General features: G+C 63.1%; 59 protein-coding genes and 2 pseudogenes (1 of these 61 only partly in view). 29 read left to right on the top strand and 32 right to left on the bottom strand.

What is annotated here, in order from left to right; genetic code table 11:
- Positions 1-349: 349 nt before the first annotated feature.
- Positions 350-1,870: a peptide MFS transporter gene (locus HAV18_RS12845; protein WP_166956060.1), complete on the top strand. Its 1,521-nt coding sequence runs from the start codon at positions 350-352 to the stop codon at positions 1,868-1,870.
- 116 nt (positions 1,871-1,986) lie between these two features.
- Positions 1,987-2,193, top strand: a complete 207-nt coding sequence (locus HAV18_RS12840) for a hypothetical protein (protein WP_166956057.1) — start codon at positions 1,987-1,989, stop codon at positions 2,191-2,193.
- A gap of 35 nt (positions 2,194-2,228) precedes the next feature.
- On the opposite strand, the gene HAV18_RS12835 is transcribed toward HAV18_RS12840, so the two are convergent.
- From HAV18_RS12835 to HAV18_RS12825, 3 genes are all read right to left on the bottom strand, one after another.
- The gene (locus HAV18_RS12835; RefSeq protein ID WP_166956054.1) at positions 2,229-3,350 is read right to left on the bottom strand and encodes an OpgC domain-containing protein; all 1,122 of its coding nucleotides are present in this window, start codon (positions 3,348-3,350) and stop codon (positions 2,229-2,231) included.
- A gap of 406 nt (positions 3,351-3,756) precedes the next feature.
- Positions 3,757-4,656: an EamA family transporter RarD gene (rarD, locus tag HAV18_RS12830; RefSeq protein WP_166956052.1), complete on the bottom strand. Its 900-nt coding sequence runs from the start codon at positions 4,654-4,656 to the stop codon at positions 3,757-3,759.
- 15 nt (positions 4,657-4,671) lie between these two features.
- The gene (locus tag HAV18_RS12825) at positions 4,672-4,968 is read right to left on the bottom strand and encodes an acylphosphatase (protein ID WP_166956050.1); all 297 of its coding nucleotides are present in this window, start codon (positions 4,966-4,968) and stop codon (positions 4,672-4,674) included.
- 176 nt (positions 4,969-5,144) lie between these two features.
- On the opposite strand from HAV18_RS12825, the gene hpnA reads away from it, so the two are divergent.
- Together hpnA and HAV18_RS12815 are read left to right on the top strand one after the other, a co-directional pair.
- Positions 5,145-6,152 carry a hopanoid-associated sugar epimerase gene (hpnA, locus tag HAV18_RS12820; RefSeq protein ID WP_060315772.1) on the top strand — a complete coding sequence of 336 codons (1,008 nt, stop codon included), beginning with the start codon at positions 5,145-5,147 and terminating at the stop codon, positions 6,150-6,152.
- A 108-nt stretch (positions 6,153-6,260) separates the two neighbouring features.
- Positions 6,261-7,721, top strand: coding sequence for a phage tail protein (locus tag HAV18_RS12815; RefSeq protein ID WP_166956048.1), 1,461 nt, complete (start codon positions 6,261-6,263; stop codon positions 7,719-7,721).
- A 109-nt stretch (positions 7,722-7,830) separates the two neighbouring features.
- Here HAV18_RS12815 and HAV18_RS12810 read toward each other — a convergent pair whose 3' ends face one another.
- Positions 7,831-9,018, bottom strand: coding sequence for a glycosyltransferase (locus HAV18_RS12810; RefSeq protein ID WP_166956046.1), 1,188 nt, complete (start codon positions 9,016-9,018; stop codon positions 7,831-7,833).
- Positions 9,019-9,420: 402 nt separating this feature from the next.
- Here HAV18_RS12810 and ispH point away from each other — a divergent pair, with 402 nt between their 5' ends.
- Both ispH and hpnH read left to right on the top strand, forming a co-directional pair.
- On the top strand, positions 9,421-10,362 hold the full coding sequence (gene ispH / locus HAV18_RS12805) for a 4-hydroxy-3-methylbut-2-enyl diphosphate reductase (RefSeq protein ID WP_166956044.1): 942 nt from the start codon (positions 9,421-9,423) through the stop codon (positions 10,360-10,362).
- A 12-nt stretch (positions 10,363-10,374) separates the two neighbouring features.
- Positions 10,375-11,535 (top strand): adenosyl-hopene transferase HpnH, encoded by a 1,161-nt coding sequence (hpnH, locus tag HAV18_RS12800; RefSeq protein ID WP_166956042.1) that lies wholly within the window; start codon positions 10,375-10,377, stop codon positions 11,533-11,535.
- 224 nt (positions 11,536-11,759) lie between these two features.
- On the opposite strand, the gene HAV18_RS12795 is transcribed toward hpnH, so the two are convergent.
- A complete protein-coding gene (locus tag HAV18_RS12795) occupies positions 11,760-12,248 on the bottom strand; it encodes a hypothetical protein (RefSeq protein ID WP_166956040.1) in 489 nt (162 codons plus the stop codon).
- A gap of 223 nt (positions 12,249-12,471) precedes the next feature.
- Positions 12,472-12,849 (bottom strand): hypothetical protein, encoded by a 378-nt coding sequence (locus HAV18_RS12790; protein WP_166956037.1) that lies wholly within the window; start codon positions 12,847-12,849, stop codon positions 12,472-12,474.
- A 501-nt stretch (positions 12,850-13,350) separates the two neighbouring features.
- Here HAV18_RS12790 and HAV18_RS12785 point away from each other — a divergent pair.
- The 4 genes from HAV18_RS12785 (at position 13,351) to HAV18_RS12770 (ending at position 17,097) form a co-directional block, all read left to right on the top strand.
- A complete protein-coding gene (locus HAV18_RS12785) occupies positions 13,351-13,704 on the top strand; it encodes a DOPA 4,5-dioxygenase family protein (RefSeq protein ID WP_166956034.1) in 354 nt (117 codons plus the stop codon).
- Between the two features lie 116 nt (positions 13,705-13,820).
- Positions 13,821-14,252 (top strand): nuclear transport factor 2 family protein, encoded by a 432-nt coding sequence (locus tag HAV18_RS12780; RefSeq protein ID WP_166956031.1) that lies wholly within the window; start codon positions 13,821-13,823, stop codon positions 14,250-14,252.
- Positions 14,249-15,661, top strand: a complete 1,413-nt coding sequence (locus HAV18_RS12775) for an MFS transporter (RefSeq protein WP_166956028.1) — start codon at positions 14,249-14,251, stop codon at positions 15,659-15,661. The genes HAV18_RS12780 and HAV18_RS12775 overlap by 4 nt, the downstream gene beginning before the upstream one ends.
- A gap of 194 nt (positions 15,662-15,855) precedes the next feature.
- Positions 15,856-17,097: a hypothetical protein gene (locus tag HAV18_RS12770; protein WP_166956025.1), complete on the top strand. Its 1,242-nt coding sequence runs from the start codon at positions 15,856-15,858 to the stop codon at positions 17,095-17,097.
- Between the two features lie 85 nt (positions 17,098-17,182).
- Here HAV18_RS12770 and HAV18_RS12765 read toward each other — a convergent pair whose 3' ends face one another.
- Positions 17,183-17,803 (bottom strand): hemolysin III family protein, encoded by a 621-nt coding sequence (locus HAV18_RS12765; RefSeq protein WP_166956022.1) that lies wholly within the window; start codon positions 17,801-17,803, stop codon positions 17,183-17,185.
- 190 nt (positions 17,804-17,993) lie between these two features.
- Positions 17,994-18,380, bottom strand: coding sequence for a helix-turn-helix transcriptional regulator (locus tag HAV18_RS12760; RefSeq protein WP_166956019.1), 387 nt, complete (start codon positions 18,378-18,380; stop codon positions 17,994-17,996).
- Positions 18,381-18,458: 78 nt separating this feature from the next.
- On the opposite strand from HAV18_RS12760, the gene HAV18_RS12755 reads away from it, so the two are divergent.
- On the top strand, positions 18,459-19,673 hold the full coding sequence (locus tag HAV18_RS12755) for an MFS transporter (RefSeq protein WP_347814751.1): 1,215 nt from the start codon (positions 18,459-18,461) through the stop codon (positions 19,671-19,673).
- Positions 19,648-19,821 carry a hypothetical protein gene (locus HAV18_RS12750; protein WP_166954205.1) on the top strand — a complete coding sequence of 58 codons (174 nt, stop codon included), beginning with the start codon at positions 19,648-19,650 and terminating at the stop codon, positions 19,819-19,821. Before HAV18_RS12755 ends, HAV18_RS12750 begins: the two co-directional genes overlap by 26 nt.
- A gap of 117 nt (positions 19,822-19,938) precedes the next feature.
- Here HAV18_RS12750 and HAV18_RS12745 read toward each other — a convergent pair whose 3' ends face one another.
- From HAV18_RS12745 to HAV18_RS12730, 4 genes are all read right to left on the bottom strand, one after another.
- Positions 19,939-20,145: a YbdD/YjiX family protein gene (locus HAV18_RS12745; RefSeq protein ID WP_166956013.1), complete on the bottom strand. Its 207-nt coding sequence runs from the start codon at positions 20,143-20,145 to the stop codon at positions 19,939-19,941.
- A gap of 12 nt (positions 20,146-20,157) precedes the next feature.
- A complete protein-coding gene (locus tag HAV18_RS12740; protein ID WP_166956010.1) occupies positions 20,158-22,236 on the bottom strand; it encodes a carbon starvation CstA family protein in 2,079 nt (692 codons plus the stop codon).
- Between the two features lie 501 nt (positions 22,237-22,737).
- Positions 22,738-22,917 carry an MbcA/ParS/Xre antitoxin family protein gene (locus HAV18_RS39890; RefSeq protein ID WP_233634927.1) on the bottom strand — a complete coding sequence of 60 codons (180 nt, stop codon included), beginning with the start codon at positions 22,915-22,917 and terminating at the stop codon, positions 22,738-22,740.
- Between the two features lie 635 nt (positions 22,918-23,552).
- Positions 23,553-24,239, bottom strand: a complete 687-nt coding sequence (locus HAV18_RS12730; RefSeq protein WP_078041801.1) for a hypothetical protein — start codon at positions 24,237-24,239, stop codon at positions 23,553-23,555.
- A 138-nt stretch (positions 24,240-24,377) separates the two neighbouring features.
- On the opposite strand from HAV18_RS12730, the gene HAV18_RS12725 reads away from it, so the two are divergent.
- A complete protein-coding gene (locus HAV18_RS12725; RefSeq protein ID WP_078041802.1) occupies positions 24,378-24,623 on the top strand; it encodes a helix-turn-helix domain-containing protein in 246 nt (81 codons plus the stop codon).
- Between the two features lie 100 nt (positions 24,624-24,723).
- On the opposite strand, the gene HAV18_RS12720 is transcribed toward HAV18_RS12725, so the two are convergent.
- The 4 genes and pseudogenes from HAV18_RS12720 to HAV18_RS12705 form a co-directional block, all read right to left on the bottom strand.
- Complete coding sequence (locus tag HAV18_RS12720) at positions 24,724-25,032, bottom strand: hypothetical protein (RefSeq protein ID WP_232338819.1); 309 nt, start codon at positions 25,030-25,032, stop codon at positions 24,724-24,726.
- 184 nt (positions 25,033-25,216) lie between these two features.
- Positions 25,217-26,914, bottom strand: coding sequence for a site-specific integrase (locus tag HAV18_RS12715; RefSeq protein ID WP_078041803.1), 1,698 nt, complete (start codon positions 26,912-26,914; stop codon positions 25,217-25,219).
- A 427-nt stretch (positions 26,915-27,341) separates the two neighbouring features.
- Positions 27,342-28,001: pseudogene (gene tnpC / locus HAV18_RS12710) on the bottom strand (IS66 family transposase); the annotation flags it as partial.
- A pseudogene (locus tag HAV18_RS12705) lies at positions 28,001-28,902 on the bottom strand (DUF4158 domain-containing protein); the annotation flags it as partial. The pseudogenes tnpC and HAV18_RS12705, both read right to left, overlap by 1 nt.
- 189 nt (positions 28,903-29,091) lie before the next feature.
- On the opposite strand from HAV18_RS12705, the gene HAV18_RS40380 reads away from it, so the two are divergent.
- Both HAV18_RS40380 and HAV18_RS40375 read left to right on the top strand, forming a co-directional pair.
- Positions 29,092-29,502, top strand: coding sequence for an IS5 family transposase (locus HAV18_RS40380; RefSeq protein ID WP_060369815.1), 411 nt, complete (start codon positions 29,092-29,094; stop codon positions 29,500-29,502).
- The gene (locus HAV18_RS40375) at positions 29,394-29,909 is read left to right on the top strand and encodes an IS5 family transposase (protein ID WP_407062423.1); all 516 of its coding nucleotides are present in this window, start codon (positions 29,394-29,396) and stop codon (positions 29,907-29,909) included. The genes HAV18_RS40380 and HAV18_RS40375 overlap by 109 nt, the downstream gene beginning before the upstream one ends.
- A gap of 514 nt (positions 29,910-30,423) precedes the next feature.
- On the opposite strand, the gene HAV18_RS12695 is transcribed toward HAV18_RS40375, so the two are convergent.
- The 10 genes from HAV18_RS12695 to HAV18_RS12650 all read right to left on the bottom strand — a co-directional run bounded on the left by HAV18_RS12695 (position 30,424) and on the right by HAV18_RS12650 (position 38,436).
- Positions 30,424-31,818 carry a phosphatidylserine/phosphatidylglycerophosphate/cardiolipin synthase family protein gene (locus tag HAV18_RS12695; protein WP_243771614.1) on the bottom strand — a complete coding sequence of 465 codons (1,395 nt, stop codon included), beginning with the start codon at positions 31,816-31,818 and terminating at the stop codon, positions 30,424-30,426.
- Between the two features lie 162 nt (positions 31,819-31,980).
- Entirely contained in the window at positions 31,981-32,907 is a 927-nt protein-coding gene (locus HAV18_RS12690) for a hypothetical protein (protein WP_373421638.1), read from the bottom strand.
- A gap of 105 nt (positions 32,908-33,012) precedes the next feature.
- Positions 33,013-33,219 carry a CsbD family protein gene (locus tag HAV18_RS12685; RefSeq protein WP_006413567.1) on the bottom strand — a complete coding sequence of 69 codons (207 nt, stop codon included), beginning with the start codon at positions 33,217-33,219 and terminating at the stop codon, positions 33,013-33,015.
- A 178-nt stretch (positions 33,220-33,397) separates the two neighbouring features.
- On the bottom strand, positions 33,398-33,823 hold the full coding sequence (locus HAV18_RS12680) for a PRC-barrel domain-containing protein (RefSeq protein WP_006413534.1): 426 nt from the start codon (positions 33,821-33,823) through the stop codon (positions 33,398-33,400).
- A 658-nt stretch (positions 33,824-34,481) separates the two neighbouring features.
- Positions 34,482-34,652, bottom strand: a complete 171-nt coding sequence (locus tag HAV18_RS12675; RefSeq protein WP_166956007.1) for a hypothetical protein — start codon at positions 34,650-34,652, stop codon at positions 34,482-34,484.
- A 407-nt stretch (positions 34,653-35,059) separates the two neighbouring features.
- The gene (locus HAV18_RS12670; protein WP_006413535.1) at positions 35,060-35,233 is read right to left on the bottom strand and encodes a CsbD family protein; all 174 of its coding nucleotides are present in this window, start codon (positions 35,231-35,233) and stop codon (positions 35,060-35,062) included.
- Between the two features lie 141 nt (positions 35,234-35,374).
- Positions 35,375-35,845, bottom strand: a complete 471-nt coding sequence (locus HAV18_RS12665) for a PRC-barrel domain-containing protein (protein WP_006413551.1) — start codon at positions 35,843-35,845, stop codon at positions 35,375-35,377.
- A 243-nt stretch (positions 35,846-36,088) separates the two neighbouring features.
- Positions 36,089-37,375, bottom strand: coding sequence for an NRAMP family divalent metal transporter (locus HAV18_RS12660; protein WP_043280791.1), 1,287 nt, complete (start codon positions 37,373-37,375; stop codon positions 36,089-36,091).
- Positions 37,376-37,842: 467 nt separating this feature from the next.
- Entirely contained in the window at positions 37,843-38,112 is a 270-nt protein-coding gene (locus tag HAV18_RS12655; protein ID WP_006413603.1) for a hypothetical protein, read from the bottom strand.
- 105 nt (positions 38,113-38,217) lie between these two features.
- Positions 38,218-38,436, bottom strand: a complete 219-nt coding sequence (locus HAV18_RS12650) for a hypothetical protein (protein WP_006413571.1) — start codon at positions 38,434-38,436, stop codon at positions 38,218-38,220.
- A gap of 352 nt (positions 38,437-38,788) precedes the next feature.
- On the opposite strand from HAV18_RS12650, the gene HAV18_RS39885 reads away from it, so the two are divergent.
- The 8 genes from HAV18_RS39885 to HAV18_RS12615 all read left to right on the top strand — a co-directional run bounded on the left by HAV18_RS39885 (position 38,789) and on the right by HAV18_RS12615 (position 44,339).
- The gene (locus tag HAV18_RS39885; protein ID WP_243771613.1) at positions 38,789-39,043 is read left to right on the top strand and encodes a hypothetical protein; all 255 of its coding nucleotides are present in this window, start codon (positions 38,789-38,791) and stop codon (positions 39,041-39,043) included.
- A gap of 133 nt (positions 39,044-39,176) precedes the next feature.
- Entirely contained in the window at positions 39,177-39,605 is a 429-nt protein-coding gene (locus HAV18_RS12640; protein WP_241331359.1) for a carboxypeptidase-like regulatory domain-containing protein, read from the top strand.
- A gap of 507 nt (positions 39,606-40,112) precedes the next feature.
- On the top strand, positions 40,113-40,922 hold the full coding sequence (locus HAV18_RS12635; RefSeq protein ID WP_084752502.1) for a PRC-barrel domain-containing protein: 810 nt from the start codon (positions 40,113-40,115) through the stop codon (positions 40,920-40,922).
- Between the two features lie 87 nt (positions 40,923-41,009).
- Positions 41,010-41,264 carry a hypothetical protein gene (locus HAV18_RS12630; protein ID WP_166956003.1) on the top strand — a complete coding sequence of 85 codons (255 nt, stop codon included), beginning with the start codon at positions 41,010-41,012 and terminating at the stop codon, positions 41,262-41,264.
- Positions 41,265-41,692: 428 nt separating this feature from the next.
- Positions 41,693-42,280, top strand: coding sequence for a YSC84-related protein (locus tag HAV18_RS12625; protein WP_043280775.1), 588 nt, complete (start codon positions 41,693-41,695; stop codon positions 42,278-42,280).
- Positions 42,281-42,444: 164 nt separating this feature from the next.
- Positions 42,445-42,855 (top strand): transposase, encoded by a 411-nt coding sequence (locus HAV18_RS40265; RefSeq protein WP_226128598.1) that lies wholly within the window; start codon positions 42,445-42,447, stop codon positions 42,853-42,855.
- Positions 42,747-43,262 (top strand): IS5 family transposase, encoded by a 516-nt coding sequence (locus tag HAV18_RS12620; RefSeq protein ID WP_226128612.1) that lies wholly within the window; start codon positions 42,747-42,749, stop codon positions 43,260-43,262. Before HAV18_RS40265 ends, HAV18_RS12620 begins: the two co-directional genes overlap by 109 nt.
- 21 nt (positions 43,263-43,283) lie before the next feature.
- Entirely contained in the window at positions 43,284-44,339 is a 1,056-nt protein-coding gene (locus tag HAV18_RS12615) for an NAD(P)/FAD-dependent oxidoreductase (RefSeq protein WP_006413564.1), read from the top strand.
- A 1,171-nt stretch (positions 44,340-45,510) separates the two neighbouring features.
- On the opposite strand, the gene HAV18_RS12610 is transcribed toward HAV18_RS12615, so the two are convergent.
- From HAV18_RS12610 to HAV18_RS12595, 4 genes are all read right to left on the bottom strand, one after another.
- Positions 45,511-45,798: a type II toxin-antitoxin system HicB family antitoxin gene (locus tag HAV18_RS12610; protein ID WP_243771612.1), complete on the bottom strand. Its 288-nt coding sequence runs from the start codon at positions 45,796-45,798 to the stop codon at positions 45,511-45,513.
- Between the two features lie 592 nt (positions 45,799-46,390).
- A complete protein-coding gene (locus HAV18_RS12605) occupies positions 46,391-47,014 on the bottom strand; it encodes a BON domain-containing protein (RefSeq protein ID WP_166956000.1) in 624 nt (207 codons plus the stop codon).
- 298 nt (positions 47,015-47,312) lie between these two features.
- Entirely contained in the window at positions 47,313-47,759 is a 447-nt protein-coding gene (locus tag HAV18_RS12600) for a hypothetical protein (RefSeq protein WP_034182284.1), read from the bottom strand.
- Between the two features lie 241 nt (positions 47,760-48,000).
- Entirely contained in the window at positions 48,001-48,156 is a 156-nt protein-coding gene (locus tag HAV18_RS12595) for a DUF3309 family protein (protein WP_006413558.1), read from the bottom strand.
- A 599-nt stretch (positions 48,157-48,755) separates the two neighbouring features.
- Here HAV18_RS12595 and HAV18_RS12590 point away from each other — a divergent pair.
- The 6 genes from HAV18_RS12590 to HAV18_RS12565 all read left to right on the top strand — a co-directional run bounded on the left by HAV18_RS12590 (position 48,756) and on the right by HAV18_RS12565 (position 55,267).
- Positions 48,756-50,753 (top strand): AI-2E family transporter, encoded by a 1,998-nt coding sequence (locus tag HAV18_RS12590; RefSeq protein WP_166955998.1) that lies wholly within the window; start codon positions 48,756-48,758, stop codon positions 50,751-50,753.
- A gap of 218 nt (positions 50,754-50,971) precedes the next feature.
- Positions 50,972-51,454, top strand: coding sequence for a Spy/CpxP family protein refolding chaperone (locus HAV18_RS12585; protein WP_208101909.1), 483 nt, complete (start codon positions 50,972-50,974; stop codon positions 51,452-51,454).
- Positions 51,455-51,525: 71 nt separating this feature from the next.
- On the top strand, positions 51,526-51,924 hold the full coding sequence (locus HAV18_RS12580; RefSeq protein WP_105752586.1) for a hypothetical protein: 399 nt from the start codon (positions 51,526-51,528) through the stop codon (positions 51,922-51,924).
- Between the two features lie 175 nt (positions 51,925-52,099).
- Positions 52,100-52,651: a DUF1003 domain-containing protein gene (locus tag HAV18_RS12575; protein WP_006413590.1), complete on the top strand. Its 552-nt coding sequence runs from the start codon at positions 52,100-52,102 to the stop codon at positions 52,649-52,651.
- Positions 52,652-53,497: 846 nt separating this feature from the next.
- The gene (locus tag HAV18_RS12570) at positions 53,498-54,085 is read left to right on the top strand and encodes a YSC84-related protein (protein WP_043280789.1); all 588 of its coding nucleotides are present in this window, start codon (positions 53,498-53,500) and stop codon (positions 54,083-54,085) included.
- A 462-nt stretch (positions 54,086-54,547) separates the two neighbouring features.
- A complete protein-coding gene (locus tag HAV18_RS12565) occupies positions 54,548-55,267 on the top strand; it encodes a Crp/Fnr family transcriptional regulator (protein WP_006413566.1) in 720 nt (239 codons plus the stop codon).
- 13 nt (positions 55,268-55,280) lie between these two features.
- On the opposite strand, the gene HAV18_RS12560 is transcribed toward HAV18_RS12565, so the two are convergent.
- Both HAV18_RS12560 and HAV18_RS39875 read right to left on the bottom strand, forming a co-directional pair.
- On the bottom strand, positions 55,281-55,709 hold the full coding sequence (locus HAV18_RS12560; protein ID WP_043280788.1) for a PRC-barrel domain-containing protein: 429 nt from the start codon (positions 55,707-55,709) through the stop codon (positions 55,281-55,283).
- Positions 55,710-55,953: 244 nt separating this feature from the next.
- Positions 55,954-56,254 carry the 3' portion of a hypothetical protein gene (locus tag HAV18_RS39875; protein WP_243771611.1) on the bottom strand. Its footprint extends 170 nt past the window's final position, so only the last 301 of its 471 coding nucleotides appear in the window; the start codon falls outside the window, past its right edge — the gene reads right to left on this strand; its stop codon occupies positions 55,954-55,956.

Below are 56,254 nucleotides of genomic sequence, written 5' to 3'. Positions count from 1 at the left end.
CCAGACTCGCCGGCTTCACAGGCAAGCTGCAAGCGGCTCTCCGGGAATCTTCGGAGGGCCGGCACGAAAGCTTACAAATAGATGATGAGACGAATGTTCCTGAAAGCTACTGCCACATTGGGAGTTTCCCTAGGTGGCAGATACGTGACGCACCGGACCGGCAGCCGTTACCATGCGCGCGCCGGTCGGGGCCCCTCCCCGCCACACCAGGCGGAGACCGACCCCGGCCCGGGCTAACCGCCCGACTGATCCATCGCCAGCGCCAAGCCTACCCGGCCCCATTGTGCACCGGCACCAGTTCGACCCCAAGACGACGCGCGATCCGTGCCGTCCGTTTCAAACGAGATTGATGATGCAACCACCCGTTTCACAAACCCGATCGTTCACGACGGTCTTCCTCATCGAAATGTGGGAGCGCTTCGGCTACTACGGCATGGCCGCGCTCCTGGTCCTCTTCATGGTCGACCGGCTCGGTTTCACCGACAGCCATGCGAACCTGACCTGGGGTGCGTTTACCGCACTCGTCTATGCCGCACCGTCGATCGGCGGCTGGATCGGCGACAAGGTGCTCGGCGCCCGCCGCACGATGATCATCGGCGCTGCCGTGCTGTGCACCGGCTACCTGATGCTTTCGGTACCGAACGACCAACTGACGTACATGTATGCGTCGCTCGGCGTGATCGTCGTCGGCAACGGCCTGTTCAAGGCCAACGCGGCGAACCTCGTGCGCCGCATCTATGAAGGCGACGACGCGCGCATCGACAGCGCGTTCACGATCTACTACATGGCGGTCAACATCGGCTCGACGGTGTCGATGCTCGCGACGCCGTGGATCAAGGATCACTGGGGCTGGCACGCTGCGTTCGCGGTCTGCTGCGGCGGCATGCTGCTCGCGATCTTCAACTTCATGCTGATGCATCGCACGCTCGCGCACGTCGGCTCGCTGCCCGACGACCAGCCGATCCGCTGGAAACGCCTCGGCGCGGTCGCGCTGGGCGGTGTCGGGCTCGCGCTGGTCACGCTGTACGTGCTGCAGCACAAGCAGCTCGCGGTCGCCAGCGTGTGGACGGCAGCGTTCGCGATCCTCGCGATCTTCGCATACATGATCGCGAAGTCGGAGCGCTCGGAGCGCGCGGGCCTGATCGCGGCGCTCGTGCTGATCGGCCAGGTGATCCTGTTCTTCATCTTCTACGTGCAGATGTCGACGTCGCTGACGCTGTTCGCGCTGCGCAACGTCGATCCGCGCTTCATGCTGTTCGGCACGACGCTGTTCACGTGGAGCGCCGCGCAGTTCCAGGCGCTGAACCCGATCTGGATCATGCTGCTGAGCCCGGTGCTCGTGTGGGTCTACAACGCCGTCGCGAAGGGCGGCCGTGACCTGCCGGTCGCCGCGAAGTACGCACTGGGCTTCGGCGCAGTGGCCGCGGGCTACCTGGTGTTCACGATCAGCGGCCGCTACGCGGTCGACGGCCGCGTGTCGTCGTGGTTCATGGTGTGGGGCTACGGCCTCTACTCGCTCGGCGAACTGCTGGTGAGCGGCCTCGGCCTCGCGATGATCGCCCGCTACGTGCCGGCGCGCATGAGCGGCTTCATGATGGGTGCGTACTTCGTCGCGACGGGCGTGTCGCAGTATCTGGGCAGCGTCGTCGCGAACTTCGCGCAGATGCCGTCGCACGAACTGCCGGCCACCGAATCGCTGCCGCTCTACCTGTCGCTGTTCGAGAAGCTCGGCTGGCTCGCCGCGATCGGCATGCTGCTCGCGCTGCTGCTGCTGCCGCTGATGAACCGCCTGTCGCGCCAGCACCAGCGTTGTGCAGAAGAGCGCCGCGAGGAATCGCTGCAGGCGCAGGGCGTCGCCACGGCCCAGTAAGGGCTATCCCTCGGCGTGCGGCCTGCACGCCACATTCTCCCGCCAGCTGGGCAATTGCGTCCTACACTGGTTGCAAGCAGTGCATCCGCCGCGATGCGCACTGGCGGGAGAAGACCATGAAAAGCAAGACCACGAGGCTCCTGAGGATCCTCTCGGACATCCGGTACGCGCAGCGATGCACTGCGCTGCGCGCCGCCCGGGCGGCTGCCGAAGCCGACGCGGTACTCGCGGAACGCGACGATCCGGCGCCCGACGAATGCGACGACGCCGAATCCGACGACGCAACCGCCGTTCCCCGCTCCCGTATCGGCTCACCTCACTGACGCTACGCGGCACGTTCCGTGCCCTCCCGCGCCGCTCACGCGGCCGCGCTGCGCCACCGCGCGATCCACGTTCCCGAACCGGCCACGGCCATCATCAGCCCGAGCGCGCACGCGTCGGCCGCGAGGCCCACGCCGACATGCCGCAGGTCGGCACTGCGCACGACCGGATGCAAGAGCGAATCGATGACGAGCGAGATCGCCGCGCCCGCGACGAAGCAGATCAGCCCGCGCTGCCCCACGGCCACGACGGGCCGCACGCCCTGCGCGATCCGCGCGATCCAGCCGAAGCGCACGCAATCGGCCATCAGCCACGCGATGGCCGCGAAACTCACGACGCGCGGCAGCGCGAGATCGCGCTTGAACACGCCTTCCGGCAACGGCAGATCCGAAAACAGCTTGTAGCTCGCGCAACCGAGCACGACCGCGCATGCGAGCCCGGTCGCCGCGGCCCCCCAGCGGCCGAGCGCGATGCGCCGGTAGAACGGCTGGCAGCGCGCGAGCACGCCGGCGACGAACATCAGTTGCCACGCGAACGGATTGAAACTCCAGCGGAATCCGTCGGTATCCAGCAGCTCGGGGCCGAGCCAGCCCGCCGCGATCCACGACGCGATGCCGAGCGTGACGAGCAGCCACGGATGCCGGCGCGCGAACGGCACGAGCACCGGCGACGCGAGTGCGAACAGCACGTACATCGGCAGCACCGACGCGAGATACGGCTGGCGCTGGAACGTCAGCAGCTCGGCTGCGCCCGTGAGCGGCGAGGCGAGCATCACGCTGACGTCGTCGAGCGCGAGATTCGGCGCATCGATCCCGTAGTGGTCGAGCACGGCCGACACGACGAGCATCAGCGTCGATGTCGCGAGAAACGCGCGATAGATCTGCATCGCGCGGCGCACGAAGCGCCGTTGCGCAGCACGCGCGCCGTGCCGTTCGGCGATCGCGCCATAGGCGCTCGCGGTCGCGAAGCCGCCGAGAAAGACGAAGACCTCGGCCGCGTCGCACAGCGCGAACGCGTGCAGCGTGACGCGCGACAGCACGCTCGCGCCGATGTGATCGACGACGATCATCAACAGCACGATGCCGCGGAAGAAATCGACTTCGATCAGGCGGCCGCTGCGTGACGGCTGAACCGTGGCGGGCGGCACGCTCAACGCCATGAGCGCACCTGCACGACAGTGGTGCGGCACGCACCGGGGAATGGATCGGGAAGGAGAAGGCGAGCGGGATCAGCCGCGATACGCGTATGCCCGTATCGCGCCAACCCGGCCGGCCAGGCACGGGGATGACCGTTCATTGAAAGGCTGCATACGAAGGGAAGTCGGTGAGGCCAGTCTAATGGCCGATCAGGAGCGACCCTAAGTAACAAAGTGCAACCGAATCTTCTGTTCGATTACACGCGCGAGCCTTGTGGCGCAAAGCAGGCAGCATCGCCAGACTCACGTCAGCGCGACGCCAGTTTGCGGTCAGCATGAGGTGTTCGACCGCCGCGCGACCGCCGCGCGACTGCCATGCGATGCGCGATGCGCGGCACGTTCCGCGCCGCCGCCGCATCGCGATCGACGCTTATCCGCGTGCGGGCAGGCGCCGCATCAGCATCGCGCTGTGCCACGCGGTCAGCGCCACGGCAACCCAGATCGGCCCGTACGTCGCGAGCTTCGCGACGCTCAGCGTTTCGCCGAGCAGCAGTAGCGACACCGCGACGAGCAGCACGGGCTCGACGTAGCCGAGAATCCCGAACAATGCCATCGGCAACATCCGGCTCGCCTTCAGGTAGCTCGCGAGCGCGAGCGTGCTGAGCACGCCGAGCCCCGGCAGCAGCGCGGCCCACAGCACCGGATGGTCGGCCACGCGCGTCGCGCTCGTCGCGACCATCGCGAACGCGATCGGGCACAGCAGCGCGATCTCGACTGCGAACGCGGCGAGCGAATCGGCGTTGATCCGCCGACGCAGCACGAAATACGGCGGATAGCCGAGCGCGACGACGAGCGTCGGCCACGCGAACGCGCGCGTCGCCCACACCTCGTGCGCGACGCCGAGCGCGGCGCACGCGACTGCCGCCCATTGCAGCGGATCGAGCCGTTCGTGATAGTAGAAGCGGCCGACGAGCACCATCGTCAGCGGCAGCAGGAAATAGCCGAGCGACACTTCGAGCATGCGGCCGTGCAGCGGCGCCCACAGGAACAGCCACAGCTGCACGCCGAGCAGCGCTGCACTCACCGGCAATGCGATCAGCAGACGCCAGTCGCGCACACAGCGGCGCACGAGTTCGACGAGTGCCGGCCAGCGGCCGCGCAGCGCGATCAGCGCGAGCGCGCCCGGCGCGGTCCACAACACGCGCCACGCGAAGATGTCGAGCCCCGTGAGCGGCGCGAGCAGTTTCGCGTAGGCCGACATCAGCGCGAACAGCATCGACGCCATCACCGACAGCATGAGGCCGCGCCCGGCCTCCGGATATCCCGTCATGGGGTTCGCGCCGCCTTATTGCTGCTGGAAGCGCTCGAAGCGCCGTTCGGTCAGGCGCTCCTCGAACGTCACCTCGGTCACGCGCGCGGCCGGCGGCCCGTGACGCAGCCACGCGAGCATCCGGTCGATCTGCGCGCCGGGGCCCTGGATCATCGCTTCGACAGTGCCGTCCTCGAGATTCGCGACCCAGCCGCGCAGCTTCAGCGCATGCGCCTCGCGCACCGTCGCATGACGGAAGCCGACGCCCTGCACGACGCCGCGCACCCGCACGTAGTAGGTCTCGATCCGTTCGTCCAGTTCATTGCGGCTCATCGCGTCGCCCTCCCGTTGCATTCAAGCCCGGCATTGTAGTCGCGTCGGCCGCTTCGCACACGGGCCAGGGCCTGCTCACACCCGTCACGGCCTTGCGTCGCCGCGCGCGCCGACCACGTACAATCTCGCCGACGCTCAACCGCCGCGCCGCTCGCGCGCGGCCCCGAAGGAAACGCATGACTGATACCTCCCGCGATCTCGTTCTCGTCACCGGCGCGTCCGGTTTCGTCGGCTCGGCCGTCGCGCGCATTGCGCAGCAGAAAGGCTATGCGGTGCGCGTGCTCGTGCGCCCGACCAGCCCGCGCACGAACGTCGCGGATCTCGACGCCGAGATCGTCACCGGCGACATGCGCGACGAGGCATCGATGCGCGCCGCCCTGCGCGGCGTGCGCTACCTGCTGCATGTCGCGGCCGACTACCGGCTATGGGCGCCCGATCCCGACGAAATCGAGCGTGCGAACCTCGAGGGGGCGGTCGCGACGATGCGCGCGGCACGCGCGGAAGGCGTCGAGCGGATCGTCTACACGAGCAGCGTCGCGACGCTGAAGGTGACGAGTGCCGGCGATCCGTCCGACGAAAACCGGCCGCTCACGGCGGAGCAGGCGATCGGTGTCTACAAGCGCAGCAAGGTGCTCGCGGAACGTGCGGTCGAGCGGATGATCGCCGACGAAGGGCTGCCGGCCGTGATCGTCAACCCGTCGACGCCGATCGGCCCGCGCGACGTGAAGCCGACGCCGACCGGCCGCATCATCGTCGAGGCCGCGCTCGGCAAGATTCCCGCGTTCGTCGACACGGGGCTGAACCTCGTGCACGTCGACGATGTCGCGCACGGCCACTTCCTCGCGCTCGAGCGCGGCCGGATCGGCGAGCGCTACATCCTCGGCGGCGAGAACCTGCCGCTGCAGCAGATGCTCGCCGACATCGCGCAGATGACGGGCCGCAAGGCGCCGACGATCGCGCTGCCGCGCTGGCCGCTCTACCCGCTCGCGATCGGTGCGGAAGCGGTCGCGAAGTTCACGAAGAAGGAGCCGTTCGTCACCGTGGACGGGCTGCGGATGTCGAAGAACAAGATGTATTTCACGTCCGCGAAGGCCGAGCGCGAACTCGGCTACCGTGCACGCCCGTACCGCGAAGGGCTGCGCGATGCGCTCGACTGGTTCGGCTCTGCGGGCTACCTGAAGTAACACAAAGCGGCGTGCTTCACGCCGCTTTGCGCACTTTGTTACACGACCCGCGCGGCCCGGTACCGGCGCAGCGGGTAAAATCGCGGGTCTTACGCAGAGAAGACACGCATGAACCTGAACGATCAGATCGCTTCGCTCACCATGGGCGTCGATCAGCTGCTCCACGATCACCACGCCGCGCAGCAGGCGGCCCGTAGCGCGGAAGCCTTCGCGCGCGCCGCAGCGGCGGAAGCCCAGGCTGCGGCAGAACGTCACGCCGCCGCGGAAACCGAAGCGCAGAGCGCCGCGCAACGCCACACGGCCGCCGCCGCCGATGCCGAGGCCGCGCAGCAGCGCCACGCCAGCGCGACCGCCGCCGCCGAAGCCGCCGCCCAGCGTCATACCGATGCCACCGCGCAAGCCGAAGCCGCCGTGCAACGCCATGCGGAAGCCACCGCGCTGACCGAAGCACTCGCACAGCGTCACGCGGATGCGGAGGCTGCCTCGCAGCGCCACGCGGCAGCGATCGCCGAAGCCGAGGCCGCCGCGCAGCGTCATCACGCTGCCGCCACCGAAGCCGATGCGGCCGCGCAGCGCCATGCGGCCGCGACCGTCGAAGCCGAGGCCGCCGCAAAGCGTCACGCGGAAGCGACCGCCGGAGCCGAAACGGCCACGCAGCGTCACGCGGCCGCCATCGCCGAAGCCGAAGCCGCCGCGCAGCGCCACACGGCTGCGATCGCCGAAGCAGAAGCGCTCGCGCAGCAGCACACGCAGGCCATCGCGGAAACGCAGGCCGCCGCGCAGCGTCATGCCGACGCCACCGCCGCGGCCGAAGCCGTCACGCAGCGCCATACCGAAGCGATCGCGCAGGCCGAGGCGGCCGCGCAACGCCACGCCGATGCCACCGCGCAGGCCGAGGCCGTCACGCAACGCCATACCGAAGCGATCGCCCAAGCCGAAGCGGCTGCGCAGCACCACGCGAAGGCCATCGCCGACGCGGAGGCGCTGGTCGAGGCCGTCGTCAAGGAAGCCGCGACGGGCGCCGTTGCCGCCACGACCGTTGCGGCGGAAGCCGTCGAACCTGCACCGGCCGATACGCCGGCGGCGGAACCGGCCGTGAACGCGCCGGTGCCCGCGCCGGCCGCAGCCGAAGCAGTGGAGGCAACGACCGACGCCGAAACGGCAATCGTCGCGACGGCGCAAGCCGAAACGCCGGTTGATGGTGAAGCCGAAGCCGACGCCGCCGCCCCCCCGGCCCCGTCCGACAAATCGACGCTGCACGTGTCGCGTCCGACGCAGAACGAACTTACGCTGACCGTCAACGGCGAATCGATCACGCTGCATCCGGAGCAACTGGGCCAGTTGATCGAGGAACTCGCGCATGCGCGCGCGTCGATGCAGCCGGAGCCGCCGTCCGGCATCCCGGCCGGCTGGCGCTTCGTGACGACGAAGAACCCGATGATGGCCGTGCAGAAGCAGTCGAACGGCGACCGCCTGCTGGTCGCCCGCCACACGGGCTACGGCTGGGTGCCGTTCACGTTCTCGCCGGACATCGTGGTCCAGATGTACATGATGCTGACCCAGCGCTAAGCACCGGCAAGCCGCACCGCCGAAAACGAAACAGCCCGACCGGTTTCCACCGATCGGGCTGTTCGTTTTGCGGCTGCCGGGGCCGGGAGGCACGCCTCCCGGGAAACGCTCAGCGATCCACCGGCGCCTGCACGCGCGCCTTCCACTGGCCGCCCTTGCCGCGCCAGTAGCGCCACGCGGACGCGAACGTCGCGCCCACATAGAACAGCGCGACGAGCGGCAGCGCGGGCGCCCACAGCGGCGAGCGCCGGTAGTAGCGCAGCATCGGCGCATACGCGGCGCACATCGACGCCCACGCGAGCCACGCCGGCCAGGCGTGCGCGCCGTACGCGAGCGCCGCGGCGGGCGGCACGAGATAGATGATCGTCATCCCGAGCAGTGTGCCGGCCAGCAGCAGCGGCGAATAGTGCAGCTGCGTGAACGCAGTGCGCGCGATCATGTTCCAGATGTCGCGCCAGCTGTCGTACGGGCGCAGCGACACGCTGCGGTCGGCCAGGTCGAGCCGGATCGGATGGCGGCCGCTGCCGCGGTGCTTGATCTGCGCGGCGAGGCTGCAGTCGTCGATCAGCGCGCCGCGGATCGACTCGATGCCGCCCGCTTCCTCGAGCGCCGTGCGCTTCACCAGCATGCAGCCGCCCGCGGCGCCGGCCGTCCGGTTGCGCGGGTTGTTGATCCACGAGAACGGGTAGAGCTTCGCGAAGAAGAACACGAACGCCGGGATCAGCGCCTTTTCCCAGAACGAATCGCAGCGCAGCCGCACCATCAGCGACACGAGATCGCGGTTTTCGGCCTGCGCGCGCGTGACGAGCTGCGCGACGGCGTCGGGCGGATGGCCGATGTCGGCATCTGTCAGCAGCAGGTAGTCGGCCGGCAGGCCGAGCGTCTGCACCGCGGCGATCCCCTGCGACTGCGCCCACACCTTGCCCGACCAGCCGGCCGGCAGCGGCTTCGCGGCCAGCACCGTCAGCCGGTCGGCGCGATTGACGGCGAGCGCGGCCGCGCGGGCCGCGTCGGCGGTACCGTCGTCGCTGTGGTCATCGACAATGATCAGATGAAAATTGCCCGGGTAATCCTGCTCGAGCAGCGAAGTCGCCGCACGGGCAATCACGTCGGCCTCGTTGCGTGCCGGCACGACCGCGACGACGGCCGGCCAGCCGGCCTCGGCAGCAGCCCCGCGCGCCTCGGGCGGCAGCGGCCGCGCGGGCTGTGCGCGCCAGAAGCCGCCGCGCGCGACGAGCAGCACGATCCAGATCATCAGCGACAGGCCGGACACCAGGAAAGCGAGAACCAGCATCATCGGCACGCCTCCAGCCGGGCGCCAGCCTCGGCAAAATCAATGGGGGTCAGGAACAAAGCACCCGAAACCGGACGGGCGGACGGGTAATACGCGTAAGAATCGACGGTCATCGAATGGCCTTGAAATGAGCGCGACGCCGGGCAGCCGGAGCGGCTGCCCGCGAAACCGCATAGTTTACTGGGTTCCGCGCGCGCCAGCGCCGACGCGGCTCTCCCGCAAATGCAACACGGCAGACACAGCGCCAAAGCAAGGACGGCCCGATAGAGTTAAAATGCGCGATTAATTCGGGGTTCCGGGGCCTGGCCGGCCGGTTCGTTCCTGCCTTCATAACATCAAGCCGGGGCGAGCGAGCGAGTGCCAGCTCCTTGAACCCCGGCGTCTGTCGTCGGAGTTCGCTCACCTATGCGAGTCATCCTTGCCCAGCCCCGTGGCTTTTGTGCGGGGGTTGTCCGTGCGATCGAAATCGTCGATCGCGCGCTGCAACAGCACGGTGCGCCGGTCTATGTGCGTCATGAGATCGTGCATAACCGGCATGTCGTCGAAAATCTGCGTAATAAAGGGGCGCGATTCGTTGAGGAGCTCGACGAGGTGCCCCACGGCGCTGTCGCGATCTTCAGCGCGCACGGTGTCGCCCAGACGGTCGAGCGCGACGCGGAAACGCGCGGGCTCGACGTGCTCGACGCCACCTGCCCGCTCGTCACGAAAGTGCACGTGCAGGGCCGCCAGTACGTCGCGGCGGGCCGCCGGCTGATCCTGATCGGCCATGCGGGCCACCCGGAAGTCGAGGGTACGATCGGCCAGATTCCGGCCGAGGTGATCCTCGTGCAAAGCGAAGCAGAAGTCGATACGCTGACGCTGCCCGTCGACACGCCGGTCGCGTACATCACGCAGACCACGCTGTCGGTCGACGATACGCGCGGCATCATCGAGGCGCTGCAGCGCCGGTTCACCGACATCGTCGGCCCGGACACGCGTGACATCTGCTACGCCACGCAGAATCGTCAAGCTGCCGTGCGCGAGCTGAGCGAACAGGTTGACGTGCTGCTCGTGGTCGGTGCGACGAACAGTTCGAACTCGAACCGCCTGCGCGAGATCGGCACCGAAAGCGGTGTGCCGAGCTACCTCGTCGCCGACGGTTCGGAAGTAAAGGCCGAATGGTTCGCGAATGCGAAGACCGTGGGCCTGACCGCCGGGGCGTCCGCGCCCGAGGAGATGGTCGAAGATGTAATCGGCGCGTTGCGCGCACTGGGTCCCGTCGACGTCACGACGATGGCGGGCCGTGAGGAAAAAGTCGAATTCAAGCTGCCGGCGAAGCTCACGCAAGCTGTCGCCCGCGAAGTTTAAGGAGGACATCTCTTGTCTATTCCGCTGCTCCAGCAAGTCCGCGTCGGCGCGTACATCACGCGCCAACACCTGTCCGGCAACAAACGCTATCCGCTCGCGCTGATGCTCGAGCCGCTGTTCCGCTGCAACCTCGCGTGCAACGGCTGCGGCAAGATCGATTACCCGGATCCCATCCTGAACCAGCGTCTGTCCGTCCAGGAATGCCTGGAAGCGGTCGACGAGTGCGGCGCACCGATCGTGTCGATCGCCGGCGGCGAGCCTTTGCTGCACAAGGAAATGCCGGAAATCGTCCGCGGCATCATGAAGCGCAAGAAGTTCGTCTACCTCTGCACGAACGCGCTGCTGATGGAAAAGAAGATGGACGACTACCAGCCGAGCCCGTACTTCGTCTGGTCGGTCCACCTCGACGGCGACCAGCAGGCGCACGATCACTCGGTGTCGCAGGAAGGCGTGTACGACAAGGCGGTCGCGGCGATCAAGGAAGCGAAGCGCCGCGGCTTCCGCGTGAACATCAACTGCACGCTGTTCAACGATGCAGTGCCCGAGCGCGTCGCGAAGTTCTTCGATACGCTGGGGCCGATCGGCGTCGACGGCATCACCGTGTCGCCGGGCTACGCGTATGAGCGCGCACCGGACCAGCAGCACTTCCTGAACCGCGACAAGACGAAGAACCTGTTCCGCGAGATCCTGAAGCGCGGCGAAGGCGGCAAGCGCTGGTCGTTCAGCCAGTCGTCGCTGTTCCTCGACTTCCTGGCCGGCAACCAGACGTACAAGTGCACGCCGTGGGGCAACCCGGCGCGTACGGTGTTCGGCTGGCAGAAGCCGTGCTACCTGGTCGGCGAAGGTTACGTGAAGACCTTCAAGGAACTGATGGAAGACACGAACTGGGACAACTACGGCGTCGGCAACTACGAGAAGTGCGCGGACTGCATGGTCCACTGCGGCTTCGAAGCGACCGCCGTGATGGACACGATGGCGCATCCGCTGAAGGCGTTCGCCGTGAGCCGCAAGGGCATCAAGACCGACGGCCCGTTCGCACCGGACATTCCGATCGACAAGCAGCGTCCGGCCGAGTACGTGTTCTCGCGCCACGTCGAGATCAAGCTCGAGGAAATCCAGCGCGCCGGCAAGGGCAAGCTGCAGAAGCCGGCGAAGCCGGCAGCCGCCGCTTAAGCGCGTTTCGCCACGCGGGGGCCTTGCCTCCGCGCCGGCGGAAAAAATGAAGCGCCACGGAGCCTGCTCCGTGGCGCTTTTGTTTTGGGCCGCGGTGTCGAGTCGCGTTCCGCCGTCACCGTATGGCCGCGACAGCCGCGCAATCGCTGCTTCGGCGATTGCGGCGGCCGCGCCGGTGCGACCGGCCCTGTCTCCTCCATCCTCCCTGCGAAACCGGTGCGACGCTACACGGCCAGCGAATCGGCCATATGCACGCGCATCTTCTCCGCCGCGCCCGCGACGAGCGCCGGCTGGCCGCTCGACGCGAACGTGCAGACGTGCTCCCACAGCTCGGCCAGCCGATGCCGCGTGAGCGTCGTGACGCACGTGTCGTTCGCCGCGAGCACGTGCTCGAGCACCGCGCATTCGTCGTCGTGCAACGTCCATGCACCGCCTTGCGCCGCGCGCGCCACACCTGCATCGAGTGCACGCTCCGCGTCGACGCACAGGTCGATGTCGGCCTCTGCGCACACCGCATCGTCGAGCGCCAGGAACACCAGGTAGACGCTCGTGCGCAAGCGCATCAGCAGCGCCTCGTTGCCATGCCCGCCACGCAGCGCGACGAGCGCCATATGGCATTTCAGCGAGATGTCGCGTGCATGCACGGGCGGCAGCGGCAGCAGCCACTCGCGGGTCAGCGGCACGTGGCGGCGGTGCTTCCGGGTACTTTTCATGATTGCCTCCCGCTTGCGGGCGCATCGCTCGCCGCGACGGCCGGGCATGCGATGCGGCACGCAACGGCATCACGGCGCGCTTGGCGGGGGTACTTCGCACGACGCCGCGCGCCGTGCCCATCGTCGCGCCGCTGCGTCGCGCGCGCGGCCGGCAACCGGCGCGGCGCCGACGCACGCACGACGGCGGCAAATCGGATCGGGCAAGCCATGCTCGTCTCTTGCATCAGAACGTGTTCTCGCCCTTCAGGTAGTACGCGGTCTTCACGAAGAACGCCTTGATCGGATGGCCGCCCTGCACGTCGCGTGCGGCGCGCGCTTGCATCTCGGCCCGCTCTTCGCGCGACCGGTCCGGCACCGGATTGCGGACACGTTCGAGCGCACGCTGCATCGCGAGCGGATAGTCCTGGTTGCCGGCCGACGTCGCGCGATAGCCGGCACGCGTCATCTGCATCAGTTGTGCGTCGGTTTCGGCACGCGCCGTCCACCAGCTCGACAGTGAGGCATTCGATGCCCCGTCGGAAACGGCCGACTGCGCAAAGCTGACCGCGGGCAGCGCAACGAGTGCACAGGAAAGTACAGCAACGGGAACGAGGGATCGCATAGTGGCCTCCAGGTGGTTGTCCCCGCATCGATCGTGTTCGACGATGCGTTGAATGCATCGTATGTCGCGCTGCATTCCGCTTGAATAGCCGAATCCGCAATTGATTTTTTCGGCTTCGGAATTCGGCGCGCAAACCGCGTCGCGCGCGAATCCCGCCAAACCGGAATTTCTTTATTTCATTCAACGTCCTGATCGCATTTGTTCAGACGATCCGAGGCGGTACACCCAGCGCTTTTTCAATTTCCGAAATGACGTGTTGCCGATGCGATCGCGCCGGCGCACCTGCCGACAAGGCTTCCGGCGTGATATCGCGCGTGTGGATATCTCCGGATATCGCAAACCTCGGCCTTGTCCGATCGAACGGTTCTTGTGATTCAGGACAAGCCTTCGCATCCGGATTGCCGGATTGCGACACGACGCGTGCGGCAAGGACGCGCGATAATCACGCATCGGCCGTTTCGCGCGGCACTTCATGCATTCCCATTTTCATCGAGTCCTGCCATGGCTGCCCTCGACACCACCGCCATCCACAGTTGGCACGCGCATGTCTATTTCGATGCAGCCAGCCGCGACGCGGCCTGGGCGTTTCGCCAGGTCGTCGACGAACGGTTCGGCGCGGTCATCGAACTCGGCCGCTTTCACGAACGCCCCGTCGGCCCGCACCCGGCGTGGTCGTACCAGATCGCGTTCGACGCCGCGCGCTTCGACGACATCGTGCCGTGGCTCGTGCTGAACCACGGCACGCTGGATATCTTCCTGCATCCGAATACGAGCGACGAACTGCGTGACCATCGCGATTGCGCGGTGTGGATCGGGAAGTCGTACGTGCTGAACCTCGACGCGCTGGCCGGATAACAGCCGGCACGCGCCGCCCTCGTCGCGGCGACATCCACGTTTCGGGTCGACGTGAAACGTCTCGCGACGGCGCGCCCATACAGTAGGTTCCGTTATCGATACTTCCGGAACCCGTCATGACACACGCCGACGCCGATGCCCGGCACATTTATGAAGGCTGGCACGCGGCCGTCGTCGCGCGCGACCTCGATGCGCTGATGGCGCTGTATGCCGACGACGCGGTGCTCGAAACGCCGCTGATCGTCGTCACGCTGCCCGATCACGGCTCCGGCGTGCTGCACGGCAAGGCCGCGATCCGCGCATTCTTCGCGGCCGGCCTGCGCAATCCGGGCAACAGGCTCGGGCGCTGGTACCGCACCGGGCTGTTCTTCTCGAACGGCCGCCAGCTCACGTGGGAATATCCGCGCGCGACGCCGGAAGGCGACCAGGTCGACCTCGTCGAGGTGATGGACTTGCGCGACGGGCTGATCGCGCATCATCGCGTGTACTGGGGATGGGTCGGGTTTCTCGCGCTGCGGGCCGCCGCGCCGGCGCCCGACCGCGCATGACGGCCGCCGCGCCGAACCGTGCCGCGGCCCACCGCGTGCTCGCCGCGACCTGCCTGAGCTACACGCTCGTGCTGCTCGATGCGTCCATCGTCAACGTCGCGCTCACCGACATCGCCCACACGTTCGGCAGCCGCGTGGCCGGCCTGCAATGGATAGTGAACGCTTACACGCTCGCGTTCGCGAGCCTGCTGCTGACGGGCGGCACGCTCGGCGACCGGCTCGGCGATCGCACCGTCTATGTCGCAGGGCTCGCGATATTCGTCGCCGCATCCGCGCTTTGCGGCGTCGCGCCGACCCTCCCGGCGCTCGCGATCGCCCGCGCGTTGCAAGGTGTCGGCAGCGCGATGCTGGTGCCCTGCTCGCTCGCGATGCTCAACCGCGCATTCCCCGAGCCGGCCGCGCGCGCATCGGCGATCAGCCTGTGGATGGGCTGCGGCGGCATCGCGATGGCGTCGGGCCCGCTGATCGGCGGCCTGCTGATCCATCTGTTCGGGTGGCGCAGCCTCTTCTTCGTGAACCTGCCGCTCGGGCTTGCCGGCATCTGGCTCGGCCGCACGGTCGCGCGCGCCGCCGGCGACGCATCGCGGCATTTCGACTGGGGCGGCCAGGTCGCGGCCATCGTCGCGATCGCAGCGCTGATCGGCACGCTGATCGAAGGCCCGTCGCTCGGCTGGCGCTCGGCGCCGATCGTCGGCGGCGCGGCGACGAGCGCCGTCGCGTGGATCGCGTTCATCGCGATCGAAGCGCGGAGCCGCGAACCGATGCTGCCGCTCGCGTTCTTCCGCAACCGGCTGTTCGCCGGATCGACGTTCGTGTCGATGGCTTCGGCGTTCGTGTTCTACGGCTTGCTGTTCGTCCTCAGCCTGTTCTATCGGCAAGTCCGCGGCGCGAGCCCGCTCGACACCGGGCTCGCATTCCTGCCGATGACCGCGATGGTTGCGCTCGGCGGACTGTGCTCGGGCAGGCTCGTTGCGCGCTTCGGTGCACTCGGCTCGATGTGCGCCGCGTTCGCGCTCTATGCGGCCGGCGCGCTCGGCATGATGGGAATCGGTGCGACGACACCGGCGTGGCTCGCCGTCGCGCCGATGCTCGCGATCGGATTTGCATCGGGATTCATCTCGCCGGCCGCGACGTCGCCGGCGCTCGGGACGGTCGACCGCCGCCGCGCCGGCGTGGCGGCGGCCGCGCTGAACGCGGCGCGGCAGAGCGGATCGGCGCTCGGTGTGGCGATCTTCGGCGGGTGCATCGCGACGCTGCAGCCGTTTCCGGTGGCGATGCGGGTGGCGTTGCTGGCCGCCGTGGTGATATCGGCGTCTGCCGTGCCGGTGTGGTGGATCGCGACAAGGATAAGCAAAGCGCCGAAAGTCGGCGCTCACACGGCCGGGATTCGTGTCGCAGAAGGCGAGTAGTTCATTAGCCCGAAGCGACAGCGTGTCACGACGAACAGCGCCGCGCGCCGACGGATCTTCCTGGACACATCCCCAGGTTCATCGCGAACCGTCGACATCCGCGTTGCGAACACAACGATCTCGCGTACTGGTGTGCCGACGTGCGTTCCGCCACAATATCAGCCGCCACAGCACATCAGCGCGGGGAAACAACAATGCCAAAAATCAGCGTCACGACACGCCAACTCCCTGTCGGTCAGGGTGGAATGATGATTTCGCTCGTCAAGAACTCAGTCGATGCGTCATCGGCGCCTTTCACCTTCATGTTCGACTGCGGATCGCTCAATCGCCTGCATCTGAACAACGGGTTCAAACGACTCGACGAGAAAAAGGTCGACATTCTGTTCATTTCCCATCTGGACGGGGATCATGTCAACGGTGTCGACATGCTGACGCACCACCTCGAGTCGATCGACACTGTAGTGCTGCCGTGCCTCGATTCCACGACCATCGCCGCCTACGTTCTCGCCGAAGCGAGCAAGGCAGAGATGACAACCGAATTCGGCAATTTGCTGAGCGATCCGGCAAAGTGGTTCGGTGAGCGCAATGTGCGACGGGTCATTTTCTTGCGGCGCCCGACTGACGACGAGATACAGGTGCGGCCCGGCACCGGAAGGAGCGCCTCGATCAGGCTGAGTAATCCAAATTTCCGGAATGGTCTGACCGTGACGCTGCAATCACGCAACTTGTCGACGATATCGGCACAGGCAGCAAAGACCGCGGAATTGATCGAAGCCGATGCCGACACCGTTATCGATATCGCATCGTCGAAAGATACATCGACGGCCCTCTGGACACTGATTCCTTACAACCATCCATTCGACGACAAGCTCGTCAATGCATTCCATGCCGCAGCGGGAACCGTGATCAAGGGCATGCGCAAACCTGGCGCGGCGGCCGATCCATCCGTCACGCCAGCCATATTGCGAGCGATCAAGAACAAGCCCGAACGAGACGTACTCAAGGCCTGCTACCGGATTCTCGACAACGACGGGAATGTGCCGTCGTTAAGCCTATATAGCGGCCCGCCGGCCGTTGCCCCCAAGTTGGCGGTGAAAACGCCCGACTTCCCCACCCCTCAGGCCGGATGGCTGACCACCGGCGATGCGAAACTGAAAGCCACCTGGATCCAGAAGCCATGGATGGAGCGCTATGCCGACGTGTTCGACAAGGTTGGCCTGTTCGTACTCCCGCATCACGGAAGTGACTACAGCATCGACCAGAGCGTCCTGAAGCGCCTTTCTCATGCATCAATGCTCTCCTGCGCGGATTCAAAAAGCACGAAGCATCCTCACAAGAAAGTGGTGGAAAAGATGGAAGCGCTGAAGATCTCCCACCACATCGTTTCCGAGAAGCCGGGGAGCGAATACCAGACAATCGTCAACGTCGAGATATGAGTCCCCGGGCCAACCCGATGCCCGTGCGATCGTCGACCAGGGATCGGTCGACGCAGGGCCGGCGACGGCTGACGCCGCCTTCCGCTCACGCCACGTACATCGCGACACTGACGAACTGGCACAGGCTCCCGGCCAGCACGAACAGATGCCAGATACCGTGCCCGTGACGGATACGCTCGTCGTTGATGAAGAAGTAGATCCCAGCACTGTAGATGAGGCCGCCCGCCACGAGCCACGCGGTGCCGACCGGCGGCAGCGCATGGATCAGCGGACGCACCGCGACGAGCGCCAGCCAGCCCATCGCCACGTACAGGATCATCGACAGCATCCGCGTGCGCCGCCCGAGCGTCAGTTCCTGCACGATGCCGAACACGGCGAGCCCCCAGCTCACGCCGAACAGCGACCAGCCCCACGGGCCGCGCAGCGTGACCAGCGTGAACGGCGTATAGCTGCCGGCGATCAGCAGGTAGATCGCCGAATGGTCGCACTTCTGCAGGATGGCTTTCAGGCGCGGGCTACGCACGCTGTGATACAGCGTCGAGATCGCATAGAGCACGAAGAGCATCGCGCCGTAGACGCTGAAACTCACCACCTTGTAGGCGTCGCCTTCGAGCGCGCCCATCGTCACCAGTGTTGCCAGCCCTGCCACCGATAGCACCGCGCCGACGAGATGGGTAATGCTGTTGAAACGCTCACCGGCATGCACGACGGGTTCCTCCTGTGCGGGTTCATCGGGGTTGAATGGCTCACATGATACCGGCCGGGAAACGAAGCCGGGTTGCGGACAGATCAAGCCCGGTACACGAACGGCTTCGCAGCGCTGCGTGCCCGGCGCATCACGCTCGCCGCCGCACGGCAAACCTGCCGGTCCCGCCAGGCGACCCTCCCGGCAGCGGTCAGCGGTCGTTGTCTGCCGGCGGCGCCCACTCGGCCACGAGCTTCAGCAGGCCGGGAAAGCGCAGATCGAGATCTTCCGTGCGCACGCGGCTGCGCCGCTCGAGCCCGTATTGACGCTGGCGCAGCACGCCCGCGTCGCGCAGCGCCTTGAAATGATGGGTGAGTGACGATTTCGGGCGATCGAAGCCGAACCAGCCGCAAGGATGGTCGTAAGCCTCGGATTCCAGCATCAGCTTGCGCACGATCGTCAGCCGCAACGGATCGGCCAGCGCGCCAAGAATGGTTTCGAGGCGGAGCTCGGCAACGTCCGGCTCCGGCAGCGGGTCGGGCAAATCCGCAGGCGCCGGCGCGATGCCGGCCGCCCGTTCAGGGTGGACTCGTTTCATGCCCGCAAGCATATCACCCTGTACGAGTTTTTTCGAACTAGGCTATAGTTCGAAAAAACTCGTACAAGGAGTGCGCTCATGTCCGACACCGCCGTTCCCCAATCGCGACCCGCAGCCTCGCGTCCCGTGCCCCGCATGGCGCACGCCGCCTGGATGGTCACCGCCGTGTTCATGCTGTCCAACTCACCGACGCCGCTGTACGTTGCCTGGCAGCGCGCACTCGGCTTCTCGTCCGGCATGCTGACCGTCATCTTCGCGCTCTATATCGCCGGCCTGCTGGGTACGCTGCTCGTCGCCGGCCAGCTTTCGGACCGTTACGGGCGCAAGCCGGTCCTGCTGCCCGGCCTCGTCGCGGCGCTGATCGCGTGCGCGTTGTTCGCGACCGCGTCGTCCGTCGCCATGCTCGCGGTCGCCCGCTTGCTGACGGGCATCGCGGTCGGCGTGATCGTGTCGGCGGGTATGGCCGCGGTGGTCGATCTCGCGGGCACCGAGCGGCGCAAGGCCGCGCTGCTCGCATCGGTCGCCATGGTGCTCGGCGCGGGGCTCGGACCGTTGCTCGCCGGGATTGCCGCGCAAACCGCCGCGCATCCGGTCGCCGTCGTCTTCGGTGTCGAGTTCGTGATCCTGCTGAGCGCATTGGCCGTCGCCCTGCGGCTGCCGCGCACCCGGCCCGCGCAGGCGCAAGGCGACACACCGCCGCTACGCCTGCCGTCCGTACCGGCCCGCAACCGGCGCCATGTCGCCAGCGGTATCGCCGTGTTCGGGCCGGGCATTACCGCGACCTCCTTCGTGCTTGCGCTGGGTCCGTCGTTGCTGGCACGCCTGCTTCACGTGCGCAGCCCGCTGCTCGCGGGCGGAATGGCCTGCGCGATGTTCATCGCCGCCACCGGTGTCCAGTTCGTCGCGCGGCGCGGATCGATCCGTACGACGTTCGTTGCGGGCACGGTCGCCACCATGCTGTCGATGGTGATGCTGTGCGTCGCCGTGCATGCGTCATCGGCCGCCGTCCTCGTCGCCGCGGCGCTCTTCGCGGGCGCGGGACAGGGCCTCGGGCAGCTCGGCGGCCTGACGCTGATCGGCCTGCATGTGTCGGACGCACGGCGCGCCGAGGCGAACGCCGTCATGAACATCGGCGGCTACCTCCCGGCGGGACTGATGCCCGTGATGACCGGGTACGCGATCGATCGCGTCGGCTTCACGGCAGGCGCGACCGGTTTTGCCGTCGCATTGACCCTGATCGCGCTCGCCGCGGGCGCCGCTGCGGTTCTTGCGCTCCGTCACGACAACGACTGACGGCTTCGCGCGAGCCGTGATGACCGGGTACGCGATCGATCGCGTCGGCTTCACCGCAGGCGCGACCGGTTTCGCCGTCGCATTGACCCTGATCGCGCTCGCCGCGGGGGCCGCTGCGGTTCTTGCGCTCCGTCACGACAACGACTGACGGCTTCGCGCGAGGAGAAGCGTTGCACGAGCCGATCGCCTTGCGACGGCATGAAAAAAGGCGTCATGACTCTCACGCCATGACGCCTTCTCTCGTCGTTCCTGCCGTTTCAACCGCTCAACAGCACTTCCCTGCACCCGACCCGTACCGCGCATTCTGACGCTCGCGGAAAAACTCCTCGTACGTCATCGGCTCGCGGTCCGGATGAGTCTCACGCATGTGCGCGACGTAGGTGTCGTAGTCGGGCAGGCCGACCATCAGCCGCAACGCCTGCCCGAGGTAACGCCCCGCGGTGCGCAGGTCGCTGCCAAGATCGCTGAACATCGCGGCCTCCCCTTAACGTCCGCTGCCGAGCGCCTGCGCGGCCGGCATCGCTTCGTACGGCGTCTCGCGCACGGTCGGCTTCGACTCGCGGCGCGCGCGCAGCACGGCGATCACGCCGTACACCGCGATCGCCACGACGACGAAGATGAACAGGCCGGCCAGCGCCGCATCGATGTAGTCGTTGAAGATGATCCGCAGCATCTGCGCGATCGACTTCGCCGGAGCCAGCACCTTGCCTTCGTCCACCGCGGCCTGCAGCTTCGCGGCGTGCGCGAGGAAGCTGACCTTCGGGTTCGCGTCGAAAATCTTCTGCCAGCCGGCGGTCAGCGTGCAGATCAGCAGCCACACGGTCGGCACGATCGTCACCCACGCATAGCGTTCGCGCTTCATCTTGAACAGCACGACGGTGCCGAGCACCAGCGCGATCGCGGCAAGCATCTGGTTCGAGATGCCGAACAACGGCCACAGCGTGTTGATGCCGCCGAGCGGATCGACCACGCCCTGGTACAGGAAGTAACCCCACGCGGCCACGCACAGCGCGGTGGCGACCAGGTTCGCGGGCAGCGACTCGGTGCGCTTGAGCGCCGGGTGGAACGTGCCGAGCAGGTCCTGCAGCATGAAGCGGCCCGCACGCGTGCCGGCGTCGACGGCCGTCAGGATGAACAGCGCTTCGAACAGGATCGCGAAGTGATACCAGAACGCCATCATCGCTTCGCCGCCGATCACCTGGTGCAGGATGTGCGCCATGCCGACGGCCAGCGTCGGTGCGCCGCCCGCGCGCGCGATGATCGTCGTTTCGCCGACGGCCTTCGCGGTCTGCGTCAGCATGTCAGGCGTCAGCACGAAGCCCCATTGCGTGACCGTGCTGGCCACCGCTTCCGGCGTCGAGCCGAGCACGGCGGCCGGCGCGTTCATCGCGAAGTAGATGCCCGGCTCGATCACGCAGGCAGCAACCAGCGCCATGATCGCGACGAACGATTCCATCAGCATCGCGCCGTAACCGATGAAGCGCGCGTTGGTTTCGTTGTCGATCAGCTTCGGCGTCGTACCCGACGAGATCAGCGCGTGGAAGCCCGAAACGGCACCGCACGCGATCGTGATGAACAGGAACGGGAACAGGCCGCCCGACCACACCGGGCCCGAGCCATCGACGAACTTCGTCAGCGCGGGCATCTTCAGTTCCGGTGCGACGACCAGGATGCCGATCGCGAGACCGAGGATCGTGCCGATCTTCAGGAACGTCGACAGGTAGTCGCGCGGCGCGAGCAGCAGCCACACCGGCAGCACCGATGCGACGAAGCCGTAGCCGATCAGGATCCACGTGAGCTGCGTGCCGGTGAACGTGAACCACGCGGCGAGCGTCGGCGAATCGTGCACATGCTGGCCGAACGCGATCGACGCCATCAGCAGCACGAAGCCGATGATCGACACTTCGCCGATGCGGCCCGGACGGATGTAGCGCGTATAGACGCCCATGAACAGCGCGATCGGAATCGTCGCGGCGACGGTGAACGTGCCCCACGGCGAATTGGTCAGCGCCTTCACGACGATCAGTGCGAGCACCGCGAGGATGATCACCATGATCAGGAACGCGCCGAACAGCGCGATCACGCCGGGCACCGTGCCGAGCTCCATCTTGACGAGATCGCCGAGCGAACGGCCGTCGCGGCGCGTCGAGATGAACAGCACGATGAAATCCTGCACCGCACCGGCGAACACGACGCCGGCCAGGATCCACAGCATGCCGGGCATGTAGCCCATCTGCGCGGCGAGCACGGGCCCGACGAGCGGACCGGCGCCTGCGATCGCGGCGAAGTGATGGCCGAACAGCACGTACTTGTTGGTCGGCACGTAGTCGAGGCCGTCGTTGTACTTGACGGCCGGCGTCATCCGCAGCCCGTCGAGCTGCATGACCTTGCTGGCGATGAAACGGCTGTAGAAACGATACGCGATCAGATACACGCAGACTGCGGCGATCACGATCCAGAGGGCACTCACGCGCTCGCCGTGTGCGAGTGCGATCGTTCCGAACGAGAACGCGCCGAGCAGCGCGACCGCGATCCAGAGCAGGGTACTGGAAGCCCGATTCATGGCGTCTCCTGGTCTCCAATGTGGTTTTAGATGGCATGCGGCGAAGGCGCCGCATACGCGTGACGTCGATGCGTCGTGCCGCCGCCTCGCAAAGGCCGCGACGATGGGCCGTAGTATTCCGTGCGACGGGGGCGGCTTACAAGCGGTTAACTACGTATGTGGAGCTACGTAGAATTACGTAGATGCTGGTTGCGTGTACATCGTCCGGCGTTGGTTTGCATAAATTTGTTCCCAAATTTTGCATAAATTTGTTCCTAGCCCCCTCCCCTGCCCCAACGTAACTACTGCATTTGTGTTTGGGCGCCCCCGGGCTCCACCCATTCCCGATCGATAGCCTCACCACATCCAGCCGCGCTTGTGCCCAAGCGCGGCAAAGCACGCGCAGACGCATCGCGCACGGCAAGTCGACATCTCACGTCGCATTGCCCCTGTATCGAAGACTGGGGCCGAGCTTAGCGTTGTGAATCACTTCGAGCAGCACTGCGCGACAATCCGAAAGGCCTACCAATAAGCCCCTGTTTGCGCGCTCGCAAGAAACCTCGCAATCAGATCTACGCCCTCAGGAGTATGAAGGTAGTCTGCAGGACATCTTCCACCGAGGGCCTGGGTCGGCGAATGAAGCCAGTTGAGAAGCCAGGGCCGTACATCAAAGCCATCCGGATTTCCGGATTCTTCGACCATCCTCTGAACCTGCACAGCAAGCATCTCCACGACGCCAGGAGGGATGCTTTGTTGATCTGAACCCGACAGTGGCAAATCCTTGCTGCTGGCTTTCTTGGTGCTGGACATATCTGTGTTGCAGGCGATTTGACGAGCGATATCTAATGCTGCGCTTAACGGACCATGGTTCCGATCAATGCCCAAGACTAGCGATCCTGACGCCCTTCGTGGAACCCGTTTATAATTGACGGTGCAAAGTACGCTTTCTGCCTCAGAACCAAAAACAGGGAGCGGAGCTTGGTGGCTGAGGATAATCCCGCACCATTCTCTGCCCCACCTCTCTATCGGATTAGCTAGCGGCCAGACAGTGTGATGATCACTAGTCGACCAATCGCGGTCCGGCTATCCGGCCCACCCGCCTCGATTGAGGCCAAGTAAGCCAGCACGGCTTTTTCTCGGCCATCCGCCACCAGACATTGGGCAGTTCTGCCATCGAATTCTGGCAGCGACTTATGCCGATACCACTCAAGCGCAATCCATAGTTTTCCGGAAACGGCCATGGCTGCCCTGATAACGCGCAGATGCTGTGCCAACCGGGAAAATGACCAAGACGCGGTTGCGGAATCGCGCTTACAGGACATTGATGTTCTCACCAGTTACTGACCCTGCGCACGAACGATGTCCGTACCTTGCGAGGTCAAGCGAAATGCATATGCTTTTCGACCTCCACTTGCTGGTGGCGCCGATGTCAATAGTCCAATAGACATCAGAAAGTCAGTGTCGCGCTTCAAGCATTTGAGCTGCTCACGGTTGCATCCGGGGGAACGGTACACGAGAGCAAGTAGTTCCCGATATTCGTCACTTAGAGATTGGGACGCCTCCCACGCCACAAGGCGATGGCGGTGACAGTACCAAATCTCCGAAGCAACGCGACGCTCCATCTGTTGCATCTCACGCGGGTCGTAAAAGGTCAACATCCGACGCTGCTTGCAATCTGCATGGCTGCATTGCAGAAAAAGATGGCCAGCCCCTTGCTCCTGCTCGCTGTCCATCCAACGTCGAAAGACGGGCTCGGCAACATGGAAGCGTTCTGCGCCAATTTCAACGGGATTTCGGAACCACGCAGTCAGTTGACGAAGGGGCACCGTCAAGTATCGGCCTCGGTACCAGACGTCGACCGATCCGTTCAATAACGTGGTCGCAACCATCTCGGCATGCCCGTGGGACACATTCTTTTTTCCAGCGTCGAACAACGAAAGCATTTCCGAGACTTCGGTGAGCCCGCCAACTACATCGCTCACTACCGACTGCACATCCGACAGCGCTCCATCGCCATACACCACTGCTAACTACTCCATCATTCATTGACGGCAAGATCGGGACAACACCCGCTCTGCATTCACTTCGTCGCTCTATTTGTCAGGCATTAATGGGTCGTAAATGCCGTGGCCAGTCGGCGATGATACCTCGACCATACCTGCATGGAAAGGGTATCGGGTCGAAGCGACACAGAAGCGCACCTCAAGCAGATAGGGAGGTCGATCCGTGCACGCCGACTCGCGCTCAACATTTCCCAAGAGTCACTCGCCCACCTCGCGAACATCGACAGAAGCCACATGGGCAAAATCGAGAGGGGCGAACGAAATGTCACGTTGCTGAATCTTCTGAGAATCTCTCGAGCGCTTGCTTGGCGACCTTCGGAGCTTCTCGCTTCGGCAGGTTTGTAACGAGGTAGCTCTGGGGCGATCGCAGCAGCTTTTGATCCGACTGGCGAAGAGTCGACCGGCTCTCAAACTCCTTATGCAAAAGGGGCACTGCCCCTTACTGTTATCCAGCCTCGCCGAATAGCTCGTCGAAACCATCACGACAGAGCCGAAGCATATCTTCCGGATCGATGTTGCGCTCAGGCTGCGCAATTTCGATCGCGGCGCGAATGATGTCGTTGACTTCCGTGAATAGCTCGTCGACACCGGATCTCACCGACTTCCGGTGTGCCTCCGTCATCGTGCCATACAAGCGCTTCCAGATCGGGATCAGCTCATCCTCGATCGTGCTCACGAAGTGAAGCATCGCATCGTGAATGTAGAGCACGTCTTGAGCACGCTTTTCCGGAGTCCGGTCGTCGCGGATCAGCATGAAAAACCAACCACTGTCAGATTTAGTCTAGTCCACCGCAGATTACACGTCGCTTTGGGGATCAACAGGAACTTGACCTAGCGGGCACCATCGATTCGTCCGTAGGCGGCGCCACCGACACATAACGCCCCAGTCCTCACGATGGCTTTCTTTGCAATCTCTGACCGCCCCTGCGCGGTCATTTTTATTTCGAACTCCTGGAGCAAAACGCCCGGTCAAACTGCCGCGCCCTCTGCGCCTCGTCACTATGCAAGTAAGTCGACGTTGTCGAAATTGACGCATGCCGTAGGTTGTCGCGCACCATGATCAGTTCCGCGCCACGCGCCAACGCATGCGTGGCATGTGTATGACGCATCCAATGCGGACTCGCCCGGCGCAATTTCTCGGCAGTTGCCGGCTGCTCAACCTCGATCGCAGCGGCCACCAGCAGGAAAAAGCGACGGATCACCCTCCAAAGACGGGTACTCTGAATGCCGGCAGCGTCTTCCTCAAGACTTGAAACTAGCGGAGTAGAAGGAATCCAGCGAGACGGCGTCACCGGCAACCCGCGCTGCATGAGCCAAAGATCCAACGCGGTTCGCGCCAGTGTCGGTAACGCAACCTTACCGGGCCTCCCGCCCTTCCCGATCACGTGCAGCCAGTGATCGCCATGTTCGTCGCGGCGGATATCGCCCAGCGTGGCGCCAACCAGTTCGCCGGCACGCAGCCCCGTCGCGTAGCCGAAGTCCAGCAGAAAGCGTAAGCGCTGAGCAGCTGGCTCGCTCCAGCCGTACGACCATTCAAGCCCGTCGGCCAGTGTGCGGACCAACAACCACTCACCCTCTGTAAAGCCGCGCGAGACGTCCAGTCCCGTATGCAACACGCCACCCCGCACCTTGACGCCAGCAAATGGGTTCGCCTGTACATAGCGCTGCTCGACCAGCCAACGAAACATCGCGGATAGCACCGTCAACGCATGCGCTGTCGACCGCGCCGATAGTGAACCGTTGAATGGCCGCCACTCGACGCTCTGTCGTGGCCGAGACGGCCCCACCCAGCGCTCCCGCGGTGTCGGCCGCCGCAAGAAACCGCGATACGCAATCGCGTCATCCGTCGTGAGCGACGACAACGCTCGACCACGCTCGACGATCGCCCATAGGATCAGCCTCTCGGACTCTTTCCTGTAGGCACGCTGCGTGGCCACCGATTCATGCAGCGACAGCCAGGACAGAACGGCCTCATAGTCGTTCGATGCGCTCAGCAGGCAGGCCGCCTGCGGTGCTCGAAATTTTCCGCACGTGCCGTCAACCTCATGCGGCACGTGCATTCGTTCCCACGGAACGATGTTCCCGGACGGTACCGCAGCGATCAACGCGCGCGCGCGCTCGGTCAAGGCCGGGTACGCAGCAAAAAACGCTTCAACGTGCCGCGCGCCGGCGGCCCCAAGACCATCGATCGTCGCCCACCAGCGGCTCCGACGTGGAATTCGGACGGTCAGGTCCGCAAGCGTTCTGATCCCGTGCGCCTGCAGGGCCACGACGACACGTGGTGGCAACCATTGGCCAATTTCATCCGAGATGAGCGGCTGGGGAACGGGTAGATGACGCAGTACATCAATGGCCTGGACGACAGCGTCCACCCCAGCTTGAGAAGGACGATCGACGAACGCGGCCGCGAGATCCTCGCGATGACGAGCTCGAGCAAACGCCACGAGTCGCCGGCGAATGCGCCCAAGGATGCTACGCGACGATGCGCCAGTTTCCCGGCGTTCGCCCAGGTAACGAGAAACTGCGGCCCGCGCCTCCAGACCGGCGTACCAGCTGCGTAGTGCGGCAAGCTCCGCCTCGTCCGGAAAGTCGGGCGTGGCTTCGTCGGCGGCGGCATGGGACTGACGCGTTTTCATGATCACCAGTTTAGATGATTTTCGATGATAGGCAGATAATAATCCTTATCTGTCCGTCATCATCAAATTGCTGACAAAGTTATTTCAATTCGTAATGGTTAGGCACGTAATACGGCCGCAATCGGCAAGCGCTTGCGGTTCGTGATGCCCTGTCACCGCCGCTCCCAGGCATCCAGATAGTGATGCGACGGGATCGTCGCAAGCTGCTCGTCGTGGATGACGGTGGAGCAGCCCCCTGAAACACCGAACACAGTCCCTCACTTACAATAACGGGTGTCTGGAGATACAGGGGCAAGTCCAGACGGGAATGCGCTCAACGGTTGCCAGTTCGTGATCGAACAGCAGGCAACGCGGCGCTTCCGGCATCGTCCATCTGTCATCAACACCACACGTCAACGTCGACGGTACGCCTGCGGCGTTGCTTACGATGCCCGGCAAGCTGCGTCGATCGGATCAGGCTCATGATCGCGGCTGCACCTTGCCCCGCGCGCAGTGAGCCGGCGAACAGCCAGTTCGAGCGGCCAGTCGCCCATGGTCGAATCTGGTTCTCCAGCCATTTATGTCGATGAGCACATGCCCGCCGTCGAGATTGCGCGTGAGCGCTTCCCAACGGTTCAGGCTGTAGTCGAGCGCCTTCGCGATCGCCGATCCTTCGGTAACGAGCTTGCGCTGGGCCACCATCCAAGCGTGCAACGCATCGACAACGGGTCTGGATCGCTGCTGGCGGCTGGCCTGTCTTCGATCAGGCTTCAGTTCGGCAATGTCACGCTCGACGTCGTAGAGTGCGCCGAAATATTTCAGCGCCTGTTCGGCGATCTGGCTCTGGTTGTTGACGTGCAGCTCGTAGAATTTCCGGCGCGCGTGAGCGGCACATCCGATTTCCGTGATACCCAGTTTGAATCCAGCCTTGTAGCCGCCATAGTCATCCCACATGAGCTTGTCACGCCACGTTCCCATGAACTTTCGGGCATGTTCGCCAGCACGGCTGCCGGCGAAGTCGTAGCACAGCCTTCGGATCGACGAATGGCGTCGTGCTGTACGCCCACAGGTAAGCTCGATGCGTCTTACCCTGGCCGGGCGACAGCATCGCCGAAGCATCTCGAGTAGGTGGTCAGTCGCGGTACAAAGCGAATACCGCATGAAACACGCGGCCTCGATCCGTCGACCCTGCGGTTCGATCCGTTTACTAATCGATGGCGGGCGGCTCGCGCAGCGGCGGGCATAATGGCGCACCATGGCATCGTTGCATTCAATCGGCCAGCTCGTTGCAGCATCGTGCATCGTGAGCAAGTTGATCTTGTCAAGAATCTCGCTCATCTGATGGGTTGAGTTGCGAAGTGGAACGGCCCATAGCCATCGCTGAAGACTTGAATGTTCACCGTGTGGTTGAGGGAGAATTTGCGCCCAACTCTCGAGTTTTTCGATGCTGACGGCACGCTCAAGCGCGTCGTGTAGTTGGTCCTCGATGTCGCGTACGGCTTGGACGACAAACTGCCTGAGCATGCGCTCCGGAGGTATCACGATGCGATGCTCGTAGAACCAATGTTTAAGATCATTCGTCAACTGCGCACGCTCTGGCCGGCCCGTGAGCTGCTCTTTGAGCCAACGGATGACATACCGACGCTGATGTTCCGCGATTGCTCGAAAATTGATGGCGTCCCGCGCAAAGCGCTGGTGGTCGGATAAGGTTTTGAGGTTGCCATCGTAGAGCGAACGTAGCGTCCCGAGGTCTGGCGGCTTCACATTCAGCTGTCGGCCAAGATGTCGCCAAAGAACAGTCGGGATCTGCTTGTACGAGCCGAGCGGCCGGCCGGTCATGCGCAGAAAGCCGATGTGCAACGCGACCGCGAGCCGAAAGAGATCGGTGCGTCTTGAATCAATGGCAACACGCTCCCGCTTGGAGAACGTGAAGAATGTGGCGAGCTCGAATTCGCTCAACTCGCGCGCACCTGCCGGATCCCGAGATAAGCCAATCGCCAGTGGTCCATCAGCGGCTCCGCATCGATGACGAGAGCAGCCAAGCGTAGCGAGGCAAAAATTGAGGTGCTACGGGGAAAGTCAGGATGGCGGCTGTAGCTGTCGAACGCCTAAGAGGCCAGTTCAAATTCCCCGTGAGGGGGCTGTTTACTTCCTCGGCGATTTGTTAACCTTGGGCACCGGAACAACGTGGGCCAAGGATGGAAGCGCCGATCATTGACGACGAGCTGTGGAAACTGATCGAACCCTTGCTGCCTGTCGTGAAGCCTCGCGCGAAGAGCGATCCGGGGCGTCCGCGTGTGCCGGATCGCGTGGCGCTCAACGGCATCCTGTTCGTGCTCAGGACAGGCATCCGTTGGAACCACTTGCCGACCCGGCTCGGCTTCGGCTCGGGTGCGACTTGCTGGCGTCGACTGGCCGACTGGCAGAAGGCTGGCGTGTGGGATCGGCTGCACGAATTGCTGCTCGACAAGCTGCGTGCGACGGGCAAGCTCGACCTCTCATATGCAGCGGTCGATTCATCGTCGATACGCGCTGTTGGGGCGGGCGAAAAACTGGCCCGAACCCCACGGATCGCGCGCGTCCGGGTTCCAAGCATCACATCCTCGTAGACGTCAACGGCATTCCCGTCGTCGCAATCCTGACCGGCGCAAACGCCAACGACGTCACGCAACTGCTGCCGCTCGTCGACTCGATTCCACCGATTCGAGGCGTGCGTGGCCGACCGCTTCAGAAACCTGGCATTGTCTATGCCGACCGTGGCTACGACTCCAAGCGACACCGGCGTGCGCTGCGCGAACGCGGCATCAAGCCCGTGATCGCAAAGCGTCGAACCGAACACGGTAGCGGACTCGGCACGTATCGTTGGGTCGTCGAACGCACTCACTCTTGGCTCCACAATTTCCGTCGTCTACGCATTCGCTTCGATCGTCGCGCGGACATTCACGAAGCGTTCCTCAAACTCGGCTGCTCGCTCGTCTGTTGGAACATCTTCAGACGTGCTGAGCAGGATTTTTGAACTGGCCTCTAAGAACGGTGTCGGAACGAAAAAGAGTTGGGGCAACAAAACGGGTGAGCCGCGATCGTTCCGGCCGCGCCGAGCGCGTTCGCCTGAATCGGGCTCAGAGGCCATATTTTTCTTGCGACCCCAAAAAATTGCTAGGTTTAGCTTATGTCAAATAGAAGTTATTGAAATGGAATCCGCGTGCCGCGGACGCTCTTTCCCGTAAAGCTGTTCCCGTTTCTATTGTAATTTGTTCCTGCTGCCGGCCACACCTGGACTTCGCTCTCAGCATCGCGTTTTCGAAGCCATCAGAGTTCATATCATCGAGGTCGAAACTGGTCCGATTCGCCCGAACCCAGAACATTACAGACGAATAGGCGAATCCGTTCCGGTTTGACTGTACGAGGCTCGCAGAACACGAGCAGCGACTGACATGCAGGGGCCGCTCATCAGCTTTATAGGCACCAGGTTTTCGGGTCTTGGCAATTTACTCGACGGATGTCCGATCTAACGCCGCGCCCTCGGGCGATTATAAAAGATGGCCCCACAGCCGGGCGGTCCACTCCTTGACACGCAGCAGTATTGACCTGTGCTTCCAGCCTTCCCTGCCGATCTCATCGGAAGCGGCCATGTCCTCGGCAAAAGCGCTCTCCATGCGTTGTGCGAATGTCTGTCCCAGGACGACTGCATTGATTTCATCATTGTCCAGCGCGCTGCGCCAATCGAGGTTGCTGGAACCGACACATGACCAGACGCCATCCACGATCGCGGTTTTGGCATGCAGCAGTGCGCCCCGCCTCTCGTAGATCTTGACGCCCGCTTCCAGCAGATCGGCGTAGTGCGAGCGGCCGGCATAAAATGCCAGCGCCGAATCGGAGCGGCCGGGGAGGATCATTCGAACATCGACGCCACGCTTCGCCGCGTCGACCAACGTGTCGACCAGTTGCGGATCCGGGACGAAGTAGGCGTTGGTGAGATACACACGCTGCTCCGCATTGCCGATTGCCGCGATGAGCATCAGATAAATGAGACTGAACGGATCGTCCGGCGTGCTTCCGACGGCGCGAACGATTTCCGGGCCTTGCGACAACAGCTGCGGAAAATAGTGGAGCTCGGCCAGCGGTTTTCCGTTTTGCGTGTTCCAGGTCTGCAGGAACAGTTTCTGAAATTGGGCAACGACCGGGCCTCTGATCTGCACGTCGGTATCGCGCCATCCGCGCGTCGCGCCTGCGTCGTCGGTCGACTCCGACCGATGCCTGCCGGAAGAGCCGCTCGAGTAGACGCTGCTGATGTTGATGCCGCCCAGAAATGCCATCCGCCCGTCGACGATCAGGAGCTTGCGGTGATCGCGATGATTCAACGCCCAAGGCTTGCGCGTCGACAACGGATTCACCGGATTGAATTCCAGCACCCGTATTCCGGCGACCCGCAGTCGATCGAAATAGGTGCTGGGCGTGCCGAGTGCGCCCACGCTGTCGTAGATCAGGTTCACCTGGACGCCGCGCGACTGCTGGGCGATCAGCGCATCGGCGAATTGCCGCCCTACGTCGCTGTCGTCGATGCCGAAGGTCTCCAGGTTGATGTGATCTTTCGCCGAGGCCATGGCCGCGAACATGGCTTGGTACGTTGCCGGACCATCCTGCAACAAGCGGACCTCATTGCCGACCACGAGCGGGCTGCCGCCGATGGCTTGCTCGAGTGCGATCTGCTTGTCGAGAAGCGCCGTATCCCCGGCATTGCGCTTCAGATCCGTGACGATGGTAGCGCTACGCTTCGCCGATAACGGTCCCCAGGCGTTTTCAAAGCGGGCCGCCTGGGTGGCGTAGCGATGGCTCAGGAACTGAGTATCGGGCAAGCTCGCGCAACCGCCTGCGCTCGCCAGGCAGCAGGCGGCTGTCGCTATCCCTGTCAGCGCCCGAATCATCATCGACGTTCCCGAAAAACCCGTACGGCCTGCCTGGCGTTATCTCGTCGCACGACGCGGCACCGTGCCGCCTCTCCCCACGTGTGCGCAACGATTGCCGTGACGAAGCGCAGTGCCCCCGGAAGCCGGCGCTTGCGTATCCGGCCTGCTCATCCCCCGAAGCTACTGCATGGTCTGTTGGCGCTGGTATTCCTCGTATTTCATCTGCATGTACTGTTGGCGATCCATCTCATGCAGTTGCCGCGGATAACGCTCGCTGGCGTCGAACCAGTCGGTCAGGCGTTGCTCCAGCTGCTTGTCGGGCGGGCTGGACAATGCACCGAGATATGCATCGATGGCCAGGTAGTAGCGCATCGTGTTGCGCTCCATGAGGCCGCGCATCCCGCCGATGTATTCCGCTTGAGCCGCGGACGGATCGGCGATGTCGGTGAAGCCGACCTTGCCGCGGCCGAAGGCGGCAAGATAGGTCTTCATCGCCAGACGGCCGATCGGACCGTAGCTATAGGCATAGGTCAGATGTAGGAACGTGCGGTCGCCGCCAAGCGCCACCGCTTCCAGCGCGATCCGATAATCGCGGGTGTTCAATGGCCCCTGGGCCGCATGGAGCCTGACCTGCAAGTAACCCGGGCCGGTGGTCGTCGCGTCGTATTCGAATTGCACCCGATAGGTCGTGCTGAGTTCTTCGGCAACTTCCTTCTTGCTGACGTTCACGATCAGTGTCTTGCCGTCGCCGCTGGTGGCACGGCAATACTTGATGTTCGGGTGCAGGATCAACGCATCGCACCAGTTCGACGGGGCTCGCGCAGGGTCATTGAACGCGCCGTTGACGGTCGCGAACGGGTAGGCCATCACCGCGTAGACCTCGCCCTTGAGCGTGGAGGACGATTCCTCGGAATCTAGATACAACGGGCGCTTGAACGCGTTGTGATCGAGGCGGGGAATCAGCTTCCGGTATGCATCGCGCAAGCTGGCCGCCTCGTCCGCAGGCGCTCCTCCCAGGCATGGCAGGTTGCACGCCATCAGCACCGACGCCATCAGCGCCGCGTTGCGTAGCGCGCGGCTGATCGGGCTTCCGGCAGGTGCACTCATCGATAGGCTCCGGCTCGTGACGGCGTGCGGATTGGCGGATCGAACGCGAGACACGTCGCGCGTCGGCGCCACCGGCGAAAGTCTCAGCATCACGACGCCTCTCGGTCACGGCTGACGCCGCGATCCATGCACGTTCTTCGCGTGCTTCCTGATCGCTTCCTTGGCGTCGCCGTACTTTTTCTGCACTTCGCCGACTGCTTGCTGGGCATCGCCTTTGACTTCCTGCTTCGTGTCGCCAGTGGTTCGGCCAATCACCTCGTTGACCTTGCCTTTTACCTTCTCTGCGACGCCCTTGACTTGATCCTTGTTCATGATGAATGCTCCGGTCACACCTGCTGGCTGGATGACCTGCCGCCCGTCGCGATCGGCGCGTCGGCCAATGCACGCGATACGGCAGGATCCGAAAAAAGCAGCAATCGCTCACCGCATTGCGCCGTCACGCTGGTGCGTGCATGGCCGCATGCCGGCCGGGCTTCCTGCGGACGTGTCGCTACATCAGCGGCGTGTTACCCGAATGAAGTGCCCACCCCCATTGCGAATCCGCCATTGCAGGCCAATGGTCCTTGTCGAATCCGGAGGCGCTCTTCATCCGCTCTTCGGTCGCATCGAGCCGGAAGCATTTCTCGTCGGTATCCAGGGTAAACGCTCCCCACGGCACGGCGAAAAGTTTGTCGCCCATCCCGAGAAAGCCTCCGCAAGACAACACGACGTATGAGATCCGGCCGCTGCATACGTCCAACATGATGTCGATAACCTTCCCGATTTCCTTGCCGTCGGACGATAGAACCTTGTCGCCAGTCAGCGTGGTGGCCGCCATGACGTTGGGGCCGGCCCCGCCGATGCTGGTTGCGTGACCGATGATCCGGGCGCCGCTGCTGTTGCTCGGCGCTTGATTGCTGGGAGAAACGAGTGACATGACCCACTCCTGTGATCATTTCGCGAAATGCCGGCGAGCCTCGCCGGCCAGTGTGACGGTGCGACGCGCACAGCGCGCTTCGCCTGCAATCGCCCGCCGTCATGCGGGCCGAACAACATGCTCGATCGGAGCAATGTTGCGTGCTGGCATGCACGCGAGTTTCGGCGACATGCCCCGCCTGAATCGTTGCGGTATCGCACTACGCATCGCTTCGAGCAGCACCGGTTTGCGGCGCCGGTGTCCACTGCTGTCGATGCGATGACATTCGAAGCGCAGCGCACGAGCGATGTGCTTCGATGTGCCATGCCGGCGGCGCCCGGCGCTGATGTGTGCTCTGGTCGCGTATCGAGCACGCGGCTAGAGAACACATCGCGAACGGTCGCGACATGCGTTCCGATCAGTTCAACCTACCCTATGCGCGAGCAACCCGGGAGTCGGTACGCTGCCGTACCCAGACGGGAACGGCTGTGATGCGGTTGCATCGCGGGAGCGGCAGCCGATCGCCTGTTGCGGCGCTGCCGTGATCTCGAGCGTCGATTGCAAATGGCAGGCCGATTTTCGGCTCATGCGGACATCGACAACGGTGCACGCGGGCTCCGACCGCGCGTGCCGGAGTCGCTCAAAGGAAGTTGGGAACGGTCAATCGGTGACGGCCGACTTAACCGATGCGATTCGGCGATCCAGGGCTGGAAAGCGTGTTGCCGGTCAGTCCCGGTCGCTGCGCATCGCGCGAAATCACGCCGTCCTCGAGTATCGCGCACATCGCGACGAGCAGCATGATCGCGACTGCCGCGAGCCCCAGATAGCCGATGATCCTGAGCGTCTTCATTTTGCTTCCTGCGATAAACGATGGTTGTCGCGATCTGGATCGTTTTGCGGTTTTACCGCCGCCGGTGTCATAGCGGTCGTTGACCTACCATCGCGTGACGGGCACGTGAACGAGACGCCCTATCTCAATCCGAAATAGCCAAGGACGAACAGAACGATAACCACGGCTCCAACGAGCCAAACAACGTTGTACATGGCAACTCCCCTCAAGTTAGACACTGACCTGATCCGCTGCGTGCGTCGCGGCAGAGGGGCGGGAATCCCGGTGCGCGAAGGACGCAACTTGACGTTTTCGCATCCGACAGCGTATGTCTGTACGGCAGTAGCCGCACGTCCGTTCGATACAGCCTCCCGGCGTGAGGCACGGTGCGAGGGGGTATGCCCCCCCCGCTAAGCCTCCGTGTTCGATCAGGTCTTTTTGACGGATTCCTTCACGTCGCCGAGATTCTTTCTCGCCTGGCCGGCCGCCTGCTGGAGATCACCCTTGACTTCCTGCTTCGCGTTACCCGTGGCTCGGCCAATGACTTCATTCACCTTGCCTTTTACCTTCTCCGCAGTTCCCTTGACTTGATCCTTGTTCATGGTAGAGCTCCAATACGTAACTGGTTCGTGGATGATGCTGCTATCGTTTGCCGTCAGGCGATCACTGGGGCTGACCGACGGATCGGTTTTCGATAAAAATCCTCTGTTGTCCCGATCGTTTTCCCGGTTGGCGAGTGCGCTTCAGGGTTCCGGCGGACGATTCGCGACAACGTCGCGCGTCGCCATCCAGTACGGCTGCCGATTGTAGAACTGGTGAAGCGACGACCCCCACTGTTCGTCTGCCATCGAGGGCCAATGGTCCTTGTCGAACGCGGGGGCATTTTTCACGTGATCCGCAGTGACGTCGAGCCGGAAGCATTTTTCGTCGGTGTCGAGAGTCAGCGCGCTCCACGGAATGGCGTAGAGTTTTCCGCCGATGCCGAGAAAGCCGCCGCTCGACAGTACGGCATAGGCGACCCGGCCGCTGCGTACGTCCAGCATGATTTCCGAAATCTTTCCGATCTCCACCTGGTCGGACGTGAAAAGCTTGTTGCCCTTGAGCGTATCGGCCTCCATCACGTTGGGGCCTGGCCCGTCGCCGGTCCCGCTGCCGATAATCGCGGCACCTGTATCGCTGGTCGATGGCCGATGGGTCGGGTCCGATATCGTCATGATTTTCTCCTGGGTTCATTTCGCGGGATACCGGCGCGGATCGCCGGATCGCCATGATGGACGGCACATACCGGTCACGCGATATGCATCGCCCCTCGTCACCATATTCGTTGCGCACCTGCCGCTCACGCGGGAAACCCATGGCATTGAACACCGAGAACGAGTGGCAACGATGCGCGCAGCCGGGATACGAAGTCGGTACGGCGCCGTACCGGGTCGCGAAAAGGAACAATCGGCCGGTGCTCAGATGAACAGGAACATCGCGATCACGGCGGCGGCCATCACCCCGGTGGAAAGCCACCCCGCCAGCCGCAGCAGCATGGGCGTGACGAAGGTGCCCATGACCTTCCGGTTCGACGCCATCAGCATCATCAGCGCCATGATCGGCACCGACGTGACACCGTTGATGACTGCGCTCCAGAACAGCGCCTTGATCGGGTCGATCGACGTGAAATCGAGTGCGAGGCCGACGACCGTCGCGAGCACGATGATCGCGTAGAACCGTTTCGCCAGTTGCGGCTCGAGCGCGAGGCTGTTTTTCCACTGGAACGTGCCGGCCATCGCGTAGGCCGCCGAGCCGGCCAGCACCGGCAGCGCGAGCAGCCCCGTGCCGATGATGCCGAGACTGAAGAGCAGGAACGCAAACTGGCCGGCGATCGGTTTCAATGCGGTGGCGGCCTGCGCCGACGTCTGGATGTCGGTGATATGGTGCGCATGCAGCGTGACCGCGGTCGTGAGAATGATGAAAAACGCAACGAGATTGGAAAATGCCATGCCGATCGACGTATCAACGCGGATGCGGCTCAGGTTTGCCGGCCCTTGCGACGGCTTTTTTGTCAACGCCTGCTGTCCATCCTTCGCCTGCAGTTCCTCGACTTCCTGGGACGCCTGCCAGAAGAACAGATACGGGCTGATGGTGGTGCCGAACACGGCGACCACCGCCGTGATGTAGCCGGCGCTCCACGAGCCGTGCGGAAGTATCGTGCGCAGGGCCACGGTCGCCCATGGGATCTGGACGGCAAAAATCACGCCGACGTAGGCGAACAGTGCCAGGGTGAGCCACTTGAGTATGCGGACATACCTGCGGTACGGCACGAACATCTGCAACACCAGCGAAAACACGCCCAGGCCGACCGTATAGGTATGCGTGGGGCCGCCGACCAACAGATGGACGGCGGCACCCATGGCTGTCAGGTCGGCTGCGATATTGATCGTGTTCGCCGCCAGCAGCAGGACGACGGTGACATACAGCAGCCACCGCGGGTAATGACGTCGCAGGTTCGTCGCGAGACCGTGGCCGCTTACCCGGCCGATTCTCGCGCTCACGACCTGAATGGCGACCATCAGCGGATAGGTCAGCAGAACGGTCCACAGCATGTTGAAGCCGAATTGCGCACCCGCCTGCGAATAGGTGGCGATGCCGCTCGGATCGTCGTCCGCTGCGCCCGTGATCAGTCCTGGACCGAGCTTCGTCAGCCACGAATCCGCCTGGCTGTCGATATCGCTGTCGAGTTTTGTGGACGGAACCATGTCGTATTCCATGAACGCCCGCGTGGCGCGACAACTGTTGATTAAAGGAGTGAAACAGCCATTCATGCCACGCACCAGGCCGGTCGCGTAGTTATGCACGGGATGTACGGGCTCGGTCTGTCCGATGCCGGACGGTTTGCTCACGCGTGTGGCACGCGGAACCGAAGCAGCCTCCGTATTGGCTCGGACCGGCCATGCGCGACTACTTGGGCCGGGCGAATTCGGGAGCAACCGGATCTGACGGTCATGCTCTGTGGAAGCCGTTATGCGTAACAGGTCCAAGCACGGCATATGAACCGCGACAAGAGCGAACGCGTGTCGACGCGGCGGTCGAAGGGACGTTTCCCGCCAGCGGTCCGCCGTTAATAGGCGGCGTCACCGAGACGATTTCCAAACCGGTCCGTCGAAAGCATCAGCGGAAGCCGTCGCACATCAAGCACCGTTAGTGCGGTTGCGCAGCGCCAGTCTCAGGGTCTTGCACAGACGACGGCAGTGAGGATGAACGGAATAACCTGATGCGCGACGGCCTTGCTGCCGGCAAGCCGGGAATGCGCCTCGACCGATTCGATCGTCGCCTTGACGACGACGCCGTAAATCGAACCCGGCAGAGGTTGTCCGGCTCCCTGCCTGAACAGCGCGTCATACTGCGCATAGGCGAACACGGCATAGACGCTGAAGCCGAACACCGTGAGCGCGGCGTCGCGGGTATGGGTTGCAGCCCCTTCTCGTTCGCGCACCGGCCATGACCGCCGGCATGCGCCCGCCGCATTCCGAAACCACCCGGACGCGCGACGCGGTGACGCGTCTCCCGTTCCGGGCGTCAGCCGACGCGCCGGCCATGCTCAAGGCGCGGCCGACTTGCCCGCTCGACGTTCGAGCATGAGGATAAGGGCAATGATGCTGACGAAATGCATGCGTTCCGGGGGCGTCAGACGGCCGTTCTCCAGCATCGATTCCAGCCGAATTCGCCAGAGTGCCAATGGCGCAGGTTCACCGAGCGTGACGCGTGCAATGAGTCGTTCAAGCGAACGCAGGTCTCCCGCGATTGCTGAGTGGGCCATGGCAACGCTCCGGTTGTCGTGAGGATCGGCGAACAGTCTATGACGACGCACGGCGCCACTCTGCCCGCTACCGTACATCGCCTGCGTACCGCTTCTAGTACGCGTTCCCGGCCGCTTGGGCCGTAGGCACGCGTCGCTGCGATCGCAATGGTTGTGCCTGGTCCTTTGTCCGCCATCGGACAGACGCCGGATCGGCTCGCTGCGAACGTGGGGCGATCGGCGCGATACTGTGCGACGAGTGTGGGGCATCGACGCCGCGTCTTGTGCACGCGCGTACAGCCTCCGCGACGCCACATGGCCACCTGCAACCGAAGCGCGGCGAGCGCAACGTCATTCATGCGGGGTATGCAACGTGACCGAAGCGATCGGATGCCTCATCTTCGGGGCCCTGCTGATTTTCATGGGACTCATCGGATCGTCGCTCGAGCGCCTGCCGCTGAGCGCGGCCATGGTGTATCTCGGGATCGGTCTTCTGATCGGACCGGCCGGCACCGGCCTCCTGTCGATGACATTGCCGGACGACGTCATGCGTTTGCGCATCGCCGCCGAAATCGGCGTGCTTATCTTGCTGTTAGCCACCGTCTTGAGACGGTATGCAATGGGATGAAGACCCAGCGTTCGGCACCGGACAGACATGCTGCGCGAATAGCCGCATTGGTAAAAGGCGAGCCGGCCCTGTCGGTCGGACCGGCGCTGTCGCCACATCACGACTCCCCGCCGCATCCTCCAGGAGATCCCTCATGAAAACTTCCGTATCCCTAATTCTTGCATTCCTTCTGAGCGCCCCGTTCGTTGGAGTCGCTCCGGTTTCAGCCGACGACAACCTTCCTCCGATGCACCGCACCGAACAGGTCACCTATTTGTCGGGCGGTATCGGACTCGATCAATCGGTCGCCATCAAAGGCGCCATGCGAGACTACGCTCTCGTGCTCACCTTCGTCCGCCGAGCCCCAAGCGGAAACGAATACTTGTCCGACGTACTGGTGACAATCACGGACATGAAAGGCAAGACGGTTCTGGAGACACCGTCGGATGGCCCGTTCATGCTGGCCAATCTGAAGAACGGTCGTTATGCGATCAATGCCAGCTACAACGGCCAGTCCGAGCGATACATCGTGAACATTTCGGCATCCCGGCCCGCACGCCATACGTTCACCTGGTTCATGTAGACATGAGCACCCGCCTCTCGGAGGACGGGCGGCTGTCGGTGCAGCGTCCTTTTGCGATGATCTTGCCGTAATGCAACGCGCCCGAAATCGCGCGCGACGCGCGCAAGTGGAATGTGCGCCAACGGACAGACTGTGCCCACGGATCACGCGCATAACGGGCAACCCCCTGTTCCTGTCGCTACCGCTGCATTGAAGCACGATCCCGCTCCGGCTGGCGCGCTCACCCGAACACGCGTCAGCGTTTCTATTCCAGTCGATTCGGTATCCTTATTTGTAACGATCAGGCACGCGCAATGTACGCTTTCGTACAGCATCGGCCGTCCGTTTCCAGTACCGTGAAAGCATGCCGGATATCCGTCGCGACGCCACGCCAGACTGTGTACCGCGCACAAAAACGAGATCGGCACAAATCGCTCTGCATCTCCGGGCGAACGACTGGACGCCACTGCACGGCACGCGGTTCAGCCGGATCATCGACATGCCGCGCATCGATCTGACGAGAACATCATGCTACGAAGCATCAAGGAATTGCACGGCAGCGCGGTTCGCGCGAAGGACGGCGACATCGGGCACGTCAATCAGGCCTACTTCGACGACGACAACTGGTGCATCCGTTATCTCGTCGTCGCGACGGGCGACTGGCTGCACGACAAACAGGTGCTCATCTCGCCCTACTCCGTCAAGCACACCGATTCCCGATCCAGCACGCTGCATGTCGATCTCACGCGCCATCAGGTGGAAGACAGCCCGGATCTGGACATACACAAGCCGGTATCCCGCCAACACGAGATCGAATACCTGCGCTACTACCAATACCCGTCCTACTGGGGCGGCCCGAACCTGTGGGGCGTGGACGCATACCCCGTGTTCCATTCCGCCACCGTGTCGCAAGATCTCGAGGCTGGACATCCGCTGCCCACCCGCTCAACGCCGGCCGATGCGCCGACGGATACGCATCTGCGCAGCACCGGCAAGGTCAAGGGCTATCGGCTCGAAGCCACGGCCGGACGCATCGGCCGCGTGACCGACTTCATCTACGACGACGAAGCCTGGGTCATCCGCTATCTCGCAATCAGGACGCGGAACTGGTGGTTGACCAACAAGGACGTCCTGATTGCGACGCACTGGCTCGACCAGGTGGACTGGTCCACGGAAACGGTATCAACCACGCTCACCCGCGACGCGATTCGCCAGAGCCCCGAATACGACGATTCGCAGCCCGTCTATCGAAGCGACGAGATTGCGTTGTATCAGTTCTACGGCAAGCGTGGTTACTGGTTGAATGCCGAATCGTCCACGGCCCGCGGCGCGCTTTGACGCCGCAGCCTCGGACTGCGTGATGCCCCTGCAATCCTCACGCTCGTCCGTCCTGAATGCTTTATCGGTTCATACGGGAGAAGTTCCATGTCCGCTTTCATGCCCGTCATCTCGGCCACGCAATTCATCGAGCTGGTCAATCAGCGCCTGCCCTCGCATCATGTATTCAAGGCCGGGATGCACGTATTTCTCGCGAGGCCGACATCCGTCGACGCCGATGCGACCGAGTTCGACTATTCGCCAAGGACGCGTCGGGCGAGCGGCGTGGTCATCTACGTCGTCGATCATGTGAAATCCCAATTCCTGGTCGAGCCGGACCTGAGGCTAGTGGGCTCCGGATAGCGCCATCCTCCGCACGCTGCCCGGCGCCGCGCAACGGGTACGGAAGCGTACCGACTTCGCTTCGGGTTGGGGGCAACGTGTTCTTGCGGCCAGGGAGACATCGGACAGGCAACCTGCATCCGGCAGCTTCTCTGATCGCCCTTTCGGCCTGTCGTATCGACAGAGGAGCGGCCGGTCACGAAAGGAATGCAGATGAAACACCGAATGCTGTTGCGACTGCTGGTCGCAGCCTGGGCGCATGCCTGCTCGCTCCGGTCGGACGAGACGACCATCATCACGGTGGCGGCTACCACGAGGATCACGACCGCTATTAGGCGCTGCTCACGTTGTCACGCTTCGATGCCGATGCGTAATCGGTACGGCTTCGTACCGCATTGCGCACGGCGGGCGCGTAGTGTCGAGGCGTTATCGAAGCCCAGGAGGGCATCATGCAAAGACGCACATTCATATGGAGCACATCCGGGGCCGTGTTGGCACTGGGCATCGGGGTGACCGGATGCACGACCACCACGATGGCCGACAGTGAGAACGGCCAGGCCGGCAAGCGTCGCTCGATCGACGCCGGCGTCGATTCAACATTGACACGCCTGTATGGCACCGCCAATGGTTCGCGCGAACTCGTTCGCAGAGCGCGCGGCGTGCTTACGTTCCCGTCCGTCGTCGACGCCGGATTCATCATCGGTGGTCAGTATGGCGAAGGATCGCTTCGTGTCGGCGGCCAGACCACCGGCTACTACAGTACGATCACCGGCTCCATCGGCTTCCAGGCCGGCATGCAATCGCGGGCCATCGTGTTCCTGTTCATGACGGAAGAGTCGCTCGCCCGCTTTCGCAACATGGACGGCTGGTCGGCAGGCGGCGATGCGTCGGTCGCGGTGCTGAAGGTCGGCGCGAACGGCGATATCGACACCAGCAGCGCGAGCAACCAGGTCAACGCATTCGTGCTGACCAACAGCGGATTGATGGCTGGTGTGTCGCTTCAGGGAACCAAGGTCACGCGACTCAAATCGCTCTGATCCCCGCGATGTGCAGAGCGGCGCCTGCATGAACTTCCGCACGGCGCGTGCCGGAACGCCCCCCTTCCGTTTCTCGTAAAAGGCCAGTTCAAAAAGAGCCCGGAAGGGCTGTTTACTTTCTGACGAAACGATTAACCTTGGATGCCTGAACAACGGATCAAGGAATGCCGGCACCTATCATCGATGACGAGCTGTGGGCACTGATCGAACCACTACTTCCACCGCCCAAACCGCGACGCAAGCGATACCCTGGGCGTCTGCCGGTCTCGGACCGTGCAGCACTCAATGGCATCCTGCTCGTGCTGAAGACAGGGATGCGATGGAACCATCTGCCGACCGGGTTGGGTTTCGGCTCTGGAGCGACTTGCTGGCGTCGGCTGCACGACTGGCAGCAGGCCGGGGTGTGGGACAAGCTGAACGGACTGCTGCTCGACAAGCTGCGCGAATCTGGCCAGCTCGATTTCTCATATGCGGCTGTCGATTCATCGTCAGTGCGAGCCGTTGGGGCAGGCCAAAAACTGGACCAAACCCCACCGATCGCGCACGACCAGGGTCCAAACACCACGTCCTCGTAAACGCGAACGGCGTTCCTGTCAGCGCGATCCTGAGCGGCGCGAACCGCAACGATGTCACGCAACTGCTGCCGTTGGTCGACGCGATCCCGCCGATTCGCGGCACTCGCGGCCGACCGCTTCGCAAGCCCAAGGTCATCTACGCCGACCGTGGCTACGATTCCGACTCGCATCGCCGCCGACTTCGCGAGCGCGGCATCAGACCGGTCATCGCCAAGCGCCGCACCGAACACGGCAGCGGCCTCGGCAAATTCCGTTGGGTCGTCGAACGGACTCATTCGTGGCTCCATGGTTTCCGTCGTCTTCGCATTCGCTTCGAACGCCGATCTGACATTCACGAAGCATTCCTCAAACTAGCCTGCTCGCTCGTCTGCTGGAACATCTTCGGCCGATCTGAGCGGCCTTTTTGAACTGGCCTCTAAAGAATACCGGTGACATCTCCGGAAAATTCGTCGACCTCGAATCCTTTACGAACTGACGTGCTGATCGTTGGCGCAGGTCCCGTGGGTCTGTTCGCCGCGTTCGAGGCAGGCGTGATCGGACTCTCATGCCGGATCGTTGACGGGATCGAGCGCCCCGGCGGCCAGTGCATCGAACTGTATCCGGACAAGCCGATCTACGATATCCCTGCCATACCGTCGTGCACCGCGCGTGATCTCGTCGATCGCTTGATCGAACAATGCCGGCCCTTCAATCCTCCGATGCATCTCGGTCACCGTATCGTGGCGGTCGATCCGCTAGAGGAAGGCCGATGGCTTGCGCGCACCGACAAGGGGCATGCGTTTGACGCCGCGGCGATTCTGATTGCCGCCGGCAATGGTGCATTCGTGCCGCAGCGACTGGCCCTCGACGAGGCGACACGCCTTGAAGGCAGATGTGTCCATTACAGCGTCTCTGACATGAACGGTCTTGCCGGAAAGAACGTCGTGGTCACTGGGGGCGGCGACTCCGCGCTCGACTGGGCGCTGGCACTGCGCTCGGTCGCACAGCACGTCACGCTCGTCCATCGACGCAGCGGCTTCAGCGCAACGGACTCGAGCGTCGCCCGATTGCATCAAGCGGTCGCGGCAGGTGAAATGGATTTCGTGGTCGGCACGATTGCTGGATTGAACGCGCGCGCGGGGGCGCTCGAATCGATCGAGGTTCGCCAGATCGGTGGCTCGGTGTGCCTCGAAACAGATCAATTGCTCGTGCTGTACGGACTCGTCGCGGATCTCGGTTCGATCGCAAACTGGGGGATCGCCGTACAGGCCGGACGGATTGTCGTCGACACATCGTATTACGAAAGCTCACGGCCTGGCATCTTCGCGGCAGGTGACATCGCGGGCTACCCGAACAAGCAAAAACTGATCCTGTCCGGGTTTCATGAGGCTTCGCTCGCACTGCGCAAGGCATACGCTTATGCGTTTCCCGACAAGAAGCGTGTGCATGTGCACTCGAGCTACGACGCAAAGCTTGCCGAACGCGTGGCCGCCGTTCACCCCTAGCGAAGGCACGCGGGATTGGGTCCCCATTGATTCCGATGCACGTTACCGACGTAGACCGATCTGGGTGCGCCACGATCAGTCTCTAAAACAATAAACAATCAAATCCAATGCTTCAAGGCCGACAGCGACGAAACAGCTCTAATGGAGCAGTCGCCAGTTTTCCGGGTCACTTCCGATATCCCTTCTGCTGCTTCCTGCAATCCCAGTCTCCGTCGCGTGCTACGATCATCACAGCGTGATCGAGGGGGGAGCAATGGACCTGGACGGATTCAAGCCATATCGCGGCTACTTCTATCGAGTCTCTGCAAATTGCAGCCAGGATGGCCAGTGGCGCAGCACGATTGACGTTCTTCGGCGTCATTGGAACGGCACTACAGAAACCTTGATTTCGGAGATGAATGTGCCTGGCACATTCATCTCCGAGGACTTGGCGCGAGACGCCTCCGACGCCTACTGTCACATGCTTATCGACGAGGGAAAATTCGGGGATAAGTAGTCTCAAGACGCCCTCTTGAATTCGACGATCCGGGGTCACGCTACAGTCATGGCCGCGCGCAACATTCAGGCTGCCCCGGAGACTTCGGAATCCGACGCGCGGCGCGCCGATGACGGCCTCCGTGCCCGGTGGCAGCATGCCCTTGGCGACCGCGCTGCTCCCCTGAAGTCCCGCGGCCGCTCGAGGCGTATGCCCGTGATCTCGAGAGTGATGCGCGTGCCCTGCCTTGCATAGCGCGCGGCTGGTTAGACCTCCGACAGATGCACTCTTCGATATGCTTGAGGCTCGCGACGGTATACGGATTAGGCGGAGCGAAAGCGAGACACTTCTCTCATCGACACTGCTGGCGAATGTTCGCGCGCGTCGCGGCGCGCACGGCCTTCCCGGGCCACCCGTGATTTCACTGTAATTCCCCGCTTATCAGCCAGACAGCAACCATTTGATCTTAAAAGAATATTTATCGTGGGCATGCCGCAACCCCGCATGCAGTCTGGATCGGTCTAACTGGGGAATTACGCTGAAATCAACGCCGGCCCGACAGCGATTTCGCGACGGGTTCGCCACGCCCCCCACCGTGCTGCGCGGATCGGACGGTGGCGTGCTCGCACGCCATCGAAACGAATGCATCGCGAGTGGTGTGCAGTCCGCTCGCGGTCCGGTCGATGTCGTGCACGATCACAGCTCGATCCGCACGGAACTCGAAATCATTCGGGTCAGGTCGATGTCGAAGAACCGCCAGATCCCGTCGCCGGTATCGACCTCCGACGCTTGCAATGCCGACATGTCCGTGGTCGGCGGCGGAATGAGACGCATGGACCGGTCATACCGGGCCATGACCCGTTGCGCGGCGGCCGCCTGCAACTCGCCATACGAGTCACCCTCCACATCGACTTCGGGAAAGTCCGGAAGCGCGCCGCGATAGCGGGGATTCCGGTGCCGCGTGATATAGATCGGATATTTCATGAGCCACTCCCGACAGAGGAATGTGACGAACGTCATCGTGCATCGGGGTGGTTCGACGAGTCGGTACGCTGATGTACAGTCTTCCGGACACGTTTCGCGGTGTCCTCCCGCCGTTCATTCACCGGATCGCCCGATGCCGCGCTATCCGGCCAGACAAGTGCAACGCGTTCGATCCAGGTCCGGCACCGTACCGATCTGAAACTCGATCGGGAGCACGTTAGATAGCCATCTTTGCCCATCCCCCGAAAAGAGAAAATCTTCACCGAACCCTATCCAGGCTCGATCTCAAAGGCGCATTAGCGCAGGAAACGCGCTGGACTGAGGGATTCTCGCCGCAGTAATTCAGCGCTCGTCAGAATCAGACGCGGCTTCCCGAGATCGCGCGGAAGTTACGGGAGTCCGAAGCGACTCGAAACACGCTGCTGATAGCCGTCACCGGCGATGGACAACCGGGCGATCGGCTACGATCAGCCGAGGCGGGGTTTGACCATCACCTGACCCAGCCGGTGAACCTCGAGACTTTGCTGCAGTTGCATGTTCTGCGAGCGGGACGAACGGTCGACCAGTGAAACAGCGAACTTGCTCCGGAGGCCTATTTCCCCGCGACAACGAGCTCCCCAGTATTCACATGCCTGACGCCCTTCACGCTTCGGGCAATGTTCCTGACGTGATCGATCGCGTGCTGACTCGCCAACGAGCCTTTCAGCGTCACCACGCCGTGCGTCGTCATCACGCTCACATCGAAACCCTTGCTGACGCTGTCCGAAAGAATCTTGGATTTCACCTTGGTGGTGATCCAGCTATCGGACACCGCGCGCTCCGTCTTCGCGACGGCGCCAGGTTTGGCCGGCTTGCCGGCATCCATCGGCACCGCGAGGTTGTCACTGACACGCTGAACCCCGTCGGCCGACCGGGCCGCCGATTCGGCCACCGACTTCGCGTGCAAGCTGCTTACCGTTCCGTCGAGTGTGACCACGCCGTCGACGGTGGTGACGCTGATATCGGATTTTCCGAGACCCTCTTCACCCATCAGCCTGGCTTTGACCTTCGTCGTGATGGCGGTGTCGTCGATCGCGGTACCAACGCTGCTGGCAGTTTTGGACATCGAACTTTCGCCGGCGGCGAGGCACGCCGCGCCGATGCCCAACCCGGCAACCAGCCCGACTGCAATCAGTGCAGTGCGGATCGATGTATGACTCGACAAGATCCCTTTCATGAGCTTTCTCCAATGCGTCGTATGAACGACTTGATCTGAACAACGTGCACGATCCCGGTATCGAAACGTACGGGTCAATCGGCATCCGATGTGCAGCGATGCCGCAGCCCGTTTGGGGGCGGCGAAAACCTCGCGGATCTCGTGACGACAGAATCGCATCGCTGCGCGCCAATCTCGGTCCGGCCGCGTAGTTATGCACGGGATGTACGGGCTCAGTCTGTCCGATGCCGGACGGTTTGCTTGCGCGCGTGGCGCGCGGAACCGGAGCGGCCTCCGTACTTGCTCGAACCGGCCAGTCTCAGGGCCTTGCACAGACGACGGCAGTGAGGATGAACGGAATGACCTGATGCGCGACGGCCTTGCTGCCCGCTAACCGAGAATGTGCTTCGACCGAATCGATCGGCGCCTTGACGACGACGCCGTAAATCGAACCCGGCAGAGGTCGACCCGTTCCCTGCCTGAACAGCGCGTCATACTGCGCATAGGCGAACACGGCATAGACGCTGAAGCCGAACACCGTGAGCGCGGCGTCGCGGGTAGGCCGGAACGCGTTGACCGAATTCTGTTCGACCCGCATCGGATCGCGATCGATATAGCCGTGATTGAACAGGCGCACGATGAACGCGTGCGCGTCGGTGGTGCAGTCGAACTGCGCGTCCAGCGCATAGGCTTGGCTCGGCGCGGGGGTGAGCCCGACTCCGCCTGCAAAGCATGCGGCCAGCGCGTTGAGGAGTGTTTTTCTCATGACAGTCTGCGCGGACCGGATAAGTCCTCCATGCTCGTTAGCCGTACCACCTGCCCGGCCGCCTTGCGTCGGAATCGATTGCGGGCGATCTGCGCAAGGCGGCACTTGCCGCGTCATACCCGGCAACCGCAAGCGCGCCGCCCCGGTCTCACGGATGCGCGGCGGCCACCCGTTTCGAGTTGCAACGGTACGGCAACGATGATCCACGAAGGGGCCTTTCCCGACAGGATTCTCGAGCCTCCTATATCCGCCCCAGGAGGAGGAGCACAACTACGACGAGCAGCACCACGCCCAGCAAGCCGCTGGGCATATAGCCCCACGAACGGCTGTGCGGCCAGGTCGGTATCGCACCGATCAATACGAGCACCAGCACGACGATCAATATTGTTCCCAACATGGGCCTTCTCCTTTCGACTCAGTGTTTCGACGAACCCGTCGCCGCCCGCGCTTGGGACCCGGAACCTTCCGGGCCTTGCGAGAGGTATCGCCGCACAGTTCAATTTGATGCCGTTGGACATCTGCAATGTGAGTGAGAAACCTGCCCGGCAAAGTGAAATTGACATCGATCAGCCACGCAGTCGGTACGGTGGAGGACATCGAGATATCCGTTTTGCCGCCCCGGGATCGGGAACGCCGCAGCGAACTCGACTCTTCGCGTCGTCAGCGTGCCCTGGCATGACTGTGTCCCAGGTACGGCACCGTACCGACTTCAATCCAGACTGCGAGCAACGTAGGCCGTACACTCGAAGTGTCTGTTTTATCGCGTTCGATACGTATCGTCCCGTTTTACTTTCATCGTTCCCGCCACGCCGCGCCGCGTGACATGCACGAGAGTGATCGCTGACGCAACGCGTCGATCGCCCGTCGCAGTGTCTGAATCGACGGGCCGATCGCCAATGGGGTTGGGTTGGCAAGTCGAGTTTTTTCGGCCTGCATGGGACGCATCCGCGCCGAAAGCACCCATCAGAATGGACGATATCGCGGGCGTTAGCCGTCATGTTCGATTTCAAGGAATTGCGCCCCGCGAGGCCAGCAGCGCGCATCGAGCCTCCTGAAACACCCAGCGTGCAGGGTTTGATTACGCTTGCCGTTGGCGTCACGGTCATCGCCGCGCTCTATTTTGCGCGCGAGATCCTAATCCCGTTCACGCTGGCGATTCTGCTCAGCTTCCTGGTCGCTCCCCTCGCCAATCTTCTTGGCCGCATCAAGCTTGGCCACGTGGCCTCGGTTCTCCTTGCGGTGACGATGTCGGTCTCGGTGATCGTCGTGCTTGGGGGGATAATCGCCACCCAGATCACGGACCTCGCTGTCGGCATCCCCCGTTATCAGGCGACGATCGACAAGAAGATCTCTGTCGTGCATGGGCTCACGGTTGGAAAATTGAACCAGCTGGCGGGTACCGCCGGTCAGGCGCTTCAACGGGCAACCGTCGATCAGCCGAAAACGATACGCGAATCTTCCTCATCCTCGTCCGGCACCCAACCGCCTGCGGCGCTTCCCGTCGAGGTGCGCGAGCCGGCCCAGACACCATTCCAGCTTGCACGGCGCATACTGTCTCCCGTCGTCAGTCCACTCGAGACAGCCTTCATCGTATTTGTCGTCACCATCGTCATTCTGTTGCAGCGCGATGATCTTCGGGACCGGGCTATCCGCTTGTTCGGTTCGAGAGATCTCCATCGGACCACCACCGCAATGGACGAAGCCGCGCGGCGCCTCAGTCGATATTTCGTTTCGCAACTCGGCTTGAATGCGGGCGTGGGCGTCGTGATCGGGACCGGGCTGTTCATCATTGGCGTACCCAGTCCGGTGCTGTGGGGGATTCTGGCCGCGCTGTTGCGTCTTGTCCCCTACGTCGGAATCTGGATCTCCGCCATTCTGGCTACCGCACTAGCCGCAGCCGTCAGTCCGGAGTGGTCGATGGCGATCTGGTCGCTGGTGCTTTTCGTGACCGTCGAGCTGCTGGCCGGTCAGGCCGTCGAGCCACTGCTGTACGGCCATAGCACCGGCCTTTCCCCGTTTTCGGTCGTCGTCGCTGCGATTTTCTGGAGCTGGATATGGGGGCCAATCGGGCTCATCCTGTCCACTCCGCTGACACTTTGCCTGCTGGTCCTCGGTCGCCATGTTACGCGGCTCGAATTTCTCGACGTGCTGCTTGGCGACCAGCCCGCGCTGTCTCCAGTCGAAAATTTCTACCAGCGAGCGCTCGCCGGCGACCCCGATGACGCAGTAGAGCAAGCCAGGATACTGCTTCGCGACCGGCCGCTGTCCTCCTATTACGATGAAATCGTTCTCAAGGGCTTGCAGCTTGCGGCGGACGATGTCTTGCGCGGCGGCGTAACGCCGGCACAACTGGCGCGAATCGAGACCACGGTCAACGACCTCATCGAGGGCCTGGACGGTTTCGCGGACACCGATCCGGCTACCGATGCAGCAGCGGCCGACCGGGGCGCACCGGCTGCGCCTGCTGCCGGACAAAAGGTATCGTGCCAACCGGCTCGGAACGCTTCTTCGCCCGGCATCGAAGCTCGCCCGGTTCGGCATGCCGACAATCAGGTCCTTTGCATAGCAGGCCGGGGGGCGCTCGACGAGTTGGCATCGGCCATTCTCGTTCAGCTTCTCGGCAAGCACGATCTCGATTGTCGGGTGGTCAACCATGACGCGGCCTCGCGCGTCCGGATCGACGGTCTGGACGTCACCGCAGTGACGATAGTGTGCATTTTTTATCTAGCCATCAATGGAATCCCGTCGCACCTGCGTTACCTTTTGCGACGCGTGCGGCAGCGCTTGCCGGACGCGCTGATCGTCGTCGGCCTCTGGCCGGCAGGCGATACCGGTCAATGGCCCGAGGATCTCCGGAGTGCGATCGGCGCCGATCACTATGCCACTTCGGTCCGGGATATGGTCAACGCATGCATTGTCTCGACCGGCACGGCAAGCGCGTTCGGCTCCGGGCCGAAGCCTGACGGCGTTGCAGCCGTAACGGGCATACGGTGACAAGGGCATGTGGCTGTTGCATTTGCAGCGCAAGCGCCAGTCTTCGCGTCGGGTCGCGCGCTACGCCGGCGATTCGGTAGTGCAACGCCAGCGCGCAAGCGTCCGGCACCGGACAGACGTCGGTCGGGCGTCGGCGCACAGATGATCCATTCGATCGAACTCGCTCGCAATGACGGCAATCCCTTCGTGAGTCCATCGAATTCCTTTGGAGATCGATCATGAGACTCATTGCCCCTCCATCCCGACCGCGAACTGCACCGGCGCTCGCGATAGCGGTTTTTCTCGCGATAACGGCATTCGCCAATCCTGCGAGCGCTGCCTCCCCCGTGCAGACTCAAGCACCTGCAAGCGCGAAGACCGTTGCGACCCACGACCAGATCGATACGCGCATCAATAACCTTCACGACAGGCTTCAGATCACCGCGGCACAGGAAGAACTTTGGCACAAGGTCGCGCAGGTCATGCGCGACAATGCGGGCACGATGGACTCGCTCAGACAGGCTCGAACCAGTCATGCCAACAGCATGAGCGCCGTCGACGATCTCAAGTCCTATGGCCAGGTCGCCGACGCCCATGCGGACGGCATCAAAAAACTCACTCCCGCGTTTCAGGCGCTGTACGACAGCATGTCCGACGCCCAGAAGAAGAATGCCGATCTGATCTTCCGGACTGACCATCACCGCTCCGCAAAGAAGGGGTGATTTCGAGACACCCGCAGCGGGAAACGGACCGGTGCCGCATTCAGGTCCCGGATCTCAGACAGGAGAACATCATGAAAACCCCAGAAGTACGCACCGCGTTCATCGGCTCGATGATGACCAGAATCATGACGACGGTCAGCTTGACCTTGGCCATTGGCGGCATGTCCATGGGGCCGGCTTTCGGCGCAGACTACGGCAACTACTACGATAACCAACAGCAGCATGGCGCGAATGACGGCTATCAGCATTACCAAAGCCAACCAAAGCATCGCACGGGTAACGGTTATTGGCAGAACCACGGGCATCAGTGGGATCACGGCAATCGGCAGGTTTATCGAAATCCGGGCAATGACTACCGTCGCGGCGACTACTACGACAACCGGGACTATGTGTATGCGCCACCACCCGTGGTCTATGCCCCGCAGTCGGCGCCAGGCGTCAGCCTGTTCATACCGCTCCGATTCCGGTAGGGTGCGGAATCGCACGGGGCTTTGTCTGCTGGGTCGGATGGCAACGAAGCCGGGAGAGACCGCTGTTCGGCCTGTCTCGGTTTCTTTGCTTCGCGATTACTGCGCAACCAGCCTTTTGCCGTGACCTTATTGCGATTCCATTCTGTTCGGATTGCGCGACCGCGCGGAGGGCAACATGCATAAACCTGCGGAGCTTGCCGAAAAATTCTTTGGCGTACCCTATGAATCATTGGACGAGCGCTCGAAGAATGTTGCACGTCTCGTTTCGGAACGAAAGCGCATAGCGAGAGACTCCACGAAAGAACTGGAGGAAGCGGCAACGCGCGGCCAGCGCGCGGCAGATGCCGTTGCCGCCTTCGGCGGGTCGTGGATATTCATCACGTGCTTTGTCGTCGTCATGGTCGTCTGGGTCAGTCTGAATTCGCTGATTCTGGCAACGTACAGCAAGACCTTCGATCCTTACCCGTATATCCTGCTCAACCTGTTTCTCTCGATGCTGGCAGCTATCCAGGCACCCATTATCCTGATGGCGCAGAACCGGCAGTCATACAAGGACCGGGTCTCTGCCGAACACGATTACGAAATCAATCTGAAGGCCGAACTCGAGATCATGTTGCTCCATGAAAAATTGGACGGGTTGCGCGAGGAGCAATGGACTGAATTGCTGAACATGCAGAAGGAACAGATGGCGGCGCTGAAGAACCTGCTCGAGTCTGGCAGGACGTGAGCGATGGGGTACCCGGGTCGCCAGCTTCGCGAAACTACGCGATCGAATGGCGAACGACGCGGCCCGGCCATCTATGGCGACTGCCGGTCGTTTCCTCCGATCGATCTGTTTGGGAGAATCGCCGTACAACGGGATATGACAGGCGAACTTCGACACGGTGACGTGTGCGTTACGAAGCCGCGGCATCGGTCATGATGAAGCGCACCGGAAGGACGCTGTTTTCATGTGATGGCCGCAGCCCCGACCTACCATCCTTCCCGTTGCCCTGCCCCATGCGGCCCCTGGTCATCGGAACGCCCGGAATGATTCATGTGGTCGCGCGAAGTGTCGCCTCGATTCCATCCGCTTTCGTGACCGCCGCCATACGCACCGCCATACCCCCCGTTTCGATCGCCGCGATAGCCCTCACCGGGTACCCAAAGGCATCCGGCAAGCACGGTTGCAATAGCCGCAAGACAGACATAGACAGACGCACGCATGTTGCTCTCCTTGCCAGTCGCATCCAGGCACGTTGCTTCGTTTGATCGACCGGAGACGAATGACGGAATCATTCACCGCTGACGTGAACCACGTCGATGTGCGTGTACAGGTCACGCACGAACGAACGGATGGTTGCAGAGGACATCGTCCCGACAACGAGATGGCGTGTCTGTACGGTGAAGGACGCTTGCGGAGACGGACCGGTTGCGTGGCATCGACCGACATTCACCCGCACACGCTGCACGTGCCGCGAAGCCGAACGCGACGCGGGACAACGCGGATGTTGCGCCTTTGTACGCTGTCGTACCGCATCCGTGGCCGTCCTGACGTAGCCTCGAAAGCTCGGGCAACAATCAGGAGACGATGATGCTACGACGAACATTTCTATGGGGTACGCCGGGATCGATCCTGGCTGTTTCCCTCGCGGTTTCGGGTTGCACGATGACCGGAACGTCCGACGCCAGCGGCCACCAGACCGATAAACGCCACACCATCGATGCGGGTGTCGACTCGACCCTCGCACGTCTTTACTCCAGCGCCAACGGCTCGCATGAACTCGTCGGCAAGGCGCGTGGCGTGCTGGTGTTCCCGTCGGTCATCGCGGCCGGCTTCTGGATCGGCGGTCAGTATGGTGAAGGCTCGCTGCGCGTGGCCGGCAGCACCGTCGGGTACTACAGCACCACGACCGGCTCGATCGGGCCGCAGATCGGCGCACAATCGAAAGCCATCATTTTCCTGTTCATGACCGAGGACGCGCTTAATCGGTTCCGTAGCAGCGAAGGCTGGTCGGCAGGCGGCGACGCATCAGTTGCAGTCCTGAAAGTTGGTGCGAACGGCAATGTCGACACCAGCACCGCGACCGCGCCGATCGAAGCATTCGTGCTGACGAACAGCGGGTTGATGGCGGGTGTGACGCTTGAAGGAACGAAGATCTCGAAGCTGAAGACACTGTAGTGCCCAGCGTGAGCCGGCAGACGCGGCGCCCTGAGGACGCGGCGGCGGATCTGAATTCGACTCGCCTGAACGGCGCGTAACCGTGCTCGTGTGGCGCCTGTCCGGCAACGGAGCGGACGCGCGCGCATCATCGCGGCTCATCCTTCCGCGGTCGACACCGCTCAGGCCTGCCGACCGCGATCGATTTCCCGTCAACTGCTCGGTGAAATATCGGTTCCGCATCGCGCACGCGCGACTCCGTGCACCTTGATGAGACACGTGTCGGCACTATAATTTTTGAAGGTAGATCCGCATTCGAACGGTCATCCCTAATTCGTCGAGAAAAGGGACACATTGCCGCCACTGTCCCGCCTGGTCGTCGGATCGGTAAGATATGATGGTTGGCCCCGTCCGCCGATTCCCGCAGCGCCCACATCGGTCGGATTCTCGTTCGTCAGCCGGGCGCAAGCGTAGGAGCCACGCATGCAGGACAACCCGCCCCTTACCGAAAATCACCTGTTAGCTGCGCTGCCGGAGAACGAGCGTGCCCACCTTGCCACACACCTGACGCTTGTCGAGATGCCGTTGGGAAAGGTGCTGTACGAGTCGGGCGGCCAGCTTCATCACGTCTATTTTCCGACCACGTCGATCGTGTCGCTGCTGTATGTGATGGAGGATGGCTCGTCCGCGGAAATCGCGATCGTCGGCCATGAAGGCATGATCGGCGTGTCGCTGTTCATGGGCGGCGAAACGACGCCGAGTCGCGCCGTCGTGCAAAGCGCGGGGCAGGCCTACCGGCTCGACGCGAGCATCCTGAAGGAGGAATTCCGGCGCGGCAACGCGATGCAGCGCCTGTTGTTGCGCTATACTCAGGCGCTCATCACGCAGATGGCGCAGACTGCGGTATGCAACCGGCATCACTCGATCGATCAACAGCTGTGTCGCTGGCTGCTGCTCAGCCTCGACCGCCTGCCGTCGAACCAGTTGCGCATGACGCAGGAACTGATCGCCAACATGCTGGGCGTGCGCAGGTCGGGCGTGACGGAAGCAGCATTGAAGCTGCAGGACGCGGGCCTCATCCGCTACAACTACGGCCATATCGAGGTGCTGGACCGACCCGGGCTCGAAAAGCGCGTGTGCGAATGCTACAGCGTGGTCAAGCGCGAATTCGACCGCCTGCTTCCCGATCTGAAGCGACTCTAGCCGCCACTACGCCTTATCCGACGACCCAGTAAGGCGCCCGGTTGTAGTACTGGTGAAGCGACAATCCCCACTGCAATTGCGTCATCACCGGCCAATGCTCGTCGTCGAAGCCTGGGGTGCTTTTGACATGCGCGGCGGCCACATCCAGATGGAAACATTTGTCGCCGACATCGTATTTCATCGCGCTCCACGGAATGGCGCAAAGCATCTCGCCCGTGCCGCCGCTGGACGCCACCGCGTAGGCAATTCTGCCGTGGTGCAAATCGAGCACAATGCCGAAAACATTGCCGATGTCCTCACCGTCCGACGCGATGATCTTGCTGCCCTTCAGGACATCCGCGGTTGTCACCATATGAGCGGGTTCATCGCCGGCATCGCGTTCGACGAGCTTGCCCCCGTTGCTGTCATCCCCGGATCGATCGGGGGTGTGGAGCATCCTCATGATGTCCTCCTTGGACAAGTTCCGGGAATATCCGTCTCGTGCACGGCCTCGACATCGAAAGCGGCACTCGACGCACGAGAAAACGCTGCGCGCACCGGCATCGGAAGTCGGTACGGTTCCGTACCCGGGTACACCGGGAATATCGGCTCGCCGGTGCGCCGACCGATTCCGCCGCGCTTATCGATATCGCCGGATACCGGCGACGACTCGATGCTTCGTGGTCGCGCAGGGCGCTGCCCCTGCGCTAGCGGTGCTTGATGTGTGACGACTTCCGATGATGCTTTCGATGGGCCGGGCGGGAGATCATCCTCGTGACACCGCCGATCGACGGCGGATCGCTGGCGGGGAATGTCCCCTCCACCGCCTCGTCGACATTGCGTTCGCTCTTGCCGCCGTTCGTATGCTGCTCTCGATATCTGCTGCGCATAACCGCCTCCATGGAGGTAATGGTCGGATCGGGCCGCGCCTGATTCAGCTGGGCCGCCAGCGTGAAACGCCTCCGGTCACGACGCCAGCATAGACCCGATCCGAACATTCCGTCCGGC

This window comes from Burkholderia sp. D-99 (assembly GCF_011605345.1).
Lineage (GTDB): Bacteria > Pseudomonadota > Gammaproteobacteria > Burkholderiales > Burkholderiaceae > Burkholderia.
The sequence above is the reverse complement of the archived record's forward strand: the minus strand, read 5'-3'. Positions and strand labels throughout refer to the sequence as shown.

Bases quoted from the DNA above. Each gene is read 5' to 3' on its own strand.
- HAV18_RS12845 (WP_166956060.1), top strand. From the start codon at position 350: ATGATGCAACCACCCGTTTCACAAACCCGATCGTTCACGACGGTCTTC.
- HAV18_RS12840 (WP_166956057.1), top strand. From the start codon at position 1,987: ATGAAAAGCAAGACCACGAGGCTCCTGAGGATCCTCTCGGACATCCGG.
- HAV18_RS12835 (WP_166956054.1), bottom strand. From the start codon at position 3,350: ATGGCGTTGAGCGTGCCGCCCGCCACGGTTCAGCCGTCACGCAGCGGC.
- rarD (WP_166956052.1), bottom strand. From the start codon at position 4,656: ATGACGGGATATCCGGAGGCCGGGCGCGGCCTCATGCTGTCGGTGATG.
- HAV18_RS12825 (WP_166956050.1), bottom strand. From the start codon at position 4,968: ATGAGCCGCAATGAACTGGACGAACGGATCGAGACCTACTACGTGCGG.
- hpnA (WP_060315772.1), top strand. From the start codon at position 5,145: ATGACTGATACCTCCCGCGATCTCGTTCTCGTCACCGGCGCGTCCGGT.
- HAV18_RS12815 (WP_166956048.1), top strand. From the start codon at position 6,261: ATGAACCTGAACGATCAGATCGCTTCGCTCACCATGGGCGTCGATCAG.
- HAV18_RS12810 (WP_166956046.1), bottom strand. From the start codon at position 9,018: ATGATGCTGGTTCTCGCTTTCCTGGTGTCCGGCCTGTCGCTGATGATC.
- ispH (WP_166956044.1), top strand. From the start codon at position 9,421: ATGCGAGTCATCCTTGCCCAGCCCCGTGGCTTTTGTGCGGGGGTTGTC.
- HAV18_RS12795 (WP_166956040.1), bottom strand. From the start codon at position 12,248: ATGAAAAGTACCCGGAAGCACCGCCGCCACGTGCCGCTGACCCGCGAG.
- HAV18_RS12790 (WP_166956037.1), bottom strand. From the start codon at position 12,849: ATGCGATCCCTCGTTCCCGTTGCTGTACTTTCCTGTGCACTCGTTGCG.
- HAV18_RS12785 (WP_166956034.1), top strand. From the start codon at position 13,351: ATGGCTGCCCTCGACACCACCGCCATCCACAGTTGGCACGCGCATGTC.
- HAV18_RS12780 (WP_166956031.1), top strand. From the start codon at position 13,821: ATGACACACGCCGACGCCGATGCCCGGCACATTTATGAAGGCTGGCAC.
- HAV18_RS12775 (WP_166956028.1), top strand. From the start codon at position 14,249: ATGACGGCCGCCGCGCCGAACCGTGCCGCGGCCCACCGCGTGCTCGCC.
- HAV18_RS12770 (WP_166956025.1), top strand. From the start codon at position 15,856: ATGCCAAAAATCAGCGTCACGACACGCCAACTCCCTGTCGGTCAGGGT.
- HAV18_RS12760 (WP_166956019.1), bottom strand. From the start codon at position 18,380: ATGAAACGAGTCCACCCTGAACGGGCGGCCGGCATCGCGCCGGCGCCT.
- HAV18_RS12755 (WP_347814751.1), top strand. From the start codon at position 18,459: ATGTCCGACACCGCCGTTCCCCAATCGCGACCCGCAGCCTCGCGTCCC.
- HAV18_RS12745 (WP_166956013.1), bottom strand. From the start codon at position 20,145: ATGTTCAGCGATCTTGGCAGCGACCTGCGCACCGCGGGGCGTTACCTC.
- HAV18_RS12740 (WP_166956010.1), bottom strand. From the start codon at position 22,236: ATGAATCGGGCTTCCAGTACCCTGCTCTGGATCGCGGTCGCGCTGCTC.
- HAV18_RS39890 (WP_233634927.1), bottom strand. From the start codon at position 22,917: ATGGTCGAAGAATCCGGAAATCCGGATGGCTTTGATGTACGGCCCTGG.
- HAV18_RS12725 (WP_078041802.1), top strand. From the start codon at position 24,378: ATGGAAAGGGTATCGGGTCGAAGCGACACAGAAGCGCACCTCAAGCAG.
- HAV18_RS12720 (WP_232338819.1), bottom strand. From the start codon at position 25,032: ATGCTGATCCGCGACGACCGGACTCCGGAAAAGCGTGCTCAAGACGTG.
- HAV18_RS12715 (WP_078041803.1), bottom strand. From the start codon at position 26,914: ATGAAAACGCGTCAGTCCCATGCCGCCGCCGACGAAGCCACGCCCGAC.
- HAV18_RS40380 (WP_060369815.1), top strand. From the start codon at position 29,092: ATGGAAGCGCCGATCATTGACGACGAGCTGTGGAAACTGATCGAACCC.
- HAV18_RS12695 (WP_243771614.1), bottom strand. From the start codon at position 31,818: ATGATTCGGGCGCTGACAGGGATAGCGACAGCCGCCTGCTGCCTGGCG.
- HAV18_RS12690 (WP_373421638.1), bottom strand. From the start codon at position 32,907: ATGAGTGCACCTGCCGGAAGCCCGATCAGCCGCGCGCTACGCAACGCG.
- HAV18_RS12685 (WP_006413567.1), bottom strand. From the start codon at position 33,219: ATGAACAAGGATCAAGTCAAGGGCGTCGCAGAGAAGGTAAAAGGCAAG.
- HAV18_RS12680 (WP_006413534.1), bottom strand. From the start codon at position 33,823: ATGTCACTCGTTTCTCCCAGCAATCAAGCGCCGAGCAACAGCAGCGGC.
- HAV18_RS12675 (WP_166956007.1), bottom strand. From the start codon at position 34,652: ATGAAGACGCTCAGGATCATCGGCTATCTGGGGCTCGCGGCAGTCGCG.
- HAV18_RS12670 (WP_006413535.1), bottom strand. From the start codon at position 35,233: ATGAACAAGGATCAAGTCAAGGGAACTGCGGAGAAGGTAAAAGGCAAG.
- HAV18_RS12665 (WP_006413551.1), bottom strand. From the start codon at position 35,845: ATGACGATATCGGACCCGACCCATCGGCCATCGACCAGCGATACAGGT.
- HAV18_RS12660 (WP_043280791.1), bottom strand. From the start codon at position 37,375: ATGGTTCCGTCCACAAAACTCGACAGCGATATCGACAGCCAGGCGGAT.
- HAV18_RS12650 (WP_006413571.1), bottom strand. From the start codon at position 38,436: ATGGCCCACTCAGCAATCGCGGGAGACCTGCGTTCGCTTGAACGACTC.
- HAV18_RS12640 (WP_241331359.1), top strand. From the start codon at position 39,177: ATGAAAACTTCCGTATCCCTAATTCTTGCATTCCTTCTGAGCGCCCCG.
- HAV18_RS12635 (WP_084752502.1), top strand. From the start codon at position 40,113: ATGCTACGAAGCATCAAGGAATTGCACGGCAGCGCGGTTCGCGCGAAG.
- HAV18_RS12630 (WP_166956003.1), top strand. From the start codon at position 41,010: ATGTCCGCTTTCATGCCCGTCATCTCGGCCACGCAATTCATCGAGCTG.
- HAV18_RS12625 (WP_043280775.1), top strand. From the start codon at position 41,693: ATGCAAAGACGCACATTCATATGGAGCACATCCGGGGCCGTGTTGGCA.
- HAV18_RS40265 (WP_226128598.1), top strand. From the start codon at position 42,445: ATGCCGGCACCTATCATCGATGACGAGCTGTGGGCACTGATCGAACCA.
- HAV18_RS12610 (WP_243771612.1), bottom strand. From the start codon at position 45,798: ATGAAATATCCGATCTATATCACGCGGCACCGGAATCCCCGCTATCGC.
- HAV18_RS12605 (WP_166956000.1), bottom strand. From the start codon at position 47,014: ATGAAAGGGATCTTGTCGAGTCATACATCGATCCGCACTGCACTGATT.
- HAV18_RS12600 (WP_034182284.1), bottom strand. From the start codon at position 47,759: ATGAGAAAAACACTCCTCAACGCGCTGGCCGCATGCTTTGCAGGCGGA.
- HAV18_RS12595 (WP_006413558.1), bottom strand. From the start codon at position 48,156: ATGTTGGGAACAATATTGATCGTCGTGCTGGTGCTCGTATTGATCGGT.
- HAV18_RS12590 (WP_166955998.1), top strand. From the start codon at position 48,756: ATGTTCGATTTCAAGGAATTGCGCCCCGCGAGGCCAGCAGCGCGCATC.
- HAV18_RS12585 (WP_208101909.1), top strand. From the start codon at position 50,972: ATGAGACTCATTGCCCCTCCATCCCGACCGCGAACTGCACCGGCGCTC.
- HAV18_RS12580 (WP_105752586.1), top strand. From the start codon at position 51,526: ATGAAAACCCCAGAAGTACGCACCGCGTTCATCGGCTCGATGATGACC.
- HAV18_RS12575 (WP_006413590.1), top strand. From the start codon at position 52,100: ATGCATAAACCTGCGGAGCTTGCCGAAAAATTCTTTGGCGTACCCTAT.
- HAV18_RS12570 (WP_043280789.1), top strand. From the start codon at position 53,498: ATGCTACGACGAACATTTCTATGGGGTACGCCGGGATCGATCCTGGCT.
- HAV18_RS12565 (WP_006413566.1), top strand. From the start codon at position 54,548: ATGCAGGACAACCCGCCCCTTACCGAAAATCACCTGTTAGCTGCGCTG.
- HAV18_RS12560 (WP_043280788.1), bottom strand. From the start codon at position 55,709: ATGAGGATGCTCCACACCCCCGATCGATCCGGGGATGACAGCAACGGG.